The organism is Glaciecola sp. 33A, assembly GCF_002836745.1.
GTDB lineage: Bacteria > Pseudomonadota > Gammaproteobacteria > Enterobacterales > Alteromonadaceae > Glaciecola.
On sequence record NZ_PJAR01000043.1, the window covers coordinates 1 to 57,671 of the forward strand.

Below are 57,671 nucleotides of genomic sequence, written 5' to 3' on the forward strand. Positions count from 1 at the left end.
CGAAGCGTAGTAAAGAGTCTCAACTAGCGAAGCGTAGTAAAGAGTCTCAACTAGCGAAGCGTAATAAAGAGTCTCAACTAGCGAAGCTTTATACAGAGTATCAACAAGCAAAGCGTTATATAGAGTCTCGGCTAACGATGCTGAATTCTGAAGAACAGCAAAAATTGTTACAAATGTACGCCAACCCGCTTATCAGGCAACAGCAGCAGTAAAATGTACTTTGACACTATTTTCATACTTGCCTGCACCACTTAGCAAAAGTAGTTAATCTACATTTGAATTTTTCTTGCGAAAAACATCTGGCGTTTGGTCGCAGTATGATTTAAACGCTCGATTAAAGGAACTCGGTTCCGAATAACCTAGCTCATAAGCAATCTGGGAGATAGTCATATTGGTGTATTCGAGATAATAGCTAGCTCTTTGTAAAAAGACTTCACTCTTCAATTCTTTAAATGTAATTTCATGCTCAGACAATAATCTGCGTAGACTTCTTTCAGACATATTTAGAGCGCGAGCAATAGTAATAATACTGGGTATAGACGTTTTGTTTTGTATCAATATTTCTCTACTTACAATATCAATAATGTCACATCGTCCTGAACGATATGAATAATACTTATCGAGTGCAGTGCAAATCACTTCATGCAAAAGTTCATTGTGAGAATTCAGCTTTGTCTTGAGATATTGCAAATCAAAAAAAATATAGTTTTTATTAATAGAGTGTTCGAATTTTGTATCTCGTAAATCCACCTTTTGTTTAATATCAGCAGAGTTGAACTGATCCACTAGGCAAATTTTATTCACTTTCGGCATTGTTCTTGTTGCCCTTTGTAACGATAAGAGCAAAAGAAACACTAGAAAAAGACTAATTTGTGCCGTGTTAGTTCCTTCAGGAGACAATAGTTCAATCGACAAGCAGCCTTCATTATTTATAATAGTAAATTCGAGTGAAATCGCCGTATCTACATATTTGTCATACTTCAACAGTGTCTCTAATAAGCCCGTCGCATTTTTTGCTGAAAGCATAGCTAGGACTATCATGCTGCTCGAATCAAAGTGAAATCCTTGCGCTAGTTCAAGACCAAATAAGGGTTTGTCGAGTTTTTTAGAAACAATTTCAAACATCTTTGCAACATAGTCGATATTAATAGCCGGTGATAACTCTTGAACATTCTTATGGGGAAACTCTTCAATATCAAAGAACTCGCTTGGTTCGATTCCACGATCTAATAAGAAATCTTGTACATATGTTGCAAACTTAGGTGATAGATACGGAGTTTTAGGCTGCATAAAATTATTCCACTATTTTAAGTTAATGTTACTAGTGTGTCCGCAAATGTCAGTTTTTTACGATACCAGATCTGTTCTTATAGTATTAACAAAATTTAGCGTATATATAACAATATTTTAATATTAAGGACATTTATGAAGTTCATGCAAAAAAAAAAGTTAATGTTTAAACATAAATTTGTTGCTGTTTCAGTCGTCTTCGCTTGTTTTCCGATCTGCATAAATGCACAAGAAACAGAAGAAAAAGAAGAGTCACTAATAGAAGTCATTCAAGTAAATGCAAGGAAGAAAGTTGAAAGTATTCAAGATACACCATTAGCTGTCAGCGCATTCACAGGGGAAGGATTGCGTGATAGGGCCTTAGGTGATATTTCACAAATAGACCAAATAGTGCCAAATATGACGTTTGATTCAACGGCTCCTATTAGCGGCAGCAGCAATGCGGCATCTGTATTTATCAGGGGGATCGGACAGAGTGATTTTGCCTTAACTGCGGATCCAGGCGTGGGCATCTACTTGGATGGTGTCTATATTGCTCGATCGACAGGTTCGGTTTTTGATTCAATGGATATTGAAAGAATAGAAGTCGTGCGAGGCCCTCAAGGAACGTTGTTTGGAAAAAATACTATTGGGGGCGCTATTAGCGTTACTACAACTAAACCGGATGAAATATTTAGAGGCGGAATTGAAACAACAATTGGAAACTTTAACCACAGAAAATTAAGAGGCTTTGTAAATGTACCGATCTCTGAAAATTTGTTTACTCGATTATCTGTCTCGTCAAATGAAAAAGATGGCTATGCAGAACGCATTCTTACAGGACAATCACTTGGAGGCGAAGACAAATATGCGGCGCGCTTTACTGCTAGATGGTATGCAACAGACTCACTTACACTTGACTTCGCCACTGATTATAGTAGCGCCGACGAAGAATCACCAGCATCCTCTTTAGTTAACTTTACGCCTTCTAACGTTGGTGCAGCAAATACTAGTTTTGCCGGACTTGCTTACAATAATCTAGTCGGTGGCAATCCTTTAGCGGGTTCCACAAATCCTGCATTAGCAGCATTCGCACTATTACCTAGCTTGCCATTAGGCACACCTTTATACGATAGTCGCTTTTTGAGTGGCGACCTAACAAAGAGCAATGCAACGGGCCCCACAGGCTCTGAGTATGATATTTTTGGTTCTTCATTAACCGCTGAATGGGAAATTTCAGAAAACACCACGATTAAATCTATTACCGGATACCGCGAATTCGACACCGATTTTGCTCGAGATGCAGATGGATCTCCACTAAACCTATTGCATACCGAAAATAGCATGTCGCATGAGCAGTTTAGTCAAGAGCTACAGTTTTTTGGAAATGGATTTGAGGGCAAATTAGACTGGATTGCAGGATTGTTTTACATGGACGAAACTGGAAACGACGCAGTGACTGTTAGCTTCGCTCAAGAGACCTTTGACATATATGCAGCTAATAATATTGGCTGTGACTTGACGGGGATCGGTGGTCCAAATCTTACATCAGCGGGTATTTGCCCTAACATTTTTAGAATTGATCCCGTCGGTGAAGGTACGACAATAGATAACCAAAGTACCGCTGTATTTATCGAAGTTGACTATGCTCTTCATAAAGATTTGGATTTAACACTGGGATTACGAACCTCTCAAGACACAAAAGGGATCGACCTGACGGGCTATACTATAGGCGGTGGTCCTAGTATTGCTAATCCGGTTCAAGAAGAAAAGTTCACTAACACGTCAGGTCGGTTTATTTTGAGCTACACGTTGAACAAAGACCTATTAACCTACCTCTCCTATTCACAAGGATATAAAAGTGGCGGGTTTAATCCTCGCTATGGTTTGCCATTAGAATTTCCGACAGCATTCGAGCCCGAAGAAGTTGGTAGCTGGGAAGCGGGTGTAAAATCTGATTTCTGGGGAGGACGAGCACGAGTTAACGCCGCCGTATTTTCCGCTGATTATGATGATATTCAAGTTGTTGTTTTTGATGGCGGTATCCCCAGAACAATTAATGCTGCAAAGGGCAAAATAGATGGTTTAGAAATCGAGGTCGTAGTTGTACCAATTGATAACCTGAGTATCAATATCGACTATGGCTATCTTAATGCCAGGTATACACAGCTTGACTCAGCTGTTATCGGGTCGTTTGGTAATCCGATAGTCAATCCCATTAAAGAAGATGATTTATTTATCAATACCCCAAAAAACTCATTAAGTGCAGGTGTGCAATATGAAGTTGAACTTAGTAATCAAGCGACGTTGCGATTGCGTACTGACGTAAATTACAAAGACAAGGTTGCAAATGACGCCATTAACACACCTGAACTCATTCAAAAGGCATTAACATTAGTTAATCTGACAGCCAGTTATTCGCCTAATAATGCTGATTGGGGTATCTCGCTATATATCCGAAACGCAACTGACCAAGAGTACATAACCAGTGGGGTTGCAGACAAGCCAGGGTTTGGTTTGGTCGAGGTAAATGTTGCACGCCCGAGAGAGTTCGGTGCTGTTTTTAATTATACGTTTTAAACGTTTTACAATTAATCTTTAAGGATAATGTCATGTTAAAAACTGCACTAGTCTGGAATGAACGTTATATGTGGCACAATACGGGTAATGCGGCAGGGATAATGCCTGCAGGCTTCGATGTGCAGCCACTACAACATGTTGAAAACCCAGAAACTAAACGCCGAATAAAGAACTTGCTTGATGCAAGTAAGTTGACCAATAAGCTCCAATTAATTGAAGATCGCATGGCAAGTGATGCAGAAATATTAAAAGTACACACGCCCAGATATCTGAATCAATTGGTTGAGTTAAACAAAACAGGAGGAGACGCAGGACCTTTTACTCCTATGAGCGTGAACTCTCTTGATATTGCAAGACTAGCTGCCGGTGGCGTAATGGAACTGACGTCTGCGGTTGTTAAAAGACAAGTTAAAAATGGCTATGCATTAGTTCGACCGCCAGGTCATCATGCAGTTGCAGATGGAGGAATGGGATTTTGCTTATTAAACAATGCAGCGATATCAGCGCATCATGCTCTTGATAACCTCAATATGAAAAAAATCGCATTTGTAGATTGGGATGTTCATCATGGAAATGGTGCAGAATCAATTTTTTATGAAGATCCAAGAGTGTTGACAATATCAGTACATCAAGAGCGTTGCTTTCCACCAGACACCGGCGATAATCAAGATATAGGGTCAGGCGAGGGACGAGGTTTCAACTTAAATATTCCGTTACCCGCTGGAACTGGACTAGGTGGCTATCTTGCTTGTTTTGAACGTGTCGTGCTGCCAGCCCTGCATAAGTTCTCTCCTGATCTTATTATTGTACCTAGTGGTTTCGACGCCGGAATTTATGACCCACTAGGTCGCCAAATGATGACCAGCAGCGGCTATCGCCGTCTTACTCATATGCTATTAAAGGCGGCTGATGAATTGTGTGATGGTCGACTAGTAATGTGCCATGAAGGCGGGTACAACCCATCAACTGTGCCCTATCATGGATTGGCTGTGCTTGAGGCATTAAGTGGTGAAGATAGCGGTATTGCTGATCCTTTTACAGACATACATGATTCAATGATGGGGCATGAGCTAAATAGTCATCAAGATAGTTACATTCGTGCCGCAGAATTAGTGTTGGATGATATAGTGTCATTGTGGTCGTAGCTTGATTAACTGACGCTTGAACATCAGATGATTGGTTTACTCAAGCATTCAATGATGCACCAGAATGAATATCAAATATATTTACTCTGGTGCGTTAATTAACTATGAATTAAAATACATCTAATGCATATTTATCTATAATATGGCAGGCAGATTCAAGCCTTTGGCCTTTGCACAATCAATAGCATCTTCATAGCCAGCGTCCGCGTGACGCATAACGCCAGTGGCTGGGTCGTTCCACAATACTCGTTTGAGTCTTTTTGCCGCATCATCGGTGCCGTCAGCTAAAATCACCATGCCTGAATGTTGTGAAAATCCCATACCGACGCCGCCACCATGATGAATACTTACCCAAGTGGCGCCGGATGCTGTGTTCAACAGTGCGTTCAATAATGGCCAGTCAGACACGGCACTAGAACCATCTTTCATCGCTTCGGTCTCTCTGTTAGGGCTTGCCACAGAACCGCTATCTAGGTGATCACGGCCAATCACTACGGGCGCACTTAACTCACCGTTTTTAACCATTTCATTGAATGCCAAGCCCAAACGATGTCGCTCCCCCAATCCAACCCAGCAAATACGAGCGGGAAGGCCTTGGAATGCAATACGCTCCCTTGCCATGTCCAGCCATTGATGTAGGTGTTTATCATCGGGAAGTAGCTCTTTGACTTTTTGGTCTGTTTTGTAAATATCCTCAGGATCGCCCGACAGCGCAACCCACCTGAAGGGTCCGATACCGCGACAAAATAAAGGGCGAATATAAGCTGGTACGAAGCCAGGGAAATCAAAGGCATTTTTAAGGCCTTCTTGCAGAGCGACTTGGCGTATATTGTTGCCATAGTCGAGGGTGGGGATCCCTCTATTCCAAAAATCTAGCATTGCTCGTACTTGAATTTTCATCGAAGCACGTGCTGCCTTTTCTACTTCTTTAGGATTGGATACTCGTTTCTCTTTCCATTCAGCTAAGGACCAACCAATCGGTAAATAACCATTCAGCGGATCATGTGCAGAGGTCTGATCGGTTACGATGTCAGGATGAACGCCGCGTTTCACCAATTCTGGAAATATGTCAGCTGCGTTGCCACAAAGCCCTACGGTTTTGACTTCACCCGCTTTAGTCCAACGGGTAATCATTTCAAGCGCTTGATCCAATGAATCGGCTCGCTCATCGACGTAACCGGTGCGTAATCTAAAGTCGATGCTTTGTGGATCGCATTCCACTGCGAGGCAACAAGCACCCGCCATGGCAGCAGCGAGGGGTTGCGCGCCTCCCATGCCACCTAATCCTGCAGTGAGTATCCATTTTCCACTTAGATCGCCTGCATAGTGTTGTCGACCAGCTTCCACAAAGGTTTCATAAGTACCTTGCACTATGCCCTGACTGCCGATGTAGATCCAAGAGCCGGCAGTCATTTGACCGTACATCATGAGTCCTTTTTTATCGAGTTCATTAAAATGGTCCCAATTCGCCCAGTGCGGCACGATGTTGGAATTTGCTATAAGTACTCTGGGCGCATTCCGGTGAGTTTGGAAAACGCCTACCGGTTTACCTGATTGAACTAGGAGCGTTTCCTCTTCAGTTAAGGTCGTTAAGGTACTGGCGATTAAATCAAAATCCCTCCATGTTCTAGCAGCTTTGCCTATGCCACCATAAACCACTAATTCATCCGGGTTTTCCGCCACTTCGCGATCCAAATTATTGTGCAGCATTCGATATGGCGCTTCCGTCGCCCAACTAAGACAGGTTAATTTGGTGCCAGTAGGACTTTTAATATCTCTTGTTTTCTTAGTCACAGTGGTCATGGTTGGTCTCCCGTAAAAGTCATTGGCTTATGTTTGTTGATCGCGCTCAATATAAGGCGTAAAACTTTTCGAAGCGTATTTGCTTTGTCTGCTGCGTAGTTGAATGGAGGGGTTTCTGATCCCAGATAAGTGCATTGTGCCAGTTCCATTTGGAGGGCATAAATATGGTTTGCAGGACTGCCATAATGGCGTGTAGTCCAGCCTCCTTTGAAACGTCCATTCACAATATGACGGTAAGCTGGATAGTTGCAGCATATTTGCTCTATTGCCTTGGTTATTTGAACATCACAGCTTTTGCCAACGTTGTCACCAATATTGAGATCCGGTAACTTATGATCAAACAAATGTGTAATTTGAGAGCGAATTGAATGACAATCATAAACAAAGGCATAGCCATGTATCGTTTTTACCTTTTCAATCTCAGCGTATAAGGCCTCATGATAAACCTGATGAAAGTGTTTGAGACGAAACGCGATATCATCCTCAGATGGCGCAACATTCCATATGGGTTCATCATCGAATGTTGCTAGTGGCACCAATTTGGTGTTGTTTTCTCCCGGATAAAGACTGCCACCTTCAGGATCTCTATTAGCATCAATCACGTATCTGCTAAAATTTGCTCTGACGATAGTGACGTTATCCAATAGTCCTTCATATAGCCTAGGGATATGCCAATCAGTATCTAGGAGCTGTCGTCCAACGGTATTTAAGTTTTCCCAAATCGCTTCAGGTACATAAGTGCCTGAGTGTGGTTGCGCTAATATAATCGGGCCCCGGCCTTGTATCACCGTAACTGGGTTCATGCGTTAATCTCAATAGGGGTAAAGCCCTCGTTGATACGACAAAACTGAGTGTTACCATTAAATAGAGCGGCAAGCTGCTCGATATCTGCGCTAACCATTCGGTCATCGTTCAGAGCAGGGCAATGTTCACGAATTTCTTTGATAATTTTTTGCAGCTTACTGCTGGTTTTTAATGGGCTACGTAATTCAATACCTTGAGCTGCGGCCATCGCCTCTATACCCAAAATAGCGGCTAAGTTTTCATTCATCTCTAGCAAACGGCGAGCAGCATGGCAGGCCATTGACACATGATCTTCTTGATTCGCAGACGTTGGTGTTGAGTCAATCGAGCGCGGGTTGGCGAGTGACTTGTTTTCACTCATGAGCGCTGCAGATGTTACCTCTGCAATCATCAAACCAGACTTTAACCCGGGCTCAGGAGTTAAGAATGCAGGCAATCCAAAACTCAATGCTGGATCGACAAGGAGCGCTATTCGACGTTGAGCAATGCAGCCCACTTCTGAAATAACAATGGCGGTTTGGTCTGCTGCCAATGCTACTGGTTCCGCATGAAAATTGCCGCCAGAAACGATACTGCCATCAGACAGTACCAATGGATTATCAGTTGCCGCGTTAGCTTCTATTTGCAGTATTTTGCCTACATGCCTTAATTGATCAAGGCATGCGCCAATGACTTGGGGTGCGCATCTTAAGCAATACGGGTCTTGCACTCTTTCGTCACCGGTCTGGTGACTCTTTGTAATTTCTGAAGCATGCAGTAATTCACGTAGTCTACGAGCACTTTGTATTTGACCTAGATGCCCTCGTAATTGGTGTATTTCATCGTGAAACGGGGCACTTGAACCCATCGCCGCGTCTATCGACAAGGCACTTGTGGTCAATGAGATTAGGCTTAACTTCCATGCAGAAAACAAGCCCACTAGGGCCAGGGCGGTTGATACTTGTGTTCCATTTATCAGCGCTAATCCTTCCTTAGCTTGCAGCTCGATGGGCTCAATCCCAACTTTTCGCATCGCCTCTAATGCTGGCACTTTTAGCCCTTTATAAAATACATCGCCTTCACCAATAAGTGCTGCTGACATGTGTGCAAGCGGAGCTAAATCACCTGATGCGCCCACTGAACCTTTAGCCGGTATCACAGGAATAATATCGCGGTTGGCCAGTTGTTGTAGCTGATGAATAACTATTGGTCTAACACCGGAGGCCCCTCGTCCCAAGGATAGACATTTCAACGCCATGATCAGGCGAACCACATTGTTGGGTAAAGGTTCACCAAAACCGGCGCAATGTGAGCGCACTAAGTTTGTTTGTAGGCTGACTAATTTGTCTTGATCGATCCTAACTGACGCGAGTTTACCAAAACCGGTATTCACGCCGTATATTGTTTGCTTGCTCTGAATGCTATTTAACAGCCTTTGTGAACTCAGTTTAACTGCACTAAATGCACTTTCTTCAAGTTCAAAAGGGGCGTTGTTTAAATACAGCTGTTCTAGTTCGTGAAGTGCTGTTTTGCCGGGACTCAGTACAATTTTCATGCTTCCACCATCTGCGAAATACGTTTATAAAGAACACAACCGCCAAGCCAATATGACAGTTCTGCAGGATGGTCAATGTTCCATACCGCGAGTTCGGCGACCACACCCGGTGCGATGACACCGAATTGCTTGGATAGGTTTAGGGCTTTGGCTGCGCTGCGCGTAACCCCCGTTAATGCCTCTTCGGGTGTCATTAAAAACTCGGTACAGGCCATATTCATGGCTGTTATTATCGAAGATAGTGGCGAACTGCCGGGGTTGCAATCAGTCGCGATCGCAATATCAACATCGTGTTTACGTAGTTGCTGTATAGGCGGTAGTTTGGTTTCCCGAAGCGTATAAAAAGCACCAGGAAGCAATACCGCAACGGCGCCTGAACTGGCGAATTCAGCAACATCTGTTGCGGCCAAGTGTTCCAAATGATCAGCCGAAAGCCCGTTATATCGAGCGGCCAACAATGCGCCTTTTTGATCGGATAATTGCTCTGCGTGAAGTTTCACGGGTATGTTAAGCGATTTGGCTATTTTGAATAATCGTTCAATCTGCTGCGCCGAAAACGCGATTTCCTCACAAAACCCATCCACGGCATCAATGAGACCTTCCTTAACACCTCGTTGCAGACCAGGAATGGCTATTTGGTCTATATATTCATCTGCGCGCAAGCGATATTCAGGGGGTATTGCATGGGCAGCTAACCATGTCGTGACGATCTTAACAGGACGTAAGGTTGCCAGCGTTCTTGCGATCCTTAGCATACGAAGTTCATCTTCAATGGTTAGTCCATATCCCGATTTAATCTCGACAACGGCGACACCTTCACCAATAAGACAGTCTAATCTGCGCAAAGATTGCGTTACCAATTGTTCGTCAGTTGCATTTCTAGTGGCAAGCACGGTTGAAACAATACCACCGCCGTTAAGCGCAATTTCTTGGTAACTTGCGCCACCCAGCCGATCTGCAAACTCCAAGGCACGTGAGCCAGCAAAAACAAGGTGAGTGTGGCAATCGATAAGTGCAGGAGTAACTACTCGGCCACCTAAGTCTTCGCTCTTCATATGCACAAAACGTGCGGGGAGATCGGCTGTCTTACCTACCCAAGCAATGCGCTTATTTTGCACCACAAAAGTGGCATCTGAGATCAAGCCATACGGCTTGTCGCCTTTTATCATGGTGGCCACAGAGCTGCCAGTATAAATCATGTCTTGCATCGGGCACCTTGTTAAATTACGGTTAACTGATATTATGTATGCACATAATATATTTGAGGTAAATAATAATGACAACCACTATTTTTGCAAAACAAGCCCTTACGTCTGCGGGTTGGCTGAAAAACGTAGTGGTTGCACTAGGTGCAGACCAGCGTATCAAGAATATTACTCAAGGGCTGTCATTTGCAGATCACCACGTTGGCATCCTCTTACCTGCATTGTCCAATGTGCACAGTCACAGTTTTCAGCGAGCTATGGGCGGGTTAGCAGAGAAGCGAGGGGCTAAATCTCACGATGATTTTTGGACATGGCGAAAGGTCATGTATCGTTTCTTAGAGATCTTGTCGCCTGATGATATCGAAGCAATTGCAGCCCAAGTGCAAATGGACATGATTAAATCGGGTTACGCTGCGTCAGCGGAATTTCATTACCTTCATCATGCACAAAATGGTCAACAATATGCGCAAATTGAAGAGTTGTCTTTACGTCATTTTAGTGCGGCATTACGAACTGGAATTGGCTATACTCATCTCCCTGTGCTTTATATGCAAGGTGGTTTGGACGGCAGAAAGTTACAAGCAGGGCAATTGCGATTTGGCTGCAATATCGACCAATTCGAATCTCTGTATTCAGTTCTTTCTACAAATATGAAGCTACTCCCAAAAGATGCCGTTCTAGGTGTTGCCCCTCATTCATTGCGTGCCGTAACCTTAGATGGTCTGCAGCAGTCCAAAGTAATAGCTCCCAGTGGTCCAATACATATCCATGCCGCAGAACAAGTGGCTGAAGTAAAAGAAGTGAACAAGGTCCTTGGGGCCCCGCCAATTCGTTGGTTGCTGGACAATATGTCAGTAGATGATCGATGGTGCTTGATTCATGCTACCCATATGAAGCATCATGAAATTAAGGACTTGGCATTGTCTGGCGCAGTGGCTGGATTGTGTCCCATCACAGAAGCCAATTTAGGTGATGGTGTATTTAATGCGGATTCTTTTTTGCAACACGGAGGCGCCTTTGGAATAGGCTCTGACTCAAATGTAAAAATAGCGTTGAGTGAAGAGCTGCGGATGCTTGAGGTGTCACAACGCTTACGAGATAAAAAACGTGTGGTACTTTGCGACGAAAGCACGCCATCAAATGGACGATATTTATATGAAGGAGCGGCACGAGGCGGTGCCAAGGCGATTGGACGTGATTCTGGGCGCATAGAAATTGGCGCGTTAGCCGACCTTGTGGCGCTCGATGATCAATGCAGTTCGCTCGTGGCACTTGAAGGAGATACGGTTTTGGATGCATGGATATTTACTTGCAATGACGACGTCGTAACAGATGTCTGGTCTGCTGGTCGCCACGTACTTAAGAACAAAGAGCATCAGCATGAAGAAAAAATAGCTAATCGTTTTCTAATGACAATCAAAAAGTTAAGGCAAGCACTATAAATGTATCAGGTATTATGATAAAAAAATCACATCATACGGTTCGTCAATCAATACAACAAAGAATAGAAACCGGAGAGTGGCCATTGGGTGCACTTATACCAGGAGAAATAGTACTCGCAGCTGAATATGGCTGTGCACGAACGACGATAAATCGCGCGTTACAGGCATTAGCCGATGCGGGGATGTTAATTAGAAAGCGCAAAGGCGGCACGCGCGTTTGCAGCATGCCGGTTCGCCTTGCTAAATTTGCCATTCCTATTGTGAGGGAGCAAGTTGAAGCGACGGGTTGTCAGTATAAGCATCAAGTTGTTGTCAATATCCTTAAAGTCCCAGAGAAAGAGATAGCAGCGGGCTTAAATTTGGCGTCTGGTGAAAAGGCAAATTACTTGGAAACGCTGCACTTTGCGAATGGTAAGCCATTTGCGTTTGAACAGAGATGGGTAAATTTAAAGGCCGTGCCTACTATTTTGACGGCACCGTTACATGAAATTAGTGCTAATGAGTGGCTAGTCAAAACGGTGCCTTTCTCAAGTGGTGATGTGGTTTTTTATGCGACCAATGCAGAGCAAAGAATTGCAGATGCAATTGAAACCACATTAGGTACCGCCATATTTGTCTCAGATCGCACAACATGGTTCAAAGAAGAGTTTATCACCAAAGTGAAACTGTATTATCAGGCCGGTTTTCAGCTATATACTCAGCTGTAATCTGCTAATGACTTTGCTCATCTGCGACCGAGGCGCTAATGCTAAGCCGTCGCATAACTGAACATGTGGACTAACTTCTTTACACTTGTTATTAAACACTAAAAAGCATTAAGTCAGTGTGAATATTATAAGCAAAACTCATGATTTCAACGGGTAAACAAAGTACCCTGTGGTATCGATTATTAACAACTGTAGCTTATGACATCTAAAATACGCTTAACTCAATTTAGTCACGGTGCTGGGTGTGGCTGTAAAATCGCTCCGAACCTGCTGGAACAATTCCTTAAAACTGACTTTGTTGCTGAGCCCGACCCCAACTTGCTGGTGGGCAATACTACTAAAGACGATGCCGCAGTATATGACCTTGGTGATGGTAGTGGCATCATTAGCACCACCGACTTTTTTATGCCAATCGTTGATGACCCCTTTGAATTTGGTCGGGTTGCTGCCACTAACGCCATTAGTGATGTATATGCTATGGGTGGTACCCCAATGATGGCGATTGCAATACTCGGCTGGCCTACAAAAACCCTTAGCCCAGAGATCGCACAGCAAGTAATCGATGGCGGTCGGCATACGTGCAGGGAAGCAGGCATTATATTGGCAGGCGGTCATTCAATCGACTCACCGGAGCCCATTTTTGGTCTTGCAGTTACCGGGCGTGTAAAACTAACTAATCTAAAGAAGAACTGTTCAGCCAAAGCGGGCGACCAGTTGTTTTTAACTAAGCCGCTGGGTGTTGGTATTCTAACCACAGCCGAGAAACAAAGTAAGCTAAAACCCGAGCATAGCCGCCTAGCAGTTGACAGCATGATGCGCTTAAATACCGTTGGTATGCAGCTTGGTAGCCTCGAAGGAGTGAACGCAATGACCGACGTCACTGGGTTTGGCTTACTCGGACATTTACTTGAAATATGCCAGGGCAGCAACCTCAAAGCCACTATTGATAGCACGGCTGTGCCATTACTTGATGAGTCTGTGCATCATTATATTAAAGAGGGGTGCGTGTCTGGTGGTAGTTTGCGAAATTGGGAAAGTATTAGTCAGCATGTTTGTGGCGTTGATCCTCAACAACAAGCACTGCTGTGCGATCCACAAACCAGCGGTGGCTTGTTAGTGGCCATCTCTGCTGAGTCAGTTGATGCGGCTAAAGTCATGCTCAGCGCAGCTGGCTGTTATTACCAAGCGATTGGCTATCTAGAGACTGCCGTTGGGGAACAATATTCGATTGAGGTGACCGCTTGAACAAAACTGAGCCAACAACCACTAACGACTACCGAGAACTGCTGTTGCAACAGACGCCAATGATTGACGTGCGCGCCCCGGTGGAATATGCAAAAGGTGCCTTACCTTCAGCTATTAACTTGCCCTTCATTAACGATGAAGAACGCCACCTTATTGGTATTTGCTATAAAGAAAAAGGCCAGCAAGCGGCGATCAACTTAGGCCACGAAATGGTCAACGGTGATACTAAAAAGAGCAGAGTGCAGGCTTGGCAGCAGTTTTTAGAGCAACATCCAAATGCAGTTTTGTATTGTGCTCGCGGTGGTTTGCGCTCTCAACTTAGCCAGCAATGGTTAGCCGATGCCGGTATTAAGTGTCCGCGTATAGAAGGCGGCTATAAATCGCTGCGTACATTTGTACTGCAGTATTTAGGCGACGCTTGTGCTATCCAAAACTTTACTTTGTTGTCAGGTATGACCGGTACGGGTAAAACCGATATTATCAAAACCCTGAATAACAGCATCGACCTAGAAGGTCATGCTAACCATAAAGGGTCTAGCTTTGGTCGAGCACTGACCGAACAGCCTACGCAGATTGATTTTGAGAATCACCTCACCTCAGCCTTACTCGGCGTACGCGAAAAACATCCCGGCCAGCGAATTATCTTAGAGGACGAAAGCCGCAACATTGGCATTCGTCATCTCCCAGACGTGGTCAATCTGGCCATGGCGGCAAGTGATATGGTCGTTATCGACTTACCCATTGAAGAACGTATCGACAAGCTTTGGCAAGAATATGTGGTAGAGCGTTATGCAGAGACCATCGCGTATTATCAAGGTCATCATGAAATCAGCGGTGAACTGGCCTTTTCAGACTACCTTATAGATAGCCTATTGAGAGTAAAAAAGCGCCTTGGCGGCCAGCGTACCACAGAAATATTAGCGTTAATGGAAGCCGCGATTGAATGCCAACACAGCGATGATTTCCGCAGTCATCGACATTGGCTTAGGGCCATTACCGAAGATTACTACGACCCCATGTATTTGTATCAGTTGAATAAACGCAAAGACCGCGTGGTGTTCAGAGGCGATCAGCAAAGTGTCGTTGAATGGTTGCAAGAGAACAGCTAAGACCTTGATTAAAAAATAGGTTGAATCGCGGTTTGGCTGTTTTGTGGTTATCCTATTTTAGTCAATTTGGCGTATGCAAGCATCAAAATTTTTGTACCCAAAGAATCGAAGTTAACATGTACTCTTGCATGCTCCCCCGAGCCTTCATAATTTAGTACCGTGCCCTCGCCAAATTTTTTGTGTTCAACGCGCTCACCGAGTTTAAAACCGCTGTCTTGAAATGCAGCGTGCGAGGTTGCGCCACTAAAACGGTTTTGCATCGGCTGTTTTATTTGCGTTCTAAGCCTGATTTCTTCTATGAAGTCACCGGGTATCTCACGAATAAAGCGCGAGGGAGTATGATACTTGTCTTGGCCATATAAACGTCGGGTTTCAGCATAGGTAATAAGCAGTTTTTGCATGGCTCTGGTCATACCCACGTAACAGAGACGGCGTTCTTCTTCTATTTTACCAGGCTCGTCGTTACTCATCTGACTTGGGAACATGCCTTCTTCAACACCCGCTAATGTCACAAATGAAAACTCGAGACCTTTTGCGGAATGAATGGTCATCATTTGCACCGAATCCTGATTAGCATCTGCTTGAGCGTCACCTGCTTCGAGTGATGCATGTGCTAAAAATGCAGATAAGGGGCTCATTTCCTGAGCTTCCTCGGGTGCTTCATACTGCTTACAGGCGGTAACTAATTCTTCTAAGTTTTCCACTCGAGCTTTTGCTTTTTCGCCCTTTTCAGCTTGATACATAGCGTATAAACCAGAATGTTTAATAACGTGATCAGCCTTCTTTTCAAGTGCTAAGTCTTTCACTTCCTGTGTCATTTGTAGGATCATCTCTACAAATCCTTTAAGTGCGCTAGCTGCGCGACCTGAAAGCATATTCTGTGCGAGCATTTTACTACTTGCTTGCCACATGGAAATATCATTTTCTCGTGCAAATACACGTAAGTTAGACAGTGTTTTATCACCCATTCCACGAGTAGGAGTATTGACCACACGCTCAAATGCTGCATCATCAATGGGTTGACTAATTAAGCGCAAATAACCCAAGGCATCTTTAATTTCTTGACGTTCGAAGAAGCGTAAACCGCCGTAAATGCGATAGGCTAGGCCCTCGTGCAAGAGTGCTTCCTCTAGAACACGAGATTGCGCATTGTTGCGATATAAAATAGCGCAGTCAGAAAGTGCAGCGCCTTGCTCATAATAGGTCTTAATTTGCGAAACAATAAAGCGTGCTTCGTCCAGATCATTAAACCCAGCGTAGAGTGCTATTTTTTCACCTTCAGAGTCTTCAGTCCACAATTTCTTACCTAAGCGGCCTGGGTTGTGTCCAATTACGGCATTCGCAGCATCTAAAATATTCGAGGTTGAACGGTAATTTTGTTCGAGTTTTATGGTGTTAGCTGTGGGGTAGTCTCGCAAAAAATGGGAAATATTTTGTACGTTTGCGCCGCGCCAACCATAGATTGATTGATCGTCATCGCCCACAATCATCATGTTATTGTTTTCACAAGAAAGCAACTTTAGCCACGCATACTGAATATTGTTAGTGTCCTGAAACTCATCAACCAGTACCGCTCTGAAGCGCTTCTGATAATGCTGTAAAACCTGTGGATTGTTGGCCCACAGTTCGTGAGCTCTTAATAATAATTCAGCAAAATCAATTAAGCCTGCGCGCTGGCAAGTTTGCTCATACGCAGTGTAAATTTCTTTCATCTTTTGTTGCGTATGATCGCCATGGGTTTCGATGTGCCTAGAGCGCAAACCTTCATCTTTGTTGCCGTTTATATACCACTGAATTTGTTTGGCAGGCCAGTGTTTTTCATCTAAGTTCATCGACTTCAATAAACGTTTAATTAAACGGAATTGATCGTCTGAATCGAGTATTTGGAAGTTTTCAGGTAAACCAGCTTCTTCATGATGCGATCGCAATAGGCGGTGAGCTAAGCCATGGAAGGTACCAATCCACATACTATTTAAAGGCTGGCTCATTAAACGTTCAACGCGTCCACGCATTTCACGCGCCGCTTTGTTGGTAAATGTCACTGCTAAAATGCTGTAGGGCGCAACTGACTCAACTTCCATTAGCCATGCTATACGATGCACTAAGACTCTGGTTTTTCCGCTTCCAGCGCCCGCGAGTATCAACATGTCTCGTGCTGGCGCAGCAACCGCTTCACGTTGCTTGTCGTTAAGATCTTCGAGTAGTCGAGTTACATCCATTAAAATTCTTTTTTATTTTGCGTCGAATGGGTCAAGTATAGCAATAAAGCTGTGCGTTTATACAGTCTTTACGTGTTTAATCACGAAATCTCAGGTTTTGATAACTTAACTGACTAATGGCGGTTTTACCCATCAATTTCATTCCTCGTTCAAGCTCAGCATGCATCAAACCCAAAGCCCTTTCGACGCCTGGTTGTCCAGCTGCTGCCAATGGATAAAGATACATGCGACCAATACCCACCGCTTTTGCACCTAATGACAAGGCTTTCAGCACATGTGTGCCGCGCTGCACACCACTGTCAAATAGTACGTCAATTTCGTCGCCGACTTCATCCATGATTTCTTTGAGTTGGTCAAACGAACTTCGTGAGCCATCAAGTTGTCTGCCGCCATGATTCGAAATAACAATACCGGTGCAACCAATTTCAATAGCGCGCCTCGCATCTTCTTTACTCATAATTCCTTTTAAACAAAACTCACCGTCCCATTCCTTCACCATGGCCTCTACATCTTTCCAATTCATAGAGGGGTCGAGCATATCGCTAAAATAGCCCGCAATAGATGTTGCGCCTTTGCTCATATCCACATGGTCTTGCAATTGTGGCAACTTAAACGATTCATGAGTGACATAATTAATGCCCCACATAGGCTTAATAGCAAATTGCAACATACCGCTTAAGGTGAGTTTGAAGGGAATAGAAAAGCCAGTGCGAAGATCACGTTCACGATTACCGCCAGTGATAGAGTCAACAGTTAGCATCATCACTTTTACATTCGCCGCCTTGGCTCGCTGCATCATAACTGAATTGAGTTCGCGGTCTTTATGAAAGTAAAATTGATAAACTTGCGGGCTATCAATTTGTTGCGCTATTTCTTCAATGCTGACAGTACCAAGCGAGCTGACCCCAAACATAGTGCCATATTTTTCAGCGGCAGCGGCGACCGCACGCTCGCCTTTATGATGGAACAAACGCTGCAGCGCTGTAGGAGAGCAATAAACGGGCATAGCCAGTTTTTGACCCATGACGATGACGGATAAATCAATGTCTTTGACGCCAGCCAAGACATTAGGGATTAAATCACAAGTATCAAAAGCGCTTGTATTGCGTCTATAGGTGATTTCGTCGTCAGCTCCGCCATCAATATAGTTGAAGATAGGGCTGGGCAAACGTTTTTTCGCCAGTATACGAAAATCATGAAAATTATGGCAGTGCTTCAAACGCATTCTTCTCTCCTTAAAAGATGACAGCTATGCGTAATAATAAATAGCGACTATTTGGCTTAACTGACAAAAGCACAATACGACTTTGGGATAGGGTTGATGTAACATACGTTCGGCTTTTAGCATATCGAGTTAAACCGATGTCGTTCCTAAATTGCTTTTTTTAACAATAGACAACAGTGCAATGCTATGCAAGCTAGCTTGTTTCACCTACACTCACGATTGTTTCTTATTTCAACTTACAAATGCGTAAAGCGAATGAACTTGTTTAACCAAATAGTAGCAATACCATTTCATGGAAAAAATTATGCCGAATAGTAGAGTTCATAGCAGCGATGAATTTTGGAAAATCCTACAGCAAGAAGCGAAACAAGTTGCTGAAAAAGAGCCAATGCTGACGTCTTATATTCATGCCTGTTTAATTAACCATCATACCTTTGAATCGTCACTCAGTTTTATTCTGTCAAATAAGTTGTCAGACGATGTGATGCCAGCTCTTGTGCTACGAGAAATATTTGAAGCCGCTTATTCTCTTAACCCAGTTATGGTTGACTCTGCGATTATCGATATTCAAGCTGCTGTCAGTCGGGACCCAGCGGTCACCTCATTTTTGACAGTATTAATTCATTTTAAGGGGTTTCAAGCGTTGCAAATTCATCGTCTAGCTAACTATTTGTGGCATAACGGGCGCAACGATTTGTCGCTGTTTATTCAAAGTCGGAATTCAATGGCGTCCGGCGTTGACATACATCCGGCGGCAACAATTGGCAAAGGTGTCATGCTTGATCACGCAACCGGTATTGTTATTGGTGAAACGACGGTAATTGAAGATAACGTTTCTATTCTGCAAAACGTCACACTTGGCGGTACCGGCAACGAGAAAGGCGATCGCCATCCAAAAATTCGCCAAGGTGTGATGATCGGCTCAGGTGCTAAGATTTTGGGAAATATTGAAATTGGTGAAGGCTCAAAAGTGGGTGCGGGAAGTGTCGTGTTGAGTAATGTCCCCCCTTGTGTAACTGTTGTCGGCGTGCCCGCTAAAATTGTTGGCAAGCCTGATTGCAATATGCCTTGTGATTCAATGAAGCAAAATGTGCTTGAAGATGAGCGCACGTTAACTTTTTAATGTAAATTGACAACAAATACGATGGATGGACTCCTTCCGTTGGTAATAACAGTATGACCGATACTCGGGCTAAAAAAGACCTGCATTAATCTGCCATACTGTTACCCAATCATATCCAATTCTTTGGACGCCCCCCTTGCTACATGACATACACAAAGATACAGTAAACCTACGCCAATCAAACAACGCGCCATCGAACTATGAACCGCTTCAACTATCTATGTTTTATTCTTGTCTTATTTTGCATGAAGCCGCCACTAGCATTTGCAAAAGATATTCCTGAGCTACAGGCAGCGCAGCTGCAATCCATCGGTGAAAAAATTTATCAAAATGAAACCGGCAGCAATCCTGAGCATTTAATAGCCTGGAACAATGGCGAAGCATTTGCGAGTTTAGGCTTAGGTCACTTTATTTGGTTTCCAAAAGATATAAAGAGCCCGTTCACCGAAACATTTCCAAGCTTATTGCAGTATTTACAGGCTCAAAACGTCGCTATTCCGGCTTGGTTGCAACAACAGCAATATTGTCCTTGGCAAACTAAGCAAGACTTTATGGGTGCCAAAAATAGTAATGAAATGCAAGAACTTAGAAGCTTATTAGCGTCTACGTTTGAACATCAGGTTGCCTTTATACATCAACGCATGCGCCAATCTTTGCCACTGATGCTTGCTGAAGTTGATAATCCAGAAACCCAAGGTTTGGTCAAAACACGATTTCATGCGCTCGCCGCCACGGAATTAGGTATGTATTCCTTAGTTGATTACGTTAACTTTAAGGGTGAAGGTATCGCCCTTACCGAAAGGTACAACAACCAAGGGTGGGGTTTATTACAGGTATTACTCAACATGCAACTCGATACACAAAACCAGCACCTTGCGTTTACTCAAGCATGCGATGCCATGCTCACGCGGCGTGTAAAAAACTCCCCGCAAAAACAAGTCGAACAAAACTGGCTATTAGGCTGGCGCAAACGCTGCAGTACCTATAGCAATATTGGTTAATTCAAGTTATACGACTTATCAATGATGTCGTTAAGCATTAATGTCTCGTGTGAGGACTAATGGTCGCTCTTAACTTGGCTTTGGTTGCTGCTGCCGTTTTTTTGTGGCTGTTTAGGTGATAACTGGGGGCTGTTTAGCATTGGACTGCTCGCTGTATTTGTTTTCATCACCTACCCAGCTTGGCGGCATGTGAAGACACTAGAGAAGGAAGCCCCAAAAACAGAGGGAACCGACCCGCTCTCCAAACGATAAGATTTTGCTGGCTAATGAAGCTGTATGGCATTCCATTCCATGGTTTTTATCAGTATCATTGACTTTTTATAGTGCTATTATCAGGTTATGTCGGATCTACCATGTTGGAAGTAATTTTATTATCAGTAGCGTTAAGTATGGATGTTTTCGCAGTATCGATTGGCATAGGTGTAAACCAAAGTGGCAAATCGCAACCTGCACTGAAAGGTGAAAGTCGCTCTTTGGGTGCTTTTACAATCGCAATTTACTTTGCTGTTTGTCATGCCGTATTACCACTTTTGGGTTATTTAGGTGGCGTGACTCTTTTTGCATGGTTCGAAAGTCTATCCCAATGGATTGGTTTTAGTATCTTATTGTCTTTAGGACTAAAATCTATTTATAATTCATTTCAAAACACTGCCGATGAAGCTCCACCTTCATTGACTCACAACGCTTTGTTAATGCTTGCTTTGGCGACCAGTATTGATGCTTTTGCCACAGGCTTTACCTTAGCATTGATGTCTTTATCTCCCTATCTATCGTGCCTAATCATTGGACTAACTACCTTATTATTTAGCTTATTTGGTTTCTTTTTGGGAGGTAAAAGTCACCAAAAATTCACATTTAAAGCGGAGTTTTTCGGCGGCATTATATTAATTATCATAGCATTCAAAATTTTATTGTTTTAATATTCTGAGTCTTCGATTTCTTTAAATCCACTAATTTTTGCGCCAATACAAACACTTCACTGAGCATTAAGAACATGAAATACACCAGCACGCAGATTTTCAGAGGTTTAAAGTCTTATAATGTAAATCAACTAGTGAATTGCATATATTTTTACTCTACAATCCGCGGTCTCTTTTTTTAATCACTCAGGACCAAGATGGCAGCAATAGGCATAGATTACGGTACATCGAATTCAGAGGTAGTTTATTTTGATGGTACAAAACATCATTTCATTAAGCTCGATCCTAATGTTGAACAATCGAATAAAATTCGCTCTTCAGTTTTTGTATATTACAACGATGATCTGCCGCGCCCGCCAGTGTCTGCTATTGAGGCTAAAGTTGCGCAAATTCAGCGTGCGATCAATGATCAGCTAGAAAAAACTAAAAATAGCTATTACGAAGCACAAGATCCTCGAGAGCAGCGCGTTTTTAGCGAAAAAATTGATGACCTACGAGCGCAATACCACAACAGGCCAGCATTGCAGCGCCAAGCTATTCAACTGCTTCTTAAATATATGACCGTGCAAGACTTGTCTCTGAATCAACTGGTTGAAACAGGGGAGTTTGCGTTTGGTGAAGAAGGATTTAAGCGTTATTTAAAAACGCCAGACAAGGGCCGCTTAATTTATTCACCGAAAAACTTTTTAGGCGCGCATTTAGTGCCCGGTCAGAAAGCCGCTTTTGTGGGCATGATTGCTAAACAATTGGCTTTTTTCCGTCAAAGTGCAGAACAACAACTAAATCAGACTGTGGATACTGCGGTAATTGGCCGCCCGGTAAGGTTTCATGGTACCAGAGGCGAAGAAGGTAATAGTCAAGCATTAGAAATAATGGCTGATGCTGCTAAAGAGGCCGGCTTCACACATGTTGAATTTCTCGAGGAGCCTATTGCGGCTGCTTATAAAATTGAACCCAATTTAGCCAAGCCTACCAATGTGCTTGTGGTTGATATTGGCGGTGGTACGACCGATATTTGTTGCATTAAGTTATCCCCAGAAAAACGTAGTAACCTTAATCGTCAGCAAGATGTGCTGTCGGTAACTGGCGCCCGCATAGGTGGAATGGAATGTGATAAAAATCTAATAGTGAAGTCAATTGCACCAACAATGGGCCAGGGACTGAAGATGCTAAGTGGATTGCCGGTGCCACCCACGTATTTTTCAGATATGTGTGCGGTAGACGATATTCCAAGGCTTAATCACTTCTTTTCAGATGAATATGGTTTGGACATTACCCAAACCATGTCAATTATAAAAGAATCTAAATTGTTAGGTCGGTTGCTTACAGTACAAGAAGAAAAACTTTCGGCCCGTTTAGTTAACTCATCTCGTCTAGCAAAAGAGATGCTTTCATCTAAAACAGAAATCACTTTACCATTGCATTATATTGAGGCCGATTACGACGTAGACTTGTCGGTGGAGGACTTAAATCGGTCTATGAAATCATGGTTAAGCCGGGTCAAACGTTTGGTTGTTGAATGCTTAGAAAACAGCAGTGAAGCACCGGAAATGCTTTTCATCACCGGTGGTATGAGTTTATCGCCAATTGTGAGGAAACAGCTAACACAAGAGATGCTGCCTAATTTGCCAGTAATCGAAGGTGATGCCTTTAACTCTGTTTGTGAAGGCTTGGCCATTCAAGCTGCTAGGCTTTAGTGACACAAGGTTTAGCGGCTACACCACATTGTTAAATTTCAGCAGCGAGTTCAGCCGCTTGCCGAATAGCTCGTTTGGCATCGAGTTCTGAAGCGACATCAGCGCCGCCGATAATATGCACCTGCATACCGGCTTCTTGTAGACTCGATTGCAGTTCTCGCAATGGCTCTTGGCCAGCGCAAACAATAATGTGGTCAACATCCAACACTCTGGGCTTGTCATTGATGATAATATGTAACCCTTGGTCATCAATTTTTTCATAGCTAACGCCATTCATCATTTGCACTTTGTGGTTAATCAGTGAATGGCGATGTATCCAGCCAGAGGTCTTACCTAGTCCTTTACCGACTTTTGTACTTTTTCGTTGTAACAGATACACCTGCCTTGGTGGTTCATGTAGCTGCTTCTCAACCAGCGCACCAGGTGTTTTAAATGCTTTGTCAATGCCCCAATGAGCTAGCCACTTATCTAAATTAGTGGTTAGATTTTCTTGTTCTACCAAGTATTCTGAGACATCAAAACCAATACCTCCTGCACCAATAACAGCGACCTTTGCGCCAACGTGTTTATGATCTCGCAACACATCAATGTAACTCATGACCTTAGGATGATCGCTTCCTGGAATGGTTAAAAGACGGGGCTTTATGCCGGTGGCCATTACAACCTCTTTAAAACCTTGTTGTGCAAGGAGGTTTGCGTCAACACGAGTATCTAAATGCAGTTTAACGCCAGTCACTTGTATGCGTTTATTGTAGTATCTTAAAGTTTCGTGGAATTCTTCTTTGCCTGGCACTTGTTTCGCGTAGTTAAATTGCCCACCTATTTCATTCGCTTGTTCAAATAAATGCACTTCATGTCCTCGCGCCGCGGCATAAGTCGCAAAGGCTAAACCTGCTGGACCTGCGCCCACAACTGCGATTTTTTTGGGAGCGGCGACTGATTTGAAAATGAGTTCGGTTTCATAACAGGCTTGAGGATTAACTAAGCAACTTGCGCGCTTTTGCTCAAAAGCATGATCCAGACAAGCTTGGTTACAGGCAATACAGGTATTTATTTGGTCGGATTCGTTGCGCATAGCTTTGGCCACAAAATCGGGGTCAGCCAAAAATGGTCGGGCCATGGAAACCATATCTGCATGACCTTGAGCTAATACTGATTCAGCAATCTCAGGAGTATTAATCCGGTTAGTTGTAATGAGCGGCAAGCTAACCTCGGCTTTCATGCGCTGTGTTATCCATGTGAAAGCCGCCCGCGGCACCGATGTTGTTATCGTAGGTACTCTAGCTTCATGCCATCCAATCCCTGTGTTTATGAGTGTAGCACCGGCTTTTTCTATTGCTTTGGCAAGATATACGATCTCGTCCCAAAGTGCACCTCCTTCAACTAAATCCAACATCGACAAGCGATAAATAATGATGAACTCTGCACCTACTACTTCGCGCGTTTGTTTAACTACTTCAATTGCAAGACGAGCTCTATTTTCTAAACTACCACCAAATTCGTCATCTCGATGATTGGTGCGTTCGCAAAAAAATTGATTAATTAAATATCCTTCTGAACCCATAATCTCGACACCGTCATAACCAGCACTTTTTGCATAGTTTGCACAACTTACGTAATCTTTAATCGTACTTCGTACGCCCCGGGTAGAGAGTGCTCTTGGTTTAAATGGTGTAATTGGTGATTTTATCCCTGAAGCAGAAACGGCTAATGGATGATATCCATAGCGTCCGGAATGTAAAATTTGCATACAGATTTTACCCCCTTCTTTGTGCACAGCATCAGTAATTACGCGATGCTTCTTAGCGTGCCGCGAACTTGTCATACGTCCAGCAAATGGGGCTACCCAACCAGCAATATTAGGCGCTATTCCGCCGGTGACAATAAGGGCAACACCGCCTCTTGCACGCTCAGCATAGAAGGCTGCGAGCTTATTAAAGCCACCTTTTTCTTCTTCTAATCCTAAATGCATTGAGCCCATCAATGTGCGGTTTTTTAGCGTAGTGAAGCCTAAATCTAAAGGTTCGAGCAAATGTGGGTAGGGCGAATTTGTGGTCATAATATTTGTCATAGGGATGCCTGCAATCGAAGTTAACTAAAAATAAGGTTGTTGTCGATTAAATAAATGTCAAGAGCTCGTCAAGCTGATGAATTTCAACGTTAGGTAAAACTTGAACAGGCTCCTTTTCAATTTCCATTGGTCGGTCGCAGGCGTGCCAAGCTGCAGAAAAACCGGCATTTGTTGCTCCCCAAACGTCCTTTTCTAAATTATCACCGACATGTAGGATGCTGCCACGCGGTATCTTTAAATAATTTGCAGCTTCATCAAACATATGAGGGTGCGGCTTCATCGGACTTTGACGACTGGCTTTTAATATTTGTTGAAAATAGCCGTGTATTCCAATTTGTTGAGTATTTACATTACCATTAGTAATCGCAATTAATGGTATGCGCTCAGCGAGTTTGCTCAGCAATTGGCATTGTGCTTCACCTACTTGAAAGTTGCTGCGTTCAAAGTAAAACCAATCAAAGCAAGTTCGTACCGCTGCGGATAGCAGGCTACCGCGGTAACCTGACTCTACCAGTCCTTTTGTTAAGACAATGCGGCGCAAGTCGCCCATATCTGAAAATAACTCAGGATCATCACGCAATGCTTGATTTTTATACTGTTGCCAATCATCTCGACTGAGGTGAGATGAATCTGGGTACTCTTTGGCAATGAAATTTAATAAGCCTTTCTCTGCTTCGATAATATACGGCCAATTGTCGTATAAGGTGTCATCTAAATCGAACGTCATTGCACTAATTGTGGGTGTGGGTTTGTAAATTATCACTTCTTCTTTGCCCTTGGGTGCGCTTGGTCATAAATTTGAGCAAGATGCTGAAAATTAAGATGAGTGTAGATTTGGGTAGTTGATAAGTTAGCATGCCCGAGTAATTCTTGAACTCCACGTAAATCATTACTCGACTCTAATACGTGAGTCGCGAATGAATGGCGCAATGTGTGTGGACTAATTTGTTGATAAAGTGTTTGTTGTTTAGCCCAATGGTCCAGTCTATTTTGTACTTGCCGGTTTGAAATTCGAGTTTTACGTTTAGATAAAAAGAGGGCTTTTTGGTCCGATGAAGGTAACAGTTTATCGCGTTCACTAAGCCATAGTTCGAGCGCAATTTTAGCCTGACGGCCCAGCGGTAGGCGCCGTTCTTTGTTACCTTTACCGATAACTTTAACTTCATCACCGGCTAACAAATCACACAAGTCCAGGCCCGTTAATTCGGATAAACGTATACCACAGCCATACAGTAGTTCAAACATGGCTTTATCTCGAATACCCAAAAATTCAGTTGTATCAAAGGAAAGTAAACTACTCATTTCATCTACATTCAATTGTTTAGGTAATGGCTTTGATTGTTTTAAGGCTTGAATTACAGCAACGGGATTATTACTTAGGTATTCCTTTGTGACCATAAATTCACAAAAATTTCGTAACACACTAAGTCGTAGATTGATGGTGCGAGTGGATAACTTAGCCTTGCTGCAGCGCATCAACATCATTTTTATATGATCCGACGAAAGCTCGGTCCAATTGTTGATGTTAAGATCGTTCAGCGCACTGAGTATTTGGCGCTGATAATTTTTACATGTGAGTTCGGATAACTGACGTTCAACACGAATATGGTGAATAAAGTCGATAATCCAAGAGCCTATTTGAGGAGGCACTTTTTGCGTTACAGATAAGTCATCCAACAAAACTAGCCTTTACTAATAATGAAGTAAACTTGGCATTGAGACATTTAGGAACTCCTGAAGTTGTTTTATTAACAGCGTGTCCATGTCGGGTGTAAAGTGAATTGGGTCGGCGCTACCAATAGCTAAAATCCCTAAGTCGCGTCTATCACCAAGCAGCACAAGCGCGACCGATTCAGCAATTGAATCGCCGAACAAAAGTTGCTTTTCGTGCTGGCTCAAGCGACCGAAAAAGAAATCGCTGTGTTTAAAACGTTTTTCCATAAACAAACGTTGCTGGATTTCAGGCAATGCAAACAGACCCTTAAAAGGTTTAATCGCAGCCGCTGACATGTCGAGTTCATCTTGCAGGGTTTCTTCAATCGTATATTGCATTTCAGCGAACTCAGTGCAGCGCAATAAGCGAAGATTTAAGTCGGCATATACCCGATAAATCTCTTCATTTTGTTTAGCAATAGAGATCAGTTGGCTGAGTTTAAAGCTGAGTTGGCGGACTTTCTTGCGCAACTGACTTCCTTGCAACTCAACAAGCGAGACTGTGCCCTTTTGTTTGTGCGGCACCTGAACTCTCTCAGCAACATCCGGATTGTTAACAAAAAAGTCTTTGTTATTAAGAATGTACTCTCGTACTTCTGCTTCCGTGACCGTTTCTGAGGCAAAGTCATGCGCTAGCGCTTGCGCAGTATTTCCCTTAACACCTGATTTATTCATAGCGTTACTTGTCCATCATAAATGTGTTCTGCGGGGCCCGTCATTTTTAACAGACTGTCTCCCCCCTGCCATTTTATCGTTAGTTTACCACCAGCTAGCGTGACATTCACTTCTTTATCTAATTTGTCTTGCATAATACCTATTGCAACTGCCGCACAAGCACCGCTGCCACAAGCGAGCGTCTCTCCGCTACCGCGCTCAAATACACGTAGTTTTATTTCGCTGCGACTAATAATTTGCATAAATCCAACATTCACACCTTCAGGGAAACGCTCGTTATTACCAACTATCTTGCCGATCCCTTGCACCTCATAATTGTCCACATCGTCAACTTCGATAACACAATGCGGGTTGCCCATTGATACTGCACCGCAGAAAAAGGTGTGCTCATTGTCACGGATAATATAAATATTTTCTTGTTTATTTGCCTTAAATGGAATGAGCTCAGGGGTAAACACTGGGCGCCCCATATTGACTGTTACATTGCCATCTTTTTCAAGATATAAAACCAAACGGCCAGCTTTGGTACTAACAATGATTTTATTGCGATTAATTAAGCCTTTTTGTTTTACAAATTTAGCAAAACAACGCGCGCCATTGCCACACTGAGACACTTCTGACCCGTCCGCATTATAAATCCGATAATGGAAGTCTTGGTCCGGATCGTAAGGAGGTTCTACGATAAGCAATTGATCGAAGCCTATACCAAAATTGCGATCAGCAAGCTGCTGGATCTTCTCCTTCGAGAAAAACACATTTTGGGTAACGTTATCGACAACCACAAAGTCATTGCCTAGCCCGTGCATTTTAGAAAAATTTAACAGCATTTGTTTCTTATAATTATTATTATTATGAAGGTAAGACCTAGGGCCTTAGTTTACCTAATTTTTTGTTCGCCTTTCCACAGATCTTCTAGTTTCTCTCTCTCGCGAACCACGATTGTTTGAGTTTTATCGACCATGATTTCAGCGGGCCTACAACGACTATTATAATTGCTTGCCATCACAAAGCCGTAAGCACCAGCACTTCTTACTGCAAGGAAATCACCAGGCGCAATTGCCAAGTCACGGTCCTTACCCAAAAAATCACCTGTTTCGCAAACAGGACCAACAACATCATATTTTTGTGCGCCAATATCAAGTCGAGGTTGCACCGGAATAATGGCCTGCCACGCGCTATATAACGCGGGGCGCAACAAATCGTTCATGGCGGCGTCGACAATCGCAAAATTTTTCTCTTCACCTTGTTTGAGGTATTCCACCTCGGTAACTAAAATACCTGCATTAGCTGCGATGGCTCGACCCGGCTCTAAAATAAGCTTAAGGTGCTCACGACCTTGCATTTTTGCACTCATTGCCGCTGCATATTCATCGGGGTGAGGAGGCGTTTCATCGTTATAAGGAACGCCCAAACCGCCACCAACATCAAGATGGGAAATCATAATGTTATGTACGGCGAGTTCATCAATCAACACTAATAAACGTTCCAATGCGTCAACAAATGGCGTGATGTCGGTCAATTGAGAGCCAATATGACAGTCCATCCCTTTCACTTCTAGGTTGGGCATTGCAGCCGCACGCTTATAAACACGCAGGGCGTCATCGCGCGCAATTCCAAACTTATTGGCTTTTAAACCGGTGGAAATATAGGGGTGTGTTTTTGCGTCAACATCAGGATTAATACGAATTGAAATGGGCGCTTTAACACCAAGTTTTCCGGCCACATTATTAATGCGATCCAGCTCCGCATCAGATTCAACGTTAAAGCACATGATGTTTTGCTGAAGCGCAAAACGAATTTCATCAGAGGTTTTACCAACCCCGGAGAATACAACCTTGGTGGTGTCACCACCTGCTTCAATAACACGCGAAAGCTCACCTTTGCTGACAATATCAAAACCTGAACCCAATTTGGCCAGCACCGATAAGACACCTAAATTGGAGTTTGCTTTAACCGCGTAGCAAATAAGATGATCATGTTTAGAAACTGCGTTATTAAAGGCATGCCAATGACGTTCAATGGTCGCTCTTGAGTAAATATACAGGGGCGTGCCATGTGCTCTTGCTATATCGGCAACAGGAACGTCTTCGGCGAAAAGTTGCTTATCTTTATATGTAAAAAAATCCATTTTATTGACCCTCTTCAGTAGTCAATTTTTCAGGATTTTCGGCAGGTGCCTCAGGCGTTTCCTTATTACTGGGTGCTTGCTCAGGCAGAAACAGTGCACCGCGCTGTCCGCAGGCACTCAAAAATAAGGTCAGCACTGTGCAAAGCGCCAATTTTGACATTCGATTCATGGACATAAAATAACTTGCTTAATATGCGCTTAACATTGCACTGCAATCACCCAAAATGCAATCTCTTTCTAGGCCTTGAGCTAAATACTTATAGCGCCTACTTTACTGAGTTTTTTACTGACTTCGTCCGGAAATTCAACTTGTTGCCAGAGTTGTTGACATATTGTCTCGGTATCAGACCAGTTGCCTGCAACAATCCAGTCGATGAAGCAATCAGCGTTGCTAGGAAAGCTGATTTTAGTGGCACGATGGTTGTTCAACCATTCTTCAATGTCGTCTGTGTTTAAGTTAAATAGGGTGTCCGAAATACCCAGTTGCCGAAGCATAAATGCGTTTGAATACTGTTCAAATTGACCAGTTAACGGCTTCATCAGTATTGCTTTGCCTAAACTTAAGCACTCGGTAGCCAATTCAAAGCCGCCATTGGCAATCACTTTTGTACAAGCAGATAGTGCCTCGTGAAAACCACTTTTAGATGGCGGGAACCAATGAATATTTTGTTCAATAAACGGATATTGTACGTCAGGATGATAGCAATAAAAGCGATGTTCACTGAGCGGCTGCAATACTTGTTGAATCTGAAGGGGCTCTTCAAACGGCAGATAGACTAGGGTGAAGTCGGTAAGATTTTGTCTTTTAGGGGAGTTTGACGCTCTTTGGCACAATCCTGTCGGCACAAAGGGAGGAATAATGGCTTGATTGAAATGATACCAATGCACACCTAATGCATATTGGGTGGGCGCAAAGTGACGTGTAAGCCATTTGTCGATGATGCTTTGAGCCTCAGTTGGCACTGTATAAGTAAATGCCGCCTGATGGCTAATTGAGAGCGATGGGATATGTTGATTTTTGGCTGCCCATGCAGATATGGGTTCAAAATCATTCAGTACGAGGTCATAACTATTGAGATCTAATTTTCGGACGTCCCGCATAAATTCGACTAATTTTGCATTCTTGACGGTTTTAAAGCGATGCACAGCACCGCTTTCGGTAACAAATGATAAGCCACGCTTAGTTTGATACTGAGCAAATATATCCATCTCAAAATAGGCATCGGCATCACGCCCTGAAAAGAGGTAGTCAACGTCCACATCATTGCGTCGACTAAATGCGTCAGCCATCAGTCTCGCCCTAGAAATATGACCGTTTCCGGTTCCCTGTACACCATAAAGAATTTTCATAAATAGACCTTACACCAATATACGCATGCTGATGCTAGCGATGCCTGCACCTAAAATAGCCCCAATAACGACGTCAGAAGGAAAGTGTACACCCAGCAAGATACGTGACAGCCCAACTAAGCTGGCCCAGCTAAAAGCGATAAGGCTAAATGTGGGGTAAAAGCTACAGACAATAGTCGCCATTAAGAAAGCGGCAGCAGTGTGTCCAGACGGCAAACTAAATCTATCAGAAGGTATGATGTGAGCATCAAAATTAATGAGTCTAGCGCTCGGGCGTTTGCGTTTGAAATATCGTTTTAAAATTATGTACATAGGTAGTTCAAGCGCATACGCCATTAAAGTGGTGTAAAAGAAAAGGACGCCATGACTATTGTCTAACCAGAATAATAAGGATCCGAAAAAAATATAGAGATGACCATCACCGGTCTTAGAAACAACACGTATAGCGTTTATGACTCTGCCGTTACCTAAAGTTGAATATTGATTGAACCAATAAAAAAGGGCGGTATCTAACTGTGTAATTCGTTGGAGTGTCATGATTTTCTCAAGTGAGTCAAAGACAAGGTAAAAGATACGTGTAAAATATGAACAAATAGTGACAGAAAGAAGAAACCTATATGACAAATACTATTCAACTGTTTTTGGGCTTTCATCTGCTCTCAGAAGTGCTAATATGAGAATATCGTTTATAAAGCATGCCTGAGCAAACACCGTATAAACAACTGTTTAAGGAATATCATGGAATACAATACTTCTGACTTGTGTGACTTGTTCGCTGATAGTGTTGATGTGCTTGACCCTATTTTTACTAGTTTTGGTGGTCGTTATTCTTATGGTGGAGAAATCACCACCATTAAATGTTTTGAAGATAAAGGATTGGTTGACAGAGTCTTGGCTACAAGAGGTGAAGGCAAGGTGCTTTTGATTGATGGTGGTGGTTCTACAAGGCGCGCTTTAATTGATGCATATAATGCGCAGATGGCTGCAGAAAATGGTTGGGAAGGTATCGTTTGTTACGGCAGTGTGCGTGAAATTGATGTGCTCGAAGATTGCGAAATAGGTATCCATGCATTAACCGCCATTCCAGTGAACTCAGAAAGCAGAGAAGTGGGCGATCTGGATATTGCGGTTAATTTTGCGGGTGTTACGTTTTTACCAGAGGACCATCTTTACGCGGATGGCACTGGCATTATTCTTTCGCCCGAAGCCTTAGACATCGATTGAATTAGAAAGGGAGCCCGTTAATCAATACTTGCTCCCTTTTTATAAACCAGAATGCCGTGTCTATTGCGTAAATAAATCGTTCAAATATGCCGCAATACGCACGCCACCTTCCTGCAATCTCTCTGTTGCTGTTGGCAAGTGTTGGTATAAATAGTCCCAACTGAGGCTTTCTGTTTCAGGATAAATTAGATCGCGAATGGCCACACTTTCAGCAATGTAAACCAGTGGGTCGATTGTGTTCCACGCAGCCGCTTGCTCCGGTGTTATTTTTTCGCTTAACCAATTCGTCCATTCAGTATAGGATAGTTGGCGTCTATCGATTAATCCTGAATCCCAAACGCGATGCAAGTTTGATTGCTCCCAGAAGAACTCTAGTTTCAAATCATTACCGCCTCTGTCTGTGCCATTTCCGCTATGCAGTGGTTGATGTAAATCGCCAATAATATGCACAATGAATCGCAGAGCACGTTGGCGTTCTTCTAACGGCGCGGTCTTATCTTTAACAATTTTTGAGAATTTATCCAAAGCCGTAAAAGCATCACCTTGCTCAGGCGCGCCGACGTCATGATAATGTTTACCTTTTGGCACCGTGACATAATGATAGGCACCGGCTTCTTTTTGCCAAAATTCCTCAGGGTTAGAACGCATCTCGTCTGCATAGGTAGATGCTTGGGCAAGACTTTCGTTTGGCAGTAACTTTTCAATCGCCGCTTTTGCCTCAGCAGTTAAATATTGTTCAGCTATTGCACCTGTAATACGATGCCCCGTTTGTCCCCACGCATTTGCCTGCGGAATTGAGCTAACGGCGAGCAGGGCAAAAGCAATCAATAGTTTTTTCATGGTTCGTCTCTTGTCATGATTTAAAATAAGTTATTTATTCTTAGTTGGCTACGAATGACCATTATAAATTCGTCATAGCCCCCAACTTTTTACTCGTCTTTAGTAATGCTAATCATTGAATTTGGTGCTTAACGCCGTTAACAAGCTTTGATGAATGCCATTGAAACCACCGTTACTCATTACCAGAATTTGATCGCCTGGTTGTGCTTGTTCAACAACTGCTTTTACAATACTGTCTGTATCTTTATGTAAATGTACGGGAGCGATACTATTTACGACCAATTCTTGCATTGACCAATCGACACTGGCAGGTTCAAACAAAAATACCTCATTGGCTTGCTGCCAAGAATTAGCCAGTGTCTCTTTATGTACGCCCATTTTCATGGTGTTCGAACGAGGCTCAAGTATAGCAATGATTTTAGCATCTCCAACTTTATTTCTAAGCCCTGCCAATGTTGTTAGAATTGCTGTTGGATGATGGGCGAAGTCGTCGTAAACGGTAACTTCAGCTACTTTTCCTTTTACTTCCATTCGGCGTTTAACATTTTGGAAGCGAGTGAGTGCATCAATGGCATCATGTGTTTGCACACCAGCATGGTGAGCTGCTGCAATCGCCATAATTGCATTACTGACATTGTGGTCTCCAATGAGGCCCCAATTCACGGAACCGACTACATTGTTATTTTGCAACACAGTAAATTGACTGCCGTCTGGGCTTATTAGTTCAGTGCGCCAATCGCTTGCTTCGCTGTCACCTACTTTTTGCGTATCACTCCAGCAACCTTGATGTAAGACAGCCTCTAAATTGGTATCATTAAGAGGCGAAATGATGAGCCCATTGGAGGCAACACAACGCACTAAATGATGAAATTGCTTTTTAATGGCATCGAGGTTTTCAAAAATATCGGCATGATCAAATTCTAGATTGTTCATCACCAAGGTTCTGGGGCGATAGTGCACAAATTTAGAGCGTTTGTCGAAAAATGCAGAATCATATTCGTCTGCTTCAATGACAAAGAAGGGAGATCCACCGATACGCGCTGAAATACCGAAGTTCTCAGGCACACCACCAATTAAGAACCCCGGATTAAGTCCAACATCTTCAAGGATCCAAGCAATCATACTCGATGTGGTGGTTTTACCGTGCGTACCGGAAGCAGCAATGACCCAACGATCAGTTAGTAAGTTATCTAGTAACCATTGCGGGCCGCTGGTATAACGAAGGTTGCGGTCGAGTAAATATTCCACCGCAGGATTGCCTCGCGACATTGCGTTACCAATGATCACCATATCTGGAATGGGGTCGAACTGCTTGGTGTCAAAGCCGACAGTTAATTCAATACCTAGTTGTTCTAACTGAGTGCTCATTGGTGGATAAACATTGGTGTCTGACCCAGTTACTTTGTGTCCAAGTGAGTTCGCAATAGCGGCTATGCCACCCATAAAGCTACCGCAAATGCCTAAAATATGTACGTGCATGTTTTTATTAATTTAGTTTGTCGTTGTTTAACTAACTGTAGCAAAACATTGAGGATGAGGGTCTTCTTTTTATAGAAAATATAATATTCCTTTATTTATTCTCTGATTTGTCGCTTTTGCGCGCAATAACTAGGTCGCAATTTGAGTGCTTCCCAGTTACAATTATGCCCCAAGAATTATAATGACGAGCATTGTGCATAAATCGTTAGTGCAATATGCGGATCGTAACCGTTTTGATCTCATATCTAAGGAACACTTGGTAACATGAAACGCTTAAACTCTCAGCTACAAAAGGATGGAGCCCCGCTCGAACTTATCCTCTTAATACGTACTATTCTAGCCGCTTGTAAAGAAATTTCATTCCGGGTGAGCCAAGGTGCTCTAGCCGGTGTGCTGGGTTCGACCTTGTCAGAAAACGTACAAGGTGAAACGCAAAAAAAATTAGATGTCATTTCTAATCAGATTTTGAAAGATACGTTGCGAGAGTCAGGCTACGTCAAAGCGATTTCTTCAGAAGAAGAAGACACGGTTGTTCCATGTAATCCAGATGGGAATTATTTGGTGAGTTTTGACCCACTAGATGGATCATCAAATACTGAAATTAATAGCTTAATAGGCACAATATTTTCCATTACACATGCCCCGCAATGGATGAAGTCTGATGATCCGTCGGCATTTCTTCAGCCGGGTACGCAAATAGTTGCGGCTGGATACGTTTTGTATGGCCCCTCAACAATGTTAGCAATGACAACAGGGCGCGGTACTCATTTATATACATTAGATAAAACCCACGGCGGCTTTCTCCTTACCCAAGGCAATGTCCAAATTCCGGAGGACACCGAAGAGTTTGCGATAAACACATCGAATCAACGCCATTGGGAAGAGCCAATCCAGCAGTATGTGAAAGACTTGATTGCAGGTATCGAAGGGCCACGAAAAAAAGACTACAACATGCGTTGGGTAGCGGCGATGGTAGGTGATATTCACCGAGTACTATGCCGTGGTGGTATTTTTGCCTATCCTTTCGATAAACGTAACCCAAAAATGCCGGGTAAATTGCGCTTACTTTATGAAGCAAACCCAATGGCGTTTTTAATAGAACAAGCTGGTGGGTTAGCTGATACCGGCCAGGGTCGTATTATGGAAGTCATGCCAGAAGAGATTCATCAGCGTATACCTACGCTCTTAGGTTCAAAAAATGAAGTGCTAGCTTGTAAAAGTTATTACAAGTAAGTCGAACGCTAAAAAACCTCTATAGGGCCATGAGACCAAACTCTTAGTCGTTTTATGTAGATACTGTGCCGAGATTTTCTTATAATCTTGGTAATTATTTTATTATAGGAATTACCCATGAGCTTAAATGATGTGCCAGTAGGCAAAAACGCACCTGATGAATTCAATGTCATTATAGAAATCCCGGCATACTCTACTCCGGTTAAGTACGAAGTAGACAAAGATACCGGTGTACTTTTTGTTGACCGTTTTATGGCAACTTGCATGCAATATCCTGCAAACTACGGTTATGTAAACCTCACATTGTCTGACGACGGCGACCCAGTTGACGTACTTGTTATGTCTCCTCATCCCTTATTAGCGGGGTCAGTTATTAAATGCCGCCCAGTTGGTGTGTTAAAGATGACAGACGAGTCCGGCGAAGATGCGAAAGTGATCGCTGTGCCAGTGTCAAAGTTAACTAAAATCTATGAAGACGTGCAGAATATTGAAGACGTTCCCGGTTTATTGAAAAATCAAATTGAGCACTTTTTCGCACACTATAAAGATTTAGAGCCAAACAAATGGGTGAAGATTGAAGGTTGGGCTGGTCTTGATGCTGCGAAGGACGAAATTACGTCAAGTATTGCGCGTTATGAAAAGACCTTATAAGTATGGCTTGAGTATCGCTTTAAAACTGACGTTTTAAAAACCATTAGGCTCGCATTATGCGGGCTTTTTTTTACGTGATATTTACGCGCTAAAGTTTATACTATTCGACTGATTACAATACGTTAAAAGGGGAAGGTTTTGAAAGCTAAATTTAAATATGGGTCACTATTACTGGCCGGTTGCTTATTTACCGGCACTTTGATGGCGAATGCCGACAACCAACCCAAAGAGTTATATTGGGAAGACATGGTACCGAAAGACTATGTGATACCGCCAAGTGCAATCGATCATAATGGACAAATGACGCAAACAGAACCCGATGCACCGTTGCTCGAAGAACTCAATGGGCAACTTGTGAAAATACCCGGGTTTGTGGTTCCACTCGAAGGTGATGCTGACAATATTACCGAGTTTTTACTGGTTCCCTATTTTGGTGCGTGTATTCACGTGCCTCCTCCACCTTCAAATCAGATAGTTTATGTAAAATTTTCTGAAGGTGTGCCGATAACTAATCTATACGACGCCGTTTGGGTGACAGGTATACTCTCTACCGATGGCTGGAAAGGAGATATAGCAACCGTTGGTTATACGTTAAAGGGCCAGATTGTGACTGAGTTTGAAGGATAGACCTACCCATTTCTTTACATATCCAAAGGGCTTAACTATATTACGAGTTCGGTGGGGTCAAGTCAGTCGCGACCAGAGAACATTTGGTTTTTGTGGCGCTTTTCGACAAAGTTAAAAATACACATAACTTTGCGGTGATTAAAGCCACTATTTAGCCGATATTAACTTTCATCATTGCCTGTCAAGATTAATACATTGCAAGCAGCATTGAGTAAGTCAACTAAAGTCGACGTTCTTTTAAGGAAAACGGGTTTCAAGGTTGTCATTGTATTTTCAATTATCATGGCTTTGGTCATCGTCGTAACAGCGCCCAGTAATCGTCTTATTGCTTGGACTTTTCCAATATTTTAGCTTTTAATTTCAATAATCGGCTTATATAAACCAAGTTATAGTTCAGTTTGTGCAAAGGTTTGGGTAGTATTCTCAGTACCAATGGGGATTATTTTAGTCTTATTTAACGGTTTGACGCCAGCCACATTGATCTCAATTGCAACCATTATCCCCGTGATGCTGACGACAGGATCTTCGATGATAATCTCCGTATTCTTTATAGCGGCTTCGACTTTCTTAGTCCCATTCTCTGGTATTGATTATGAGCCAGCAATCTGGTTGAGGTTATCCGTGACAAGCTGGTAACTACTTAAATAATATTTTGAACGATATACTTGACTACTCAAAGCTAAATGCAGGAAAACTCGTTATAGAAATGTTCCATTAGCATCACCAGGTGATCGACGAAACCAAATTACTGTTCCAAACTTCGGCTCTCGATAAAGATATTCAATTAATTGTCGAGGTTGATGAATCTGTTGAGCGTGGTCTTCTAGGAGACGCCAACAGGATCATGCAAGTGCTTAATAACCTGGTAGCCAATTCTATTTTCGTTTGAGCTTAGAAAAAAACCAAGAGCCACCATTGAATATGTACGACGAAACTCGGATAGAATCATTGCAGTTCAAAAGGAGAGTGATAGTTGTAGAGGACAGTGAAATAAATCGCGTTGTTGTTAGCGAAATATTAACCTCTTATGGCGTAGATGTTGAATTAGCCAACGATGGAGTGCAAGCTATCGAAGCAATAAAGCAATCACACTTTGATATGATATTTATGGATTTATAAATGCCTAATATTGATGGTTTCGAAGCGACTAGAGTGATTCGCTTGAGCGATACTTGTACTCCAATTGTTGCGCTTTCTGCCTCGGTATTAAAAGAAGATGTTAAAAAAGCGCAGCAAGTCGGCATGAATTACCACATAGCCAAACCTATCGCTCGTCCAGAGTTGATTAAAGTTTTGCACAGATTCATTAAATCATAAAAACCCAATTTTACCGTTAGCCCAGTGTTGGGATAACGTTCAGATTGCCAATGTGTAGAAAGAACCCTCACCGGCGTAAAGTACTCGCTTCTTTCTTGTCCTTGGGATTAAAAATAGGATGTGGGCCTTACTCAAGTTCTATTTTATGTGCCTCAAGTTTAGCGCGAATATCATCAGGAATGCGAATTGCCTTTTTGCTAGCATAATCGTAACGAACCAGTGTAGTTGTTCCCTTTGCTTTCTTAACATTGGACTGCCATAACTCTTGGTAAACCACAAATGAGCTATTGCCAATGCGACTAATCCACGTTTTTACTTCCACTGGACCTGATAAATAGATTTGTTGTAAAAAATCAACATTGTAATTGGCCAAAATAAGGGGCCAATTATTGAGGTCAAGATCAGGTGTGAAATATTTGAATATCGGCAGTCGAGCAGTCTCAAACCAGCCAACCAACACGGTATTACTTACGTGCTGCAATGCATCTGTTTCGTAAAACCGAACATCGAATTCAATACTTAACACCTGTTTCTCCTTTTCTTTATTAGCCCGCGGCGCTTTATTAGCCCGCGGCGCGTTATTAGCCCGCGGCGCGTTATTAGCTCGCTGTTAACTTTTACCTTGCTTGCCAGCTAGCATTTTTGCTAGGTATTTACCTGTGTGCGATGCTTCTACTTTACAAATATCTTCAGGCGTTCCTTCTGCAACAATAAGACCACCACCTGAACCTCCTTCTGGGCCAAGATCAATAACCCAGTCCGCGGTTTTTACAACGTCGAGGTTATGCTCAATGACGACAACAGTATTACCGTGATCGCGCAGACGATGCAACACTTCGAGCAACTGCTTAATGTCATGAAAGTGCAAACCAGTTGTCGGTTCGTCTAAAATGTAGAGGGTTTGACCGGTATCACGCTTTGACAGTTCTTTAGCGAGTTTAACGCGTTGCGCTTCACCACCTGACAACGTTGTGGCTGACTGGCCTAAACCGATATATGAAAGGCCTACATCCATTAAGGTTTGCAGCTTGCGATTTATTGACGGGATCGCGTCAAAGAAATCACGTGCATCTTCTACGGTCATCGCTAATATTTCATGGATATTTTTGTTTTTGTAGCGAATTTCAAGTGTTTCACGATTGTATCGTTTACCCATACATACATCACAAGACACATAAACATCGGGTAAAAAGTGCATTTCCACTTTAATTAACCCATCGCCTTGGCAGGCTTCGCAACGTCCGCCTTTAACGTTAAAACTAAAACGCCCCGCTTTGTAACCGCGCGAACGTGATTCCTGCGTACCTGCAAATATTTCACGAATTGGAGTAAAAATACCGGCATAAGTTGCTGGATTTGAACGTGGCGTTCTGCCAATTGGACTTTGGTCAATGTCGACCACTTTATCCATGTGTTCCAAACCTGTTATGCTTTTATACGGCGCAGGTTCGTTGGTGGTAGCGCGATTCAATTCACGTTGTGCTATGCGATAAAAAGTATCATTGATCAAGGTTGATTTACCTGAACCTGATACACCTGTAACGCAAGTCATTAATCCTTGAGGGATTTTCAATGTCACGGATTGTAAATTGTTGCCAGTAGCGCCGATGAGTTTTACCCATTTACGGTCTTTCGTGCTATTTCGTTTCTCTGGTATTACGATGAACTCTTTTCCTGATAAATATTTACCAGTCAGTGACCGTTCACTATTCATGATATCTTCTAAGCTGCCTTGTGCAATAATTTCGCCACCATGCACACCGGCACCAGGACCAATATCCACGATATAATCAGCTTCTTTAATAGCATCTTCATCATGTTCAACAACAATGACTGTGTTACCTAAATCACGCAAATGACGCAGTGTTTCTAACAGCCTTGAGTTGTCTCGTTGATGCAAACCAATAGAGGGTTCGTCTAACACATACATTACACCTACCAGACCCGCACCGATTTGACTCGCAAGTCGGATACGTTGCGCTTCGCCGCCAGATAGTGTGTCAGCGCTGCGAGATAATGATAGGTAATTCAAACCGACATTCACCAAAAACGCCAAGCGGTCTTTTATTTCTTTGAGGATCTTATCCGCAATCTCTCCGCGCTGGCCTGTAAGCTCCAGATTTGAAAAGAAGCCTAAACACTCTGCAATCGACATTTGAGCAACTTCAGGTAGGTTAGTGCCCTGAATAAATACATTACGCGCTTCCAGTCGTAACCTTGCACCCGAACAGCTAGTGCAGTTTTGGTAGCTCATATACTTACCGAGCTCTTCACGCACCGTATTAGATTCAGTTTCGCGATAACGGCGTTCCATATTTGGAATGATGCCTTCAAATGGATGCTTTCGCTCCATGATATCGCCGCGTTCATTGATGTATTTAAACTTAATTGACGTGCCTTTACTGCCATATAAAACAATATCTTTGGCGTTATCATCTAGTTTTTCAAAAGGCGTATTTAGGTTAAATTCATAATGGTCTGCAACTGACTGCAGCATTTGGAAATAATAATAGCTACGTTTATCCCAACCACGGATAGCGCCGCCACTTAAACTAATTTCAGTGTTACCGACGATCCTGTGCGGGTCGAAAAATTGTTTTGTGCCCAGGCCATCGCAGGTTTGACAGGCACCAGCTGGATTATTAAATGAGAATATCCTAGGTTCTAGTTCTGTAATGCTGTAGCCGCAATGTGGGCATGCAAAGTTGGCCGATAAAATAATTTCTTCTTTATGTTTTTCATCATCATCCATGTACGCTACTTTAGCTGAACCCGCCGAAAGAGTGAGTGCAGTTTCAAATGATTCAGCTAAACGAAGTTGCAAATCATCACGTACTTTAAAGCGATCTACGACCACTTCAATAGTGTGCTTTTTGTGTAGGTCTAGTGTTGGCGGATCAGTTAAATCACAGACTTCACCATCAATTCGTGCACGAATAAAACCTTGCGCACACAAACTCTCGAGTGTTTTTACATGCTCGCCTTTACGGTCCTGCACAACCGGCGCTAGCAACATGAGTTTGGTGCCTTCGGGCATTTCTAACACGCGATCGACCATTTGACTTACTGTCTGTGCATTAAGAGCAACATCATGCTCAGGGCATTTGGGTTCGCCTACACGGGCAAATAGTAGGCGTAAGTAATCGTAAATTTCTGTAATAGTCCCCACTGTTGATCGAGGGTTGTGCGATGTCGATTTTTGTTCTATTGAAATAGCGGGCGACAAGCCCGCGATATGGTCAACATCGGGCTTTTCCATCATGGACAAAAACTGTCTTGCATATGCCGATAGCGACTCTACGTAGCGACGCTGACCTTCAGCATACAGAGTATCGAATGCAAGAGAAGATTTCCCTGAACCAGACAAACCCGTAATTACTACGAGCTTGTTTCTTGGGAGTTCAATATTGATGTTTTTCAGGTTATGGGTGCGAGCCCCGCGAACTTCTATTTTATCCATATTGCCTTACATATTACCTTAGATGAGATGGTGCCAGAACAATCAATAAGTATGACACAAATTTACGAGAAAATATGCGTTTGTTACGGATCTGGTACAGAAGGGATCATGCAGTTATGGGTAGATCAAATTCTTGTGTTAGAATTGTGCTCCTTCGTTACACAGATTGTCTCTAATCAACCAATGGAAATCATAACACGTTGAATCCACAAGAAACGCGCGCCGCCATCAGTTTAGCCCTAGTTTATGTTTTGCGTATGCTCGGCTTGTTTATGGTAATTCCTGTCCTAGCCATCGCCGCTGTTGACTATCCAGATTATTCGCCTCTGTTTGTCGGACTAGCAATTGGTGGTTACGGTTTGACACAAGCCATATTGCAAATACCGATGGGCGTATTATCTGACAAGTGGGGTCGTAAGCCAGTTATTTATATGGGACTTTGCTTCTTTGCATTGGGCAGCCTAGTAGCCGCTAATGCTGATTCCATGGCTATGTTAACGCTGGGTCGTATTTTACAAGGGGCTGGCGCAATAGCCGGTGCAATTATGGCATTAGCCGCAGATGTTACGCGGGAGTCAGAACGTGCAAAAGTAATGGCAATTATTGGTGTTTCTATTGGTTTTTCATTCTACGTTGCGCTTTTAACTGGTCCCATTATTGCTGGGCTGTATGGTATTCAAGGTATCTTCTGGATTACAGCAGTACTAACCGTTTGTTGTTTACCGTTGGTTAAATTTGGTGTGCCGACGCCAAAAGAAAATAGTCCATCGGGCGACGCATTACCGCAACTGAGTCAGCTAAAAAATCTCGCTAAAGAACCCAGTCTTTGGCGTTTGAACATAAGTGTTTTGACTGTCCACTTACTCATTACCTGCTTTTTTGTGCAAGTACCAGTGCTGCTCACTCAAGTGAATTTTGGTTTGGATGAACATTGGAAGATTTATACGCCAATTCTGGTTGTATCGGTATTAATCTTAGTCGTGCTAATGAAACTATGTAAACACCTACAAACGTCAACTTCTTTTATAATATCCTTGGCGTTAATGGCCATGGGTTTCGGGTTGTTTTTGCTACCCGAGTTAAATTGGGTGGTTATCATCATCGCGGGGACGTTGTTTTTTGCTGGCTTCAATTACATGGAAGCGCATATGCCAGTGATGGTTTCGAGTATCGCTCCGGCTGGGAAAAAAGGCAGTGCGATGGGTATTTATGCCAGTTTTCAATTTTTCGGTGCATTTTTGGGCGGTGTGATCTCCGGAGCATTGACTGGATGGCTCGGTCCTAAACTAGCGTTAGTGGCTTGTCTGTTATTCATTGTTATCGCGATGATTATAGTTTGGGGATTACAAAAAACGACTACGGTGAAAAGAGTCACGCTTACGATTGAAAATCGAGCTAGATTTCAACAAACCTCAAATAAAAGTCAACTAGAAAGTGATTTTGGAAAACTTGAAGGCGTGCAAGAGGTGTTAGTCGATGTTGAAAAACGCGCTGTGTATTTGAAAGTTGACATCAAAGGGTTCGATATAGAAAAAGCTAAAGCCTTGATTAGCTAAGAAAGATTTAAAGTAAGACATCAGCATGCCTGCACCAGTGAACTGTTTATCGCAGATCAGGTGAATTGGGTGTGCAAAACATCAAATACAATAGTATATTAGACATCAGAATTTAGTCGTCAACATCGTGATTAATTTATGCACAAAATGCGAATAGTGCATAGTATGAAATGCGAATTAAGCGGCATGAAAACAATTAAAAAAGCGTAAATAACAGGAGTTAGCATGGCCTCTAGAGGTGTGAATAAAGTAATCTTAGTTGGCAACTTAGGTAACGATCCAGAAGTTCGTTATATGCCTAATGGTAATGCCGTTGCCAATTTGAGTATCGCCACTAGTGAAAGTTGGAAAGATCAGCAAGGTCAACTTCAAGAAAAAACAGAATGGCACAAAGTAACTATGTACCGTCGTTTAGCTGAAATTGCAGGTGAATATCTTAAAAAAGGGTCACAAATTTATTTAGAAGGTAAATTGCAAACGCGGAAGTGGCAAGATCAGCAAGGTAATGATCGTTACACAACAGAAGTCATTGCAGACCAATTACAAATGCTAGGTGGTCGTAACGAAAGTGGCGGTGGTGGACAAAGTGGCGGCGGCCAAGGCGGTTATCAGCAAAGTCCTCAAGGTGGTCAGAATAACCAAGGTGGCTACCAACAAAGCGGAGGGCAGTCGAACCAAAGTGGAGGACAATCGAACCAAAGTGGAGGACAATCGAACCAAAGTGGAGGACAATCGAATCAGGGTGGTGGCGGCTATCAGCAACCTTCACAACAGGGGCCGAAGCAATCACCTCAACAATCACCGCAGAAAGCCCCGCCGATGGCAGAGCCAGACTTTGATTTTGACGATGATATTCCTTTCTAATCAGCACATAAAGCTATAAGCGTTAAGTTAAGTTTAAATTTTATTAGAATTAGTACTTATAAAACAATGCTATAGTTATTAATAAAGGCCTCTTATAAATGTTAAGTTTAAAGAGGCCTTTTTTATTTCACAATTTTAATTTTTATTAAGAAATCAGTCTAGGTTTTATACATAAAATTTTGTTTATTATAGACATCGGTGAAACTATTTTTTATTCACTCAAATGTTTGCGACAAAAGATACATTAAGTGAAAGCCAAAAATTGACTTTAGATGACACCATCGCCGAGTATCGCAGGGGCTTGCATGACATTAGTTGCATGATGCGCAATCTGAATGAATACATTGCTAGAGAAGCCAGCGGCTAACTTAAATAGGCCATTCATAATAATTTGCCTGTTTTTTGTACCACATTGACTAAAGACACCAAATAAAATCCATTAGGTCTACGCTAAAATGCATCCATAAAACTAAATATTTAGTTTCTAAAACGATTACAGAGACCCAATCAAAACCGTCCTAAGATACAATTGTTGACTATTTAGCCCTATGTTATTGTCGATTAGTAACAGGAGTTTACGTTGCAACTGGGTTTGACCTTAAGCGAACATGCAGTGCTTAAACAATGCTGGCTAATAAGCTGGTTGCATTAGCCAATTTCGGCTGAAAGGGCAAATTTACATTAATTTATAAGGATATAAAAATGAATATTAAGAAAGATTTACTAGGTAATTTGTCTAAGAATGAACTAATAGATTCGGCGTTATTGAATGCTGTTTCAGGTGGTGGTTGTGAACGGTGGTTAGAAACCTGCGGCTGCAAAAGTGGTCTTTGCGATTGGTGTGGCAAATGGGTGCCTAGGTCTATAATAATAAAGGCTCCGTTCGATGAACTTTAATTTGTCGTCGTTTTATTATGCCACTAACACTAATAAAGTGAGGTAGGGCTGCAAGATGTCATGTCTACAATTTGACAACAAAAGCTCATTAGGGGAAAAAGCGGTCTATCTTGATGACTTAGTTCAAAATAAAACCGGCATAATGCAGCCGTCTTTAGACGTTATTTTGGCATATAAAAATCAACATATAATTGATGGATTAATGTCTGCATTAGAAATAAGTCCAGAAACTGCATCGCAACTATTTGAAGACGGTCTTCTTTGGCTCTGGTATTGCAATAACCACGAATCAGAGGGTTATAGGGATATAGATGATCCTATCTTAATCGTGGATGAAGTTTGGCATACATTTATATTGTATACACCCTACTATACGAAGTTCTGTGCCACTTTTTTTGGCGAGTATTTGCATCATATGCCGACGTTATTAAAAACTAACGTTTCGCAGTCTGACAATAGTCAAGAAGATTACTTTACCCGCAAGAAAAAACAGTTGGTGATCATCTACGAGTTGCTCGGTCGAGACGTTTTTACGCGTTGGTATCACACATATCCAAACACCTTTAGTCGCGAGCAAATTTTGGCATTACGTAAAAGATAGATACAGCTAAAAAGCCAAAAATTAACGTTTGAGCAAGCAAAAGATACAGGCTTCATAATGTTAATTAGTTGCTTCTTTTATGCTTCTTTTATGCTTTTTTTTGCCCTAATTCTCATATCATCAGAAAGATTGATGGCCTTACGAGCATCGGTATCAAAAAGTACTGAGATACTGCAAAGTGTCGCTACTATTTTGTTACTTCCGCTTTCACGCATTTCATAAGAAACAGTAATCGACTTACCACCGACTCTTGTGAGCACTCCCGTGACATCAAGCAGTTGGCCGCTTCTTACTTCTAATAAATACTCAATGGTATGCTTTACGTCAGCCCATCCAATATTATTGTTTTGACTATCTGTACCCGACCATGCAAACACTCTATTTAGAAAGTGATAGCTGGCGTCATCGAACATCGCCATATAATGTCGGGTAGTCATGTGACCCATCGAGTCACAGAGCCAAGGGTGACAAACGCCTTTATAATCTGCAGTCATTAGCTGTTAATCTCCTTATTTACACTGCGCGAGCGAGTTCAACCAGTGTATTGTGCTTTTTAAGACCGAGGCTCTCCCTAGCTTGCGCAGGTGATTGAATGCTAGCACCCATCAATTCAACAATCTTTCTGGCGCGCTCAACCAGTTGTACGTTGGTCGCCAAAACACCTTTTTCAAGATAAATATTGTCTTCTAATCCGACCCTAATATTGCCTCCTAACAGCGCGGCTTGCGCAGCCATCGGCATTTCATTTGAGCCCAAGCCAAATGCGGCCCAGTTTGCACCTGTAGGCAGATTATCAACCATGGCTTTCATATTCGTGGTATTGCCTTCTGCTCCCCATTTTACGCCCATGCAAAGCTGGAAAAGTGGAGGTGCGTCAAGTATGTCTTCAGCTATCATCTGTTTGGCAAACCAAATATGCCCTAGGTCGAATACTTCAAGTTCTGGTTTTACACCCAGCTTTTGCAATCGCTCAGCACCTGTACGAAGCATATCGGTCGTTGAAACATATACATAATTATTCACATCATAATTAAATGAGCCGCAGTCAAGCGAACATATTTCAGGCAACAGTAATTCTACATGTTCTTGACGTTTTACTTGTCCAACCAAATCAGTATGTTGACCAAGCTCTGTCGGATTGCTGTCAGGCCCCAAAAACAAGTCACCTCCCATTCCAGTTGTGAGGTTAATGATAACGTCTGTAGACTCTTGTCTTATTCTGTCCACTACTTCTTTGTAAAGACGAATGTCGCGAGAGGCCGCACCGGTTTTCGGATCCCTCACATGAATGTGAGCAATGGCTGCGCCAGCTTTGGCTACAGCAATTGCCTCATCAGCTAGCTGTTTGGGAGTAATGGGTAGATGAGGCGTTTTGTTTTCAGTCGGGCCTGAGCCAGAAATTGCAGCAGAAATAATTATATTGCGATTCATTTAACGTTAAGCCAAGTTGGATAAATTCGTTAGAAATTTGGACAATAATGAATATATCAACAACTCTAGCGTTTTCCTCTAATTAAAATTTAGTTAGTAGTCTAACTAAATTTTGACCTTATTTCAATTTTTAGGCACTGACTGAGGTCAAATGTACAGGCGAAACAGATGGTTTTTGTAGATGGGATTTGCGCTTAAGCTATACTGACTGTATTCGAATCAAGGCTCACAAAGGCCTTAATTCGGTTAGTAGTGGTGTACATGCAGACAATTAATAAGCGCACATTACCCACGACAATAGGTATTAAGAAGTTTGTTCGCTGGTTGTTCTCTCCCGTGAAATACTAAGCTCAGGGTCGGCCTTTACTTGTTCAATTAACCAAGTTTCGAATAGTTGAATTTTTTTCTGTTCAAATTTTTCCTGACGATAAACAAAATACCAATCACTATGATGTTTAACACGCATGTCAGGAAAGGGTTCAATCAACAGCCCTGCGGACAGCTCTTTGTTGACATAGGGTTGCATACCAAGTGCTACTCCCATGCCCTGTAAAGCAGTAGAAATTGAATGATCGTAGCTATCAAATTGCAGTCCTGATTCTGGGTCCACACTAGTACAGCCGACCTCATCCAGCCAAATGTACCAATCTCTATGCGAAGGATAAACCTGCAGTATAGTAAAATCGTTTAGCTGCTCAGGACGTGACAGTTGCTCTTTTCCAGCAAGTATATTAGGACTACACACTGGAAATACATCGCTAGAAAACAAGTATGAGTAATGCAAACCATTAGCAGCACGATTGCCAATCTTGACACAGGCATCAACATCGCTTTCATTAAAATCAACATCGAATTGTGAGGTATGTAATCTGACGCTGATATCGGGATATTTGCTTTGAAAGTCGGGCAGTCTTGGTATTATCCAGCGAATAGCTAATGTTGAATATAATTGAATCGTTAACACATCTGATTGTGTTGGCTTTAAAATTAAGTTGGTTCCTTCCGCAATTTTATCAAAGGCATCGCGAAGGATAGGGTAATACTGTTTACCAATTTTGGTGAGTTCCACGGAGCGTGTTTTGCGAATGAATAATTCAACATTAAGTACATGTTCTAGTTGCTTTATTTGATGACTAATTGCCGAGACTGATACAAAAAGTTCATCCGCAGCATTTCTAAAAGAACAATGTCTAGCTGCAGCTTCAAAACTTTTTAAAGAATTTAAAGGTGGGATCTTTTTGCGCAATTGAATACCCTTTTAATCTTCTAAGTTCAATTATGGTTGAATTAATTTCTACCATGAGCGAGTAAAATTAGTTTGTCAGAGCCAATTAGGCATGTCAATATAATGTTAAAAAAGAGGCAGCTGATGACTCAAACCGAAGACCACAATAGCCATAGCACCCGTGATATTCGTGTTGCGGTGCAACATGCGCAGGAAATGTTACAACACAACGCTTTTTCGGCTGCAGAACAACAAGGTAGAGAAATTCTAAAATCTTTTCCTAATGAACCTAACGCACTTTTTATCCTTGGCGTCGCGCTCAAAGGTTTAGGGCGCTTCAGTGAAGCTAAAGAAATCTTACACGTATTGGTTAAGCAAACCCCGGATTTTGCGCTAGCTCACCAAGAACTTGGCATCACACTGCACGCTTTAAAACAAACAAAACCAGCGATCGCAGCATTAAACTGTGCAGTTAAAGTTGACGTCAAGTTAACTCATAGTTGGCGACTTTTATCTGAATTACTGCTGCTGATAGGTGAAAGCAAAGCCTCTGAGAAAGCTTATAATAGTTACTTACGTTTCTCAGCCAAGCACCCGCTTTTAGGCGAAGCTCTACAAGCTTTTATCGACGGTAAATTCGCATTAAGCGAGCGTCATTGTCGTGATTATCTGAAGCAATCTCCGGATGATGTTAGTGGGTTGAGGTTATTGGCTGAAATAGCAATTAAGTTGGGCGTATTTGAGGATGCTGAACAGCTGCTTGTTCATTGTCTAAGTTTAGCACCAGACTATCACCTTGCTCGTTTAAATTACGCGCATGTTTTGAATAAACAAGAAAAAAGCCAACAAGCACTGTTAGAAATAGAGACCTTAGAAAAGCACCAGCCCAACGTGCCGCCTCAACAAATACTCAAAGCGGCTATTTTGGTCAGGTTAGGGCAATTCGAAGAGGCAATCGTGCTGTATGATTCATTAATTAAGGCGTTGCCTGAACAAGCAAATCTTTACACTAGCAGAGGACACGCGCTCAAAACTATTGGAGAACAAGATGCGGCTATCGCTTCGTATAGGCATGCGATCGCATGTGAGCCGAGTTACGGGGAAGCTTATTGGAGTTTGGCCAATCTAAAGACCTTTGGTTTTGAACAGTCTGAAATACAACAGATGAAAAAACAGATGGAGACAAAAAATCTCCCTTCATTGGATCGAATCAATATATGCTTTGCATTAGGGAAAGCGCTCGAGGACAGCAAGGAGTTTGAACAATCATTTCATTATTATAAATTAGGTAATCAATTCAAACAGAGCATTGAACGTTACGATGCCGACGAAACCACCGAACTCATTGAACGAACCATTACAACGTGTCAATTACCTATTTTTGAAAATAATTTTGAGCACGGTTGCAGTAAAGCTGATCCCATATTTATAGTTGGACTTCCGCGCTCTGGTTCTACGTTACTAGAGCAAATATTAGCAAGTCATTCAATGGTGGATGGCACCAAGGAGCTGCCAGATATCATTGCGATAGTTCGAAAATTAAGTGACCGTAAAAAACGTAATGAGATCTCAAAATATCCAGAGATTATTGCTAAGCTTTCTGCACAGCAGCGTCTTGCTTTGGGTAACGAATATATAAGCAAAACTCAGATACACCGAGGTGATGCTCCTTTTTTCATTGATAAAATGCCCAATAATTTTGCTCATATTGGATTGATTAAACTTATATTACCTAACGCAAAAATCATCGATGCACGTCGCCAGCCAATGTCTGCGTGTTTTAGTGGCTTTAAACAACTGTTTTCTACCGGCCAGGCCTTTAGTTATGACTTAGAAAATATTGCCCGCTATTATAAAGATTATCTGCACTTAATGGAGCATTGGCACAAAGTGCTTCCTAACCAAGTGCTCACTGTATCTTATGAAGATGTCGTTAATGACTTTGAAAATCAGGTTAAACAAGTGCTAGATTTTTGTGGCTTACCTTTTGAACAGAACTGCCTAGAATTTTATAATAACTCTCGTGCGGTCAATACGGCTAGTTCTGAACAGGTTAGACAACCTATCAATACAAAAGGGCTCGATGCATGGAAGCCATTTGAAGAGTTCCTTTCGCCACTACAGAGCAAATTATCATCAATATTGTGATAAGTCGTAAGCTAAATTTTTCTCTTTAGGCAAATAAGAGGCAGGTTAAAAGAATCGGATAAGTACGTTTCCTGCTTAAGTGTGATTCAAAAAAATGCATTAGTGAATTTATAAAATACTATAATTATAAATCTAATAAATTAAATTTATCGTTATAATTCATGTATTTAAGTTTATTTTAAGCTAATTATTTATATTCGATATTATGTCTAAATAATTTATATGGTTTAGTTTTATTCAACTATAGGAGAGATATGATCGTTTGTTTTCAGAAGCCCCATATTGCTATCATTAAATTATTGTTAATAATCTGTTAAGTGCATGTTAACTATTCAAAATGTTATTGCGAGTCCAAGTTCTATTTTATTGGGCTTTATGACTTGTTCGATACACATATTATAAAAGGTAACCACAATGATTGATAAGCATCTAAAACATAAAACGAGATCTACTCGATTAAACCCGATAATTGCGGCAATACGCGATTCTATTAACGACAAAAACGTTCAAAGTATTGCTCTGTCGGCGTTAATGGTTACCGGCATGGCCGTGATGCCGAGCGCCAATGCACAAGAAGTTGATGCAGTTCAAGCCGAAACTGACGGCAAAGCGTCATCTCAGGGCATGGAGACAATAATAGTTACATCACGTAAACGTGTTGAAAATCTTCAAGATACTCCCTTAAGTATCACTGCATTGGGCTCCACTAAGTTAGATGAATTAGGGATCGAAAACTTCGATGATTACGCATTGATGTTACCGAGCCTCTCTTATCAATCATCCGGGCCTGGTTTGTCACAAGTTTACATGCGTGGAGCATCAGATGGTGGCAGTGGAAATGCATCAGGCTCTCAACCGGGGGTTGCTATTTATTTAGATGAACAACCGGTAACCGCTATTGGGCGAAATCTTGATTTACATATTTATGATATAGAACGAGTAGAGGCACTTGCCGGACCCCAGAGTACATTATTTGGGGCCAGCGCACAGTCGGGCACGATCAGGATCATTACCAACAAACCACAAACCGATTTTTTTGAAGGTGGTTTTGATGTTAGTTATGGTACTACCAAGAGTGGCGATGCTAGCCACTCATTAGAAGGATTTGTTAATCTTCCGGTAAGTGACAATGCTGCGATCCGCTTAGTTGCTTGGACCAAAAAAGATGGCGGTTATATTGATAATATAGCGGGCACACGGACATACGGACTGTTTACTGATGGTGGAAACTTTTCAACAGTCGAAGAAGATAATGATGATTTAGTAAAAGAAAACTTCAATGAATTGACTAACAGTGGCGCTAGAGTCGCCTTAAAAGTAAATCTTAACGATGACTGGACAGCAACAGCAAGTTACCTGACTCAAAAGCAGGAAACGGAAGGTGTGTGGTTCCAAGACTCAGAAAATCCCAGTGGTGAAGTTAATGACTTAGAGATTCAGCGCTTTTTCCCGGATGCAATGGACGATGAATTTAATCAAGCAGCACTGACAATAGAGGGTGATTTGGGTTCTTCGAGTCTAGTTTATGCCGGCTCATTTATGGATAGGGACGTGCAGTACTTTAATGATTATTCTGATTATGCCGATTATTTTTCTGCCAGTTGGATCCAATATTATGGCTGTGAATATTATGGTACTGCAGATGTAGATTGTTCGAGTATGGCTATTTTTTATAATGATGATAATAAATATAAACGCAATACTCATGAACTGCGTTTGCAATCAACAGACAATGACTCACTGCAGTACATTGTTGGTTTATATTATGAAGATGCCAGTCATGATTACCGCCAAGAATGGGAAATGAATGGAATGGCCCAAGGAGTTGACTTTAGACAGTTTGGTGAACCGAACCTGTGGTATTTAACGGATCAAAAACGGGAAGATAAACAGTCGGCAGTGTTTGGTGAAGTGAGCTATTCATTTACCGATCAACTCACCACAACATTCGGTGCTCGGTGGTTTAAAAATGAAAGTACATTATTAGGCGTGTCTGGTTACGGACTGATTGCTCCGGGCTCTCCTATTATTAACGTTGATAGCAAAGATGATGACAGTGATAGTATTTTTAAATTCAATCTAAGCTATAAACTTGATGATAAAAAAATGGTCTATCTTACGTGGTCAGAAGGTTATCGCCCCGGTGGCATAAACCGAGACGAAACGGCTTTGGTGCCGCGTATCTACAAACCTGATATTGTGACAAATACAGAGCTCGGTTGGAAAACCATGTGGTTAGAGAATAATCTTCGTTGGAATGGCGCTGTTTACCATATGCAATGGGATGATATGCAGTTTACCCGCTATGATTCATCGTATGGTTCTCCTGTTGGTTTAACAATCAACGCCAGTGAATCAACAATTGTCGGTATTGAATCTGATCTCACCTACCTACTAACACCAGACTGGACTGTATCTGGCGCATTCAATTTTAATCAAGCGGAGTTATCTGCTGATTTATTAGTCGGCAGTAATTTATCACCTGACGGTACTGAACTTCCCAATGTGCCTGACTTTAAAGGGAACCTGACCAGTCGTTATAACTTTGTTATTGGTGATTATAGAAGCTTTGCGCAAGTCGTTTATTCTTATGTCGGCGAGACATACAGTGATATTTACAAGTATAAAACCAGTGATTTAAACCTAGACCGACGTGATATTAATAGCAGCTATAGTATTGTTAATTTATCCGCGGGAATAAATATGGGCAACTGGGGAGTCAACTTGTATGTCGATAATTTGACCGATGAACGCGCTGAGTTGTCGCGAGGCAGCGCAAGTTGGGACAGCACTGTAACCGTTAATCGCCCTAGAAATATCGGGATCAGGTATCACATGTTATTTGAATAAATATCTTCTCGCGTGTCTTCGCTGGTTTACTAAATCCAGCGTTGCACGCACCTTTTTCCTTCTAAATTTTAAATATTTATCATTGTAATATGAGGACATTCTAATGACTGTTGTTAATAACGGATTGGGCCCAGAGCATGTCGTGCTTGTGACAGCTGGAGCCAACGGCATTGGCCGTAAAATAGCCGAAAAGTTTCTGGGATATGGTTGTAAAGTACATGTGTGCGACATTGACAAAAAGGTTATCGCTGACTTTCTTGAAGCAAATCCGAGCGCCACAGCCTCGGTAGCTGATGTTGCAGATGTTGATCAAGTTAAGCAAATGTTTGCTGATTTGATGGTTCATTATCAACATCTGGACGTGTTAGTAAATAATGCGGGGATTGCTGGCCCTACAGCGCTTGTTGAAGATATAGACCCCGACGATTGGGCGCGCACCATTAATGTTGATTTGAACGGACAATTTCATTGCACCAAGTTCGCCGTGCCCTTATTGAAATCAAATGGGTCGGGCAGTATTATTAATATTTCTTCTAATGCTGGTTTTTTCGGTTTTCCAATGCGCTCGCCTTATGCCGCATCTAAATGGGCACTTATTGGTTTAACAAAAACATGGGCGATGGAGTTAGGCCCACACAATATTCGAGTCAATGCTTTATGCCCGGGCAGTGTCAAAGGAGATAGAATTGACAATGTGATTCGTCTTGATGCTGAAAAACGTGGCGTTGCACCTGACGTGGTGAGAGAGATATACGCTGAGCAAAGTTCACTGCGGCTTTTCGTCAGTCCGGATGATATTGCTAATATGGTCATATTTTTAAGCTCTGACCTAGGCGCTAGTCTCTCAGGACAGGCTATTGGAATTGATGGTCATACCGAAAATTTATCTAGCAAATTTTAAATAACAGGCGCCGCTGTAGTTACTCGATAATCATTAATTAAATACAGTCCAGCGTGACGCGATTCGATGACATTAAAAATTGGAAAAAATAATGAAAGCAGCTTGGTTTGAAAAATTCGGTGCACCCGCAGATACGATAATAATAGGTGAACAACCAAAGCCTATTGCTGGTGATGGTGAGGTATTAGTAAAATTAAAAACAACCGGGGTTAATCCCTCAGATGTTAAAAAGCGCATTGGCGCTTTTCCTAATCTATTAGATAACGGCCATGTCATTCCGCATAGTGATGGTGCCGGTATTATCGAAGCGGTGGGTAAAGGCGTACCTGAAAGTAGAATAGGCGAACGAGTTTGGGTTTACCAAGCGCAGTATGCTCGCCTTTTAGGAACAGCAGCTGAATACGTCGCAATTGATGCATCTCGAGCGGCCACGTTACCCAGCAATATATCGTTTGAAATAGGCGCTTGTTTAGGTATTCCAGCAATGACGGCCCATCGGGTTGTTTCATCCGATGGCTCTGTTAAAGGCCAAACAGTGCTGGTTACCGGCGGTGCTGGTCGTGTTGGTTACTACGCTATTCAATGGGCTAAACTTGCTGGAGCTAAAGTTATTACAACGGCAAGTAACCCAGTAGATAAAGCAAGTTGTATTGCAGCCGGAGCTGATTTAGTGGTTAACCATCGCGACGTTAACTGGGGTGAAAAAGTTCAAGAAATTAATGATGGTGAAAAAGTTGATCGCGTTATTGATGTTGAGTTTGGTTTTAACTTACCCGAAGTACTTAAGTGTATTCGTACTGGTGGTGTGATCGCCACTTACGGAAATACCCAAATCAAAGAACCAAAATTACCTTTTTTCCAAATGATGTTTATGGACCTAACAATACGCATGACCATAGTTTATGCGATGCCAGAGTCTGCTAAACAGGAGGCTGTCGAGGATATTTATAAGGCATTATCTGCGGGACAGTTGAAACACAGAGTGACTCATGTACTTCCTTTTAAACAAATGGCCAAAAGTCATGAGTTAATAGAGGGAAGTGGATTACGCGGAAGTGTTGTGGTTAATATAGAAGCGTAAATTATAGTTTTAAAGGACCCAACTCATCGTGAATACATTGCTACTCTCTAAAAGATTTATTTGTTTTCTTGGTTGGGGCCTATTGATTTCTCTGCCCTTTACTATTGCCTCTCAGGTTTGCTATGCAAGTGAACCGATATCAATTGAAGTAACCGCGGGCAATGAAATATTGATTGGCCAGTATGTTGACCAATCAAAAAACGTCGCCGCTTTTAAGGGTATCCCATACGCGGCGCCACCAGTAAATCAGCGTCGTTGGCAAGCACCAGAAAAACACCAACCAAGATCAGGAAAACAGTTGGCAACTCACTTTGCCGACGCTTGCTTTCAAGACAACTACAATACTCAATGGTATCAAAAAGTAGGTAAAGCTTTTGGTGCCTCACCTGAGATATTCACTGATCCAACCTTTAGTGAAGATTGCCTATATCTAAATGTTTGGACGCCATCGTTGCACAAAGACAAGAAATTACCGGTGATGGTTTGGATCCATGGCGGCAGTAATAAGGCTGGCTGGTCATACGAAGCAAATTATATCGGCGCTAAACTTGCGCAACAGGGACAAGTGATAGTCGTTAGTATTGCCTATCGTTTAGGTGTCTTTGGTTTTTTCTCACACCCTGAATTAACACAAAGCACAGCGCCTGCAAATTTTGGCTTGTTAGACCAAATCGAAGCACTGAATTGGATCAATAATAACATAGCGCAATTTGGTGGTGACAGTTCAAATATAACGCTCTTTGGCGAATCAGCTGGTGCCGCTAATATTGGTAATTTAATTTTATCACCGCTCGCTGACGGACTATTTCAGCGTGCAATCAGTCAAAGCGGTGGATTCCAGTTGTGGAATAATGCTGATTTAAAAAGCCAGCAAACATTTGGTCATGAGTTAGCGACTTCTCTGGATATGACGGACAGCTCACTGTCGATGCTAAAAAAAATCTCCGCGAAAATCCTTTTTAATAAAGCTAAACAAGATTTCTCTGAATATTACTATGGTGCCGCTGTCGATGGACATGTGCTCCCTGATACGGCGTTGAATTTGCTTTTCAAGCAAAAGCTAAAAGTTGATCTGCTTATCGGTAGCAATCAAGATGAATGGTTAATGTATTTAGATAATTCCCCTGAAAAACTCGCACAAATGATAAATTCCTACCCCAAGGAAATCCAAGGGATATTAAAAAAACGAGCACAACAAGAGCCAAGTATTGCGCGGGGACATGATCAGGCGTCGACCTTAATGGACATGGTTTGCCCGGGCTATGCGTATGCACAACAAATAGCTAAATCAGATAAACGTGCTTATATTTATCGCTTTAAACGGGTTCGAACAGGTACCGGTGGAGATAAACTGCAGGCCTATCATGGCGCAGAAATTCCCTATGTATTTAATACTCATGATGACTGGCTAACAACTAACAAAGACGACGCAATACTGACCACGGCGATGATAAAGTATTGGACTAATTTTGCTAAGAATGGAGGTCCTAATGATGATAAATCGACTGATCTGCGCATCTGGCCTCAATTTGATGAAAATGATCCAAAAGTGTTAGCTTTATCAGATCAAATATCTGTTATTGCTGCACCTGATTTGTCAATATGTCTGAAAATATTGCCCTTCTTAAAACAAAACTCAAAAAAACGATAATAACAGAGGAGCATTAACTTGAAGCAACGAATTGATAAAACAGGTTTTGTCGCCACTATCGCTGTGATGTTGTTAATGACGGTACCTTTAATGCTCGCACCAGAGGTATCCTCAACAGCTATGCAACAAGCCTACGAGTACATAGGCAGTAACTTTGGGTTTCTGTACGTGTTTCTCGCCTCGACAATATTGCCTCTGCTTCTTTGGTTAGCTTTTGGCAAATATGGAAGTATAAAATTCGGCGATGCAGCTGATAAACCTGAATATAATAATTTTGCTTGGAGTGGCATGTTATTTTGTGCTGGTGTGGGTGCTGGCTTGCTATATTGGGCTACTATTGAGTGGGCTTTTTACTATCAAACGCCTCCGTTTGGTGCTGAACCCATGTCAACAGAAGCGGCTAAGTGGGCATCATCATATGGACTATTTCATTGGGGAATTAGCGCATGGGCCTTTTATTGTTTGCCCACGTTAGCGATTGCTTACCCTTACTATGTTAAAAAAATTCCAATGCTAAAGTTTAGTATTAGCTGTCATCACGTATTAGGGGGTAAAGAAAATTCTCTTGCCGGGCGTTTTATTGATTTTCTTTTTCGCATAGCGTTGATTGGCGGTGCAGGCTCATCTTTAGGCTTCTCAACGCCTTTGATTGCTGAAGGTATTGCCCGAT

At 42.3% G+C, this 57,671-nt stretch carries 47 protein-coding genes and 2 pseudogenes (1 of these 49 running past the window's edge); 26 read left to right on the top strand and 23 right to left on the bottom strand.

The features are described from left to right. Positions 1-212: pseudogene (locus CXF81_RS14365) on the top strand (cytochrome C oxidase Cbb3); the annotation flags it as partial. A 52-nt stretch (positions 213-264) separates the two neighbouring features. Here CXF81_RS14365 and CXF81_RS14370 read toward each other — a convergent pair. Further along, positions 265-1,290 (bottom strand): AraC family transcriptional regulator, encoded by a 1,026-nt coding sequence (locus tag CXF81_RS14370; protein ID WP_101182048.1) that lies wholly within the window; start codon positions 1,288-1,290, stop codon positions 265-267. 144 nt (positions 1,291-1,434) lie between these two features. On the opposite strand from CXF81_RS14370, the gene CXF81_RS14375 reads away from it, so the two are divergent. Both CXF81_RS14375 and CXF81_RS14380 read left to right on the top strand, forming a co-directional pair. Beyond that, positions 1,435-3,849: a TonB-dependent receptor gene (locus CXF81_RS14375; RefSeq protein WP_198556411.1), complete on the top strand. Its 2,415-nt coding sequence runs from the start codon at positions 1,435-1,437 to the stop codon at positions 3,847-3,849. A 32-nt stretch (positions 3,850-3,881) separates the two neighbouring features. After that, complete coding sequence (locus tag CXF81_RS14380; protein ID WP_101182050.1) at positions 3,882-4,994, top strand: class II histone deacetylase; 1,113 nt, start codon at positions 3,882-3,884, stop codon at positions 4,992-4,994. A gap of 135 nt (positions 4,995-5,129) precedes the next feature. On the opposite strand, the gene hutU is transcribed toward CXF81_RS14380, so the two are convergent. Genes hutU through hutI form a run of 4 tightly spaced genes read right to left on the bottom strand, consistent with a single transcriptional unit; the run spans position 5,130 to position 10,343 of the window. Beyond that, positions 5,130-6,797, bottom strand: coding sequence for a urocanate hydratase (hutU, locus tag CXF81_RS14385; RefSeq protein WP_101182051.1), 1,668 nt, complete (start codon positions 6,795-6,797; stop codon positions 5,130-5,132). Further along, positions 6,794-7,600, bottom strand: a complete 807-nt coding sequence (hutG, locus tag CXF81_RS14390) for an N-formylglutamate deformylase (RefSeq protein WP_101182052.1) — start codon at positions 7,598-7,600, stop codon at positions 6,794-6,796. The genes hutU and hutG overlap by 4 nt, the downstream gene beginning before the upstream one ends. Next, a complete protein-coding gene (gene hutH, locus CXF81_RS14395; RefSeq protein ID WP_101182053.1) occupies positions 7,597-9,135 on the bottom strand; it encodes a histidine ammonia-lyase in 1,539 nt (512 codons plus the stop codon). The genes hutG and hutH overlap by 4 nt, the downstream gene beginning before the upstream one ends. Then, on the bottom strand, positions 9,132-10,343 hold the full coding sequence (gene hutI / locus CXF81_RS14400) for an imidazolonepropionase (RefSeq protein ID WP_101182054.1): 1,212 nt from the start codon (positions 10,341-10,343) through the stop codon (positions 9,132-9,134). The genes hutH and hutI overlap by 4 nt, the downstream gene beginning before the upstream one ends. Before the next feature lie 68 nt (positions 10,344-10,411). On the opposite strand from hutI, the gene CXF81_RS14405 reads away from it, so the two are divergent. The 4 genes from CXF81_RS14405 to mnmH all read left to right on the top strand — a co-directional run bounded on the left by CXF81_RS14405 (position 10,412) and on the right by mnmH (position 14,843). After that, the gene (locus CXF81_RS14405) at positions 10,412-11,782 is read left to right on the top strand and encodes a formimidoylglutamate deiminase (RefSeq protein WP_101182055.1); all 1,371 of its coding nucleotides are present in this window, start codon (positions 10,412-10,414) and stop codon (positions 11,780-11,782) included. A 14-nt stretch (positions 11,783-11,796) separates the two neighbouring features. Further along, positions 11,797-12,489 (top strand): UTRA domain-containing protein, encoded by a 693-nt coding sequence (locus tag CXF81_RS14410; RefSeq protein ID WP_101182056.1) that lies wholly within the window; start codon positions 11,797-11,799, stop codon positions 12,487-12,489. A 198-nt stretch (positions 12,490-12,687) separates the two neighbouring features. Further along, positions 12,688-13,734: a selenide, water dikinase SelD gene (gene selD / locus CXF81_RS14415; RefSeq protein ID WP_101182057.1), complete on the top strand. Its 1,047-nt coding sequence runs from the start codon at positions 12,688-12,690 to the stop codon at positions 13,732-13,734. Then, complete coding sequence (gene mnmH, locus CXF81_RS14420) at positions 13,731-14,843, top strand: tRNA 2-selenouridine(34) synthase MnmH (RefSeq protein WP_101182058.1); 1,113 nt, start codon at positions 13,731-13,733, stop codon at positions 14,841-14,843. Before selD ends, mnmH begins: the two co-directional genes overlap by 4 nt. A 47-nt stretch (positions 14,844-14,890) precedes the next feature. Here the strand turns inward: mnmH and uvrD are convergent, their stop codons facing one another. Both uvrD and CXF81_RS14430 read right to left on the bottom strand, forming a co-directional pair. Beyond that, a complete protein-coding gene (uvrD, locus tag CXF81_RS14425) occupies positions 14,891-17,062 on the bottom strand; it encodes a DNA helicase II (RefSeq protein WP_101182059.1) in 2,172 nt (723 codons plus the stop codon). A gap of 76 nt (positions 17,063-17,138) precedes the next feature. Beyond that, entirely contained in the window at positions 17,139-18,287 is a 1,149-nt protein-coding gene (locus tag CXF81_RS14430) for an alpha-hydroxy acid oxidase (protein WP_101182060.1), read from the bottom strand. A 304-nt stretch (positions 18,288-18,591) separates the two neighbouring features. Here CXF81_RS14430 and cysE point away from each other — a divergent pair, with 304 nt between their 5' ends. The 4 genes from cysE to CXF81_RS14450 all read left to right on the top strand — a co-directional run bounded on the left by cysE (position 18,592) and on the right by CXF81_RS14450 (position 23,028). Continuing rightward, positions 18,592-19,410, top strand: coding sequence for a serine O-acetyltransferase (gene cysE / locus CXF81_RS14435; RefSeq protein WP_232771943.1), 819 nt, complete (start codon positions 18,592-18,594; stop codon positions 19,408-19,410). A gap of 245 nt (positions 19,411-19,655) precedes the next feature. Beyond that, complete coding sequence (locus tag CXF81_RS14440) at positions 19,656-20,411, top strand: hypothetical protein (protein ID WP_232771944.1); 756 nt, start codon at positions 19,656-19,658, stop codon at positions 20,409-20,411. Positions 20,412-20,764: 353 nt separating this feature from the next. Beyond that, positions 20,765-21,331: a manganese efflux pump gene (locus CXF81_RS14445; protein WP_101182063.1), complete on the top strand. Its 567-nt coding sequence runs from the start codon at positions 20,765-20,767 to the stop codon at positions 21,329-21,331. Positions 21,332-21,528: 197 nt separating this feature from the next. Continuing rightward, positions 21,529-23,028 carry an Hsp70 family protein gene (locus CXF81_RS14450; protein ID WP_101182064.1) on the top strand — a complete coding sequence of 500 codons (1,500 nt, stop codon included), beginning with the start codon at positions 21,529-21,531 and terminating at the stop codon, positions 23,026-23,028. A 31-nt stretch (positions 23,029-23,059) separates the two neighbouring features. Here CXF81_RS14450 and CXF81_RS14455 read toward each other — a convergent pair whose 3' ends face one another. The 9 genes from CXF81_RS14455 to CXF81_RS14490 form a co-directional block, all read right to left on the bottom strand. Next, a complete protein-coding gene (locus CXF81_RS14455) occupies positions 23,060-25,087 on the bottom strand; it encodes an NADPH-dependent 2,4-dienoyl-CoA reductase (protein ID WP_101182333.1) in 2,028 nt (675 codons plus the stop codon). Between the two features lie 58 nt (positions 25,088-25,145). Next, complete coding sequence (locus tag CXF81_RS14460; protein WP_369828701.1) at positions 25,146-25,862, bottom strand: HAD-IA family hydrolase; 717 nt, start codon at positions 25,860-25,862, stop codon at positions 25,146-25,148. Beyond that, complete coding sequence (locus CXF81_RS14465) at positions 25,859-26,779, bottom strand: tyrosine recombinase XerC (RefSeq protein ID WP_101182065.1); 921 nt, start codon at positions 26,777-26,779, stop codon at positions 25,859-25,861. Before CXF81_RS14465 ends, CXF81_RS14460 begins: the two co-directional genes overlap by 4 nt. Before the next feature lie 12 nt (positions 26,780-26,791). Continuing rightward, positions 26,792-27,487 (bottom strand): DUF484 family protein, encoded by a 696-nt coding sequence (locus CXF81_RS14470; RefSeq protein WP_101182066.1) that lies wholly within the window; start codon positions 27,485-27,487, stop codon positions 26,792-26,794. Beyond that, positions 27,484-28,314 (bottom strand): diaminopimelate epimerase, encoded by an 831-nt coding sequence (dapF, locus tag CXF81_RS14475; protein ID WP_101182067.1) that lies wholly within the window; start codon positions 28,312-28,314, stop codon positions 27,484-27,486. The genes CXF81_RS14470 and dapF overlap by 4 nt, the downstream gene beginning before the upstream one ends. 50 nt (positions 28,315-28,364) lie before the next feature. Continuing rightward, positions 28,365-29,615: a diaminopimelate decarboxylase gene (gene lysA, locus CXF81_RS14480; protein WP_101182068.1), complete on the bottom strand. Its 1,251-nt coding sequence runs from the start codon at positions 29,613-29,615 to the stop codon at positions 28,365-28,367. Between the two features lies 1 nt (position 29,616). Beyond that, positions 29,617-29,790 (bottom strand): lipoprotein, encoded by a 174-nt coding sequence (locus CXF81_RS19935; RefSeq protein ID WP_232771945.1) that lies wholly within the window; start codon positions 29,788-29,790, stop codon positions 29,617-29,619. Between the two features lie 74 nt (positions 29,791-29,864). Next, positions 29,865-30,965 carry an MJ1255/VC2487 family glycosyltransferase gene (locus CXF81_RS14485; protein WP_101182069.1) on the bottom strand — a complete coding sequence of 367 codons (1,101 nt, stop codon included), beginning with the start codon at positions 30,963-30,965 and terminating at the stop codon, positions 29,865-29,867. 9 nt (positions 30,966-30,974) lie between these two features. Then, on the bottom strand, positions 30,975-31,502 hold the full coding sequence (locus CXF81_RS14490) for a phosphatase PAP2 family protein (RefSeq protein ID WP_101182070.1): 528 nt from the start codon (positions 31,500-31,502) through the stop codon (positions 30,975-30,977). 201 nt (positions 31,503-31,703) lie between these two features. Between CXF81_RS14490 and rraA the strand changes: the two genes are divergently transcribed. After that, positions 31,704-32,189: a ribonuclease E activity regulator RraA gene (rraA, locus tag CXF81_RS14495; RefSeq protein WP_101182071.1), complete on the top strand. Its 486-nt coding sequence runs from the start codon at positions 31,704-31,706 to the stop codon at positions 32,187-32,189. A gap of 60 nt (positions 32,190-32,249) precedes the next feature. Here rraA and CXF81_RS14500 read toward each other — a convergent pair whose 3' ends face one another. Together CXF81_RS14500 and mpl are read right to left on the bottom strand one after the other, a co-directional pair. Continuing rightward, entirely contained in the window at positions 32,250-33,029 is a 780-nt protein-coding gene (locus tag CXF81_RS14500) for a S1/P1 nuclease (RefSeq protein WP_101182072.1), read from the bottom strand. 108 nt (positions 33,030-33,137) lie between these two features. Continuing rightward, on the bottom strand, positions 33,138-34,508 hold the full coding sequence (gene mpl, locus CXF81_RS14505) for a UDP-N-acetylmuramate:L-alanyl-gamma-D-glutamyl-meso-diaminopimelate ligase (protein ID WP_101182073.1): 1,371 nt from the start codon (positions 34,506-34,508) through the stop codon (positions 33,138-33,140). 264 nt (positions 34,509-34,772) lie between these two features. On the opposite strand from mpl, the gene CXF81_RS14510 reads away from it, so the two are divergent. The 4 genes and pseudogenes from CXF81_RS14510 to CXF81_RS20375 all read left to right on the top strand — a co-directional run bounded on the left by CXF81_RS14510 (position 34,773) and on the right by CXF81_RS20375 (position 38,336). Further along, positions 34,773-35,741 (top strand): class 1 fructose-bisphosphatase, encoded by a 969-nt coding sequence (locus tag CXF81_RS14510; protein WP_101182074.1) that lies wholly within the window; start codon positions 34,773-34,775, stop codon positions 35,739-35,741. A 117-nt stretch (positions 35,742-35,858) separates the two neighbouring features. Then, the gene (ppa, locus tag CXF81_RS14515) at positions 35,859-36,392 is read left to right on the top strand and encodes an inorganic diphosphatase (protein WP_101182075.1); all 534 of its coding nucleotides are present in this window, start codon (positions 35,859-35,861) and stop codon (positions 36,390-36,392) included. Between the two features lie 201 nt (positions 36,393-36,593). Then, on the top strand, positions 36,594-37,019 hold the full coding sequence (locus tag CXF81_RS14520; protein WP_101182335.1) for a DUF3299 domain-containing protein: 426 nt from the start codon (positions 36,594-36,596) through the stop codon (positions 37,017-37,019). Between the two features lie 921 nt (positions 37,020-37,940). Next, positions 37,941-38,336, top strand: a pseudogene (locus CXF81_RS20375) (response regulator). Positions 38,337-38,463: 127 nt separating this feature from the next. On the opposite strand, the gene CXF81_RS14535 reads toward CXF81_RS20375, so the two are convergent. Together CXF81_RS14535 and uvrA are read right to left on the bottom strand one after the other, a co-directional pair. Continuing rightward, positions 38,464-38,862, bottom strand: a complete 399-nt coding sequence (locus tag CXF81_RS14535) for a thioesterase family protein (RefSeq protein WP_101182078.1) — start codon at positions 38,860-38,862, stop codon at positions 38,464-38,466. An 84-nt stretch (positions 38,863-38,946) separates the two neighbouring features. Then, complete coding sequence (gene uvrA, locus CXF81_RS14540) at positions 38,947-41,796, bottom strand: excinuclease ABC subunit UvrA (protein WP_101182079.1); 2,850 nt, start codon at positions 41,794-41,796, stop codon at positions 38,947-38,949. Between the two features lie 200 nt (positions 41,797-41,996). On the opposite strand from uvrA, the gene CXF81_RS14545 reads away from it, so the two are divergent. The 4 genes from CXF81_RS14545 to CXF81_RS14565 all read left to right on the top strand — a co-directional run bounded on the left by CXF81_RS14545 (position 41,997) and on the right by CXF81_RS14565 (position 45,714). Continuing rightward, entirely contained in the window at positions 41,997-43,352 is a 1,356-nt protein-coding gene (locus tag CXF81_RS14545; RefSeq protein ID WP_101182080.1) for an MFS transporter, read from the top strand. A gap of 225 nt (positions 43,353-43,577) precedes the next feature. Further along, positions 43,578-44,216, top strand: a complete 639-nt coding sequence (locus CXF81_RS14550) for a single-stranded DNA-binding protein (RefSeq protein WP_101182081.1) — start codon at positions 43,578-43,580, stop codon at positions 44,214-44,216. A gap of 702 nt (positions 44,217-44,918) precedes the next feature. Next, a complete protein-coding gene (locus CXF81_RS14560; protein WP_101182082.1) occupies positions 44,919-45,113 on the top strand; it encodes a hypothetical protein in 195 nt (64 codons plus the stop codon). 55 nt (positions 45,114-45,168) lie between these two features. After that, positions 45,169-45,714: a hypothetical protein gene (locus tag CXF81_RS14565; RefSeq protein WP_101182083.1), complete on the top strand. Its 546-nt coding sequence runs from the start codon at positions 45,169-45,171 to the stop codon at positions 45,712-45,714. Between the two features lie 77 nt (positions 45,715-45,791). On the opposite strand, the gene CXF81_RS14570 is transcribed toward CXF81_RS14565, so the two are convergent. The 3 genes from CXF81_RS14570 to gcvA all read right to left on the bottom strand — a co-directional run bounded on the left by CXF81_RS14570 (position 45,792) and on the right by gcvA (position 48,391). Further along, entirely contained in the window at positions 45,792-46,208 is a 417-nt protein-coding gene (locus CXF81_RS14570) for a thioesterase family protein (protein ID WP_101182084.1), read from the bottom strand. Between the two features lie 19 nt (positions 46,209-46,227). Continuing rightward, positions 46,228-47,145 carry a 3-keto-5-aminohexanoate cleavage protein gene (locus CXF81_RS14575; RefSeq protein ID WP_101182085.1) on the bottom strand — a complete coding sequence of 306 codons (918 nt, stop codon included), beginning with the start codon at positions 47,143-47,145 and terminating at the stop codon, positions 46,228-46,230. Positions 47,146-47,449: 304 nt separating this feature from the next. Further along, positions 47,450-48,391 carry a transcriptional regulator GcvA gene (gcvA, locus tag CXF81_RS14580; protein WP_101182086.1) on the bottom strand — a complete coding sequence of 314 codons (942 nt, stop codon included), beginning with the start codon at positions 48,389-48,391 and terminating at the stop codon, positions 47,450-47,452. A 123-nt stretch (positions 48,392-48,514) separates the two neighbouring features. Here gcvA and CXF81_RS14585 point away from each other — a divergent pair, with 123 nt between their 5' ends. From CXF81_RS14585 to CXF81_RS14610, 6 genes are all read left to right on the top strand, one after another. Further along, positions 48,515-50,518 (top strand): tetratricopeptide repeat-containing sulfotransferase family protein, encoded by a 2,004-nt coding sequence (locus CXF81_RS14585; protein WP_101182087.1) that lies wholly within the window; start codon positions 48,515-48,517, stop codon positions 50,516-50,518. Between the two features lie 414 nt (positions 50,519-50,932). Beyond that, entirely contained in the window at positions 50,933-53,368 is a 2,436-nt protein-coding gene (locus tag CXF81_RS14590) for a TonB-dependent receptor (RefSeq protein ID WP_101182088.1), read from the top strand. Between the two features lie 103 nt (positions 53,369-53,471). Then, positions 53,472-54,269, top strand: a complete 798-nt coding sequence (locus CXF81_RS14595; protein WP_101182089.1) for an SDR family oxidoreductase — start codon at positions 53,472-53,474, stop codon at positions 54,267-54,269. A gap of 91 nt (positions 54,270-54,360) precedes the next feature. Continuing rightward, positions 54,361-55,350 (top strand): NADPH:quinone reductase, encoded by a 990-nt coding sequence (locus CXF81_RS14600; RefSeq protein ID WP_101182090.1) that lies wholly within the window; start codon positions 54,361-54,363, stop codon positions 55,348-55,350. A 28-nt stretch (positions 55,351-55,378) separates the two neighbouring features. After that, positions 55,379-57,001 carry a carboxylesterase/lipase family protein gene (locus CXF81_RS14605; RefSeq protein WP_101182091.1) on the top strand — a complete coding sequence of 541 codons (1,623 nt, stop codon included), beginning with the start codon at positions 55,379-55,381 and terminating at the stop codon, positions 56,999-57,001. Positions 57,002-57,019: 18 nt separating this feature from the next. Continuing rightward, positions 57,020-57,671, top strand: the 5' portion of a protein-coding gene (locus CXF81_RS14610) for a BCCT family transporter (protein WP_101182092.1). It continues 854 nt past the right edge of the window; 652 of the gene's 1,506 nt are visible here — the first part of the coding sequence; the start codon lies at positions 57,020-57,022; the stop codon falls past the right edge of the window.

What these genes read in the sequence shown, in the direction of transcription:
- CXF81_RS14370 (WP_101182048.1), bottom strand. Translation starts at nt 1,290, where the DNA reads ATGCAGCCTAAAACTCCGTATCTATCACCTAAGTTTGCAACATATGTA.
- CXF81_RS14375 (WP_198556411.1), top strand. Translation starts at nt 1,435, where the DNA reads ATGCAAAAAAAAAAGTTAATGTTTAAACATAAATTTGTTGCTGTTTCA.
- CXF81_RS14380 (WP_101182050.1), top strand. Translation starts at nt 3,882, where the DNA reads ATGTTAAAAACTGCACTAGTCTGGAATGAACGTTATATGTGGCACAAT.
- hutU (WP_101182051.1), bottom strand. Translation starts at nt 6,797, where the DNA reads ATGACCACTGTGACTAAGAAAACAAGAGATATTAAAAGTCCTACTGGC.
- hutG (WP_101182052.1), bottom strand. Translation starts at nt 7,600, where the DNA reads ATGAACCCAGTTACGGTGATACAAGGCCGGGGCCCGATTATATTAGCG.
- hutH (WP_101182053.1), bottom strand. Translation starts at nt 9,135, where the DNA reads ATGAAAATTGTACTGAGTCCCGGCAAAACAGCACTTCACGAACTAGAA.
- hutI (WP_101182054.1), bottom strand. Translation starts at nt 10,343, where the DNA reads ATGCAAGACATGATTTATACTGGCAGCTCTGTGGCCACCATGATAAAA.
- CXF81_RS14405 (WP_101182055.1), top strand. Translation starts at nt 10,412, where the DNA reads ATGACAACCACTATTTTTGCAAAACAAGCCCTTACGTCTGCGGGTTGG.
- CXF81_RS14410 (WP_101182056.1), top strand. Translation starts at nt 11,797, where the DNA reads ATGATAAAAAAATCACATCATACGGTTCGTCAATCAATACAACAAAGA.
- selD (WP_101182057.1), top strand. Translation starts at nt 12,688, where the DNA reads ATGACATCTAAAATACGCTTAACTCAATTTAGTCACGGTGCTGGGTGT.
- uvrD (WP_101182059.1), bottom strand. Translation starts at nt 17,062, where the DNA reads ATGGATGTAACTCGACTACTCGAAGATCTTAACGACAAGCAACGTGAA.
- CXF81_RS14430 (WP_101182060.1), bottom strand. Translation starts at nt 18,287, where the DNA reads ATGCGTTTGAAGCACTGCCATAATTTTCATGATTTTCGTATACTGGCG.
- cysE (WP_232771943.1), top strand. Translation starts at nt 18,592, where the DNA reads ATGCCGAATAGTAGAGTTCATAGCAGCGATGAATTTTGGAAAATCCTA.
- CXF81_RS14440 (WP_232771944.1), top strand. Translation starts at nt 19,656, where the DNA reads ATGAAGCCGCCACTAGCATTTGCAAAAGATATTCCTGAGCTACAGGCA.
- CXF81_RS14445 (WP_101182063.1), top strand. Translation starts at nt 20,765, where the DNA reads ATGTTGGAAGTAATTTTATTATCAGTAGCGTTAAGTATGGATGTTTTC.
- CXF81_RS14450 (WP_101182064.1), top strand. Translation starts at nt 21,529, where the DNA reads ATGGCAGCAATAGGCATAGATTACGGTACATCGAATTCAGAGGTAGTT.
- CXF81_RS14455 (WP_101182333.1), bottom strand. Translation starts at nt 25,087, where the DNA reads ATGACCACAAATTCGCCCTACCCACATTTGCTCGAACCTTTAGATTTA.
- CXF81_RS14470 (WP_101182066.1), bottom strand. Translation starts at nt 27,487, where the DNA reads ATGAATAAATCAGGTGTTAAGGGAAATACTGCGCAAGCGCTAGCGCAT.
- dapF (WP_101182067.1), bottom strand. Translation starts at nt 28,314, where the DNA reads ATGCTGTTAAATTTTTCTAAAATGCACGGGCTAGGCAATGACTTTGTG.
- lysA (WP_101182068.1), bottom strand. Translation starts at nt 29,615, where the DNA reads ATGGATTTTTTTACATATAAAGATAAGCAACTTTTCGCCGAAGACGTT.
- CXF81_RS19935 (WP_232771945.1), bottom strand. Translation starts at nt 29,790, where the DNA reads ATGTCCATGAATCGAATGTCAAAATTGGCGCTTTGCACAGTGCTGACC.
- CXF81_RS14485 (WP_101182069.1), bottom strand. Translation starts at nt 30,965, where the DNA reads ATGAAAATTCTTTATGGTGTACAGGGAACCGGAAACGGTCATATTTCT.
- CXF81_RS14490 (WP_101182070.1), bottom strand. Translation starts at nt 31,502, where the DNA reads ATGACACTCCAACGAATTACACAGTTAGATACCGCCCTTTTTTATTGG.
- rraA (WP_101182071.1), top strand. Translation starts at nt 31,704, where the DNA reads ATGGAATACAATACTTCTGACTTGTGTGACTTGTTCGCTGATAGTGTT.
- CXF81_RS14500 (WP_101182072.1), bottom strand. Translation starts at nt 33,029, where the DNA reads ATGAAAAAACTATTGATTGCTTTTGCCCTGCTCGCCGTTAGCTCAATT.
- mpl (WP_101182073.1), bottom strand. Translation starts at nt 34,508, where the DNA reads ATGCACGTACATATTTTAGGCATTTGCGGTAGCTTTATGGGTGGCATA.
- CXF81_RS14510 (WP_101182074.1), top strand. Translation starts at nt 34,773, where the DNA reads ATGAAACGCTTAAACTCTCAGCTACAAAAGGATGGAGCCCCGCTCGAA.
- ppa (WP_101182075.1), top strand. Translation starts at nt 35,859, where the DNA reads ATGAGCTTAAATGATGTGCCAGTAGGCAAAAACGCACCTGATGAATTC.
- CXF81_RS14520 (WP_101182335.1), top strand. Translation starts at nt 36,594, where the DNA reads ATGGCGAATGCCGACAACCAACCCAAAGAGTTATATTGGGAAGACATG.
- uvrA (WP_101182079.1), bottom strand. Translation starts at nt 41,796, where the DNA reads ATGGATAAAATAGAAGTTCGCGGGGCTCGCACCCATAACCTGAAAAAC.
- CXF81_RS14550 (WP_101182081.1), top strand. Translation starts at nt 43,578, where the DNA reads ATGGCCTCTAGAGGTGTGAATAAAGTAATCTTAGTTGGCAACTTAGGT.
- CXF81_RS14560 (WP_101182082.1), top strand. Translation starts at nt 44,919, where the DNA reads ATGAATATTAAGAAAGATTTACTAGGTAATTTGTCTAAGAATGAACTA.
- CXF81_RS14565 (WP_101182083.1), top strand. Translation starts at nt 45,169, where the DNA reads ATGTCATGTCTACAATTTGACAACAAAAGCTCATTAGGGGAAAAAGCG.
- CXF81_RS14570 (WP_101182084.1), bottom strand. Translation starts at nt 46,208, where the DNA reads ATGACTGCAGATTATAAAGGCGTTTGTCACCCTTGGCTCTGTGACTCG.
- CXF81_RS14575 (WP_101182085.1), bottom strand. Translation starts at nt 47,145, where the DNA reads ATGAATCGCAATATAATTATTTCTGCTGCAATTTCTGGCTCAGGCCCG.
- CXF81_RS14585 (WP_101182087.1), top strand. Translation starts at nt 48,515, where the DNA reads ATGACTCAAACCGAAGACCACAATAGCCATAGCACCCGTGATATTCGT.
- CXF81_RS14590 (WP_101182088.1), top strand. Translation starts at nt 50,933, where the DNA reads ATGATTGATAAGCATCTAAAACATAAAACGAGATCTACTCGATTAAAC.
- CXF81_RS14595 (WP_101182089.1), top strand. Translation starts at nt 53,472, where the DNA reads ATGACTGTTGTTAATAACGGATTGGGCCCAGAGCATGTCGTGCTTGTG.
- CXF81_RS14600 (WP_101182090.1), top strand. Translation starts at nt 54,361, where the DNA reads ATGAAAGCAGCTTGGTTTGAAAAATTCGGTGCACCCGCAGATACGATA.